Raw genomic sequence first — 56,163 nt, 5'->3', positions numbered from 1 at the left:
CCGAGCAGGGCAGCGACGCGGCGGACGACGCGGAACGGCCGCTGAGCGCACGCGGGAACGCCGACGCGGCTGCGGCTGGGGCGTGGTTGGCGCACCAGGGGCTGCTGCCCGACGTGGTGATCTGCTCGACGGCCCGACGCACCCGGCAGACCTGGCACGGGGTGGCGATGGGGATGACCGGTTCACCGCCGGAGGGTGGCCCGACCGGTCCTCGCCCGACCGTCCGTTATGAGCCGGGTGCGTACGACGCGCATCCCGAGGAGTTGTTGTCGCTGGTCCGCACTGTGGATCCGGCGGCCCGCACGGCGTTGCTCATTGCCCACAATCCGGGCATCTCCCTGCTCTCCGCGTTCCTCGATCCCGAGGGAGTGGGCGACGAGGGTTTGCGCACCGCCGAGTTGGCGGTGCACCGCTGCCCACCCGGCTGGGTGGAGTTGAGCAGGGCGGGAGCGCCGCTCGCGGCTCGACACACCGCACGCGACTGAGCCACCCGCCGATCCGACGGGTGGCTCAGGGGTACGCGTTGCGCGGGGATCAGGACGGCGGCGCTGTTGGTGGCGGCGGGTCCGGCGGCGGCGGCATCATCGCCGTCGGATGAGACAGCCGGTTCTCCTCCACGATGAGGGTTCGAGCCCGCTTGCGCCGGTCCTGCCAGAACCAGACAGTGGTCAGCAGTACGGCCAGCCCGGCCAGGATGAACACCCAGCCGACAGCGCGTACGTCGATCCACCAGACGTTGGCTCTCAGCGCGAAGGTCAGGATCGCGCCGATCGCGATGAGAAAAATTCCGCTTCCTACACCCATGTGCGCTGCACTCCCCCGTGCGGTGGCTCTGGGCGTTCCCTTTCGAGGTCACGCGACGGTTACCCGCCACGCCAGCGGCATACCCGACCGGGCTCGGCCAATACGTGCCGCCGCCGGGCGGAGACGGCGACGGCCGGCGGGGCAGAAGCCCCACCGGCCGTCGCGCGGTGCCGGGTGGTGCGACCCGGAACCGTCAAACGTGCCGTGGCCTGCTCAGAAGGCCTCCTCCGGGAGGTCCATGATGTCGAGGTCGGTGCCCTCGATGATCCGCCGGTCGGCGCCGATGCGGGGCAGCACCTCACGGGCGAAGAAGCGGGCAGCGGCCACCTTGCCGGTGTAGAACGCCTTGTCGCTGGCGGACACCTCGCCGGCCAGGGCCTTCAGCGCCACCTCGGCCTGCTTCTGGAGCAGCCAGCCGACCACCAGGTCGCCGATCGCCAGCAGGAACCGCCGGCTGCTCAGCCCGACCTTGTAGAGGGCGCGGGTGTCGCCGCCCTGCGCCTCGCCCAGCCAGCCGGTCATCACACCGAGGATGTTCTGCACCTCGCCGAGGGCCTTGCCGAGCGCCTGCCGCTCCTCCTTGAGCTGACCGTTGCCCGCCTCGGAGGAGATGAACTCCTGGATCTCGCCGGCGACCGCCATGAGTGCCTTGCCGTTGTCCCGCACGATCTTGCGGAAGATCAGGTCGAGGCTCTGGATGGCGGTGGTGCCCTCGTACAGGGTGTCGATCTTGGCGTCGCGGACGTACTGCTCCAGCGGGTAGTCCTGGAGGAACCCGGAGCCGCCGAAGGTCTGCAGGGCCTCGTGCCCGAGCATCTCGTACGCCCGCTCCGAACCGACGCCCTTCACCAGCGGCAGCAGCAGGTCGTTGACCCGCTTGGCCAGCTTGGTGGCCTTCTCGTCGCCGGCCGCCTCGGCGATGGCGACCTTGTCCTGCCAGGTGGCGGTGTAGAGAACAAGGGCACGAAGCCCCTCGGCGTACGACTTCTGCAGCAGCAGCGAGCGGCGTACGTCCGGGTGGTGGGTGATGGTGACCCGGGGGGCGGTCTTGTCCGCCTGCTGGATCAGGTCGGCGCCCTGCACCCGGTTCTTCGCGTACTCCAGGGCGTTGAGGTAGCCGGTGGAGAGGGTGGCGATGGCCTTGGTGCCGACCAGCATCCGGGCGTACTCGATGATCATGAACATCTGCCGGATGCCGTCGTGCTTGTCGCCCAGCAGCCAGCCCTTGGCCGGTACGCCGTGCTCACCGAAGGTCAGCTCGCAGGTGTTGGAGACCTTCAGACCCATCTTGTGCTCGACGTTGGTGGTGTAGACGCCGTTGCGCTCACCCAGCTCGCCGGTGGTCTCGTCGAAGTGGAACTTCGGCACCACGAAGAGCGACAGACCCTTGGTGCCGGGGCCACCGACGCCCTCCACGCCCACAGGGCGGGCCAGCACGTAGTGCACGATGTTGTCGCTCAGGTCGTGCTCGCCCGAGGTGATGAAGCGCTTGACGCCCTCGATGTGCCAGGAGCCGTCCGGCTGCTGGATGGCGCGGGCGCGGCCGGCGCCGACGTCCGAGCCGGCGTCCGGCTCGGTGAGCACCATGGTGGAGCCCCACTGCTTGTCGATGAAGATCTTGGCCCACGCCTTCTGCCGCTCGGTGCCCTCGACGTGCAGCACGTGCGCGAAGGACGGGCCGGAGGCGTACATCCAGATGGGGGCGTTCGAGCCGAGCACCAGCTCGGCGAGGGCCCACCAGAGCGCGCGGGGGGCGTTGGTGCCGCCCAGCGCCGGCGGCAGGTCCAGTCGCCAGAACTCGGAGTCCATGAACGCCTGGTAGGACTTCTTGAACGACTCCGGCAGCGGCGCGGTGTGCGTGACCGGGTCGAAGACCGGCGGGTTGCGGTCACTGTCCGTGTAGCTGGCGGCCAGGTCCTCGCGGGCGAGGCGGTCAAGCTCGGCGAGGAAACTGCGGGCGGTGTCGGCGTCGAGTTCGGAGTACGGTTCCTGGCCGAACGCCTGGTCCGCCCCGAAGACCTCGAACAGGTTGAACTCAAGGTCCCGCAGGTTGCTCTTGTAGTGGGTCATGCTCGCTGGCCCCGCTTCCGGACAGGTGTTACCGATCAGTAACCCCGACTGTATTACTCGCGGGTAGGCAGCGACAAGCGGATCACCCAAGTGACGGCGATTACACACCCGCGGGCGAGGTCGGCCGGCTCAGCTCTCGGCGGCGCCGACCTCCCAGCTCGGGACGGCGACGGCAGCGCCGGTACGGGCACCCACATACTCCATCAGGACCAGCGCGATGTCGTCGTCGAGTCGACCGTGCACCCACTCGACCAGGGCGGTCTCCAGCGATGCCAGCCCGTCGGCGACAGTGCCATGGCCCAGCAGTCGCCAGGCCCGGTCGGCGGTCGGGAAGAACTCGCCGTCCCGCCGCGCCTCGCCGAGACCGTCGGTGAACAGCAGCAGCCGGTCCCCGGGCTCCAGGCGTTCGACCCGGGGGCGGACCACCGGCATGAACCCGAGCGGAGGCGCCGGGGCCGGCGGTTCCAGCGGGATCACCGCACCCCGGCGTAGCAGCAGCGGTGGCGGGTGCCCGCAGTTGACGATCGTGAGGGTGCCACCACGCTCCTCGACCAGTGCCGCCGTGACGAAGTCCTCGTCGCCGACGTTGCGGGCCACAGCGCGGTCCAGGTCGGCGACGACGGCCCGCAGGTCGGCCCGCTCGTACGCCACGTGCCGGTAGGAACCGAGGACGATGCTGGCCAGCCGGACCGCGTCCAGACCCTTGCCCCGCACGTCACCGATGATCATGCGGACGCCGTAGGGCGTGTCGATCGCCTCGTACAGGTCGCCGCCGATCTCGGCCGTCGCTGTGGAGGAGATGTAGCGTCCCGCTACCGAGAGCGTGCCGACCTGCGGCCCGAGCGGGCGCAACACCGCCTGCTGGGCCACCGCGGCGAGCTTGGTCAGCTCGACGATCCGCTCGGCCTGCCGCTGGCGAACCCACGCCACCGCCACTGCCATTCCGGTGGCGAGCGCGACCGCGACAACGTTGACCGAGGTGACCAACGAGACCTTCGGCGCGACCAGCGCGAAGCCGGCGCCGATCACCGTCGCCGCGACGCCCACCCCCAGGACCACCAGCCAGGACGCCAGGGCGGCGGCGAGAACCGGCGCGGCCGCCAGGAGCGCGACGTAGTGGACCTTGCGGCCGTCCGCCGCCTCCACCGCCGACACGATCGCGAGCAGAGCGAGGGCCGCGCCGAGGCCGGCGCGGGATCCGGGGCTCAGCGGGCGACGGCCCGACTGGAGGAGTCGCGTGGATACGACTGACAGTTTGCCTGATCCACGTGAACCGGTGAATGAACCTGACCCGTCGTCCGAGGAGGTTCTGTCCGGCCGGCCCAGTCGGCCGACCGAATCGGCGTCGCCGGTCCCGCTCAGCCGAGGACCTCGTAGCGGACGGTGAGCGCACCCACGTCGACCGAGGCGATGCTGGCGAAGGCGGCCCGGGAGAGGTCCAGGCAGCGGCCGTCGATGAACGGGCCGCGGTCGTTGATCCGTACCGTCACCGACTTGCCGTTGGCCGGGTTGGTCACCCGGACCTTGGTGTTGAACGGCAGCGTCTTGTGCGCGGCGGTCAGCGCGTTCGGGTTGAACGACTCGCCGTTGGCGGTGAGCTGCCCGTCGGAGTAGAACGAGGCGCCGCACGAACCGCTGTCCAGGACCTTCGCCGCGGCGGTGGTCTTCTTGACTGTCGGCTTCGGCTTCGGCTTCGGCGACGAGGTGCGCTCCCTGCCCCGGGAGGCGGCCTGCTGCGACCGGGTCGCCGACGGGCTGGCGGTGACGCTGGGCGAGGCGCTGGCGCTCGGGGTGACGGCCGGGGAGCTGGGGGTGAGGCTGCTCGCGGCGGTGGTCGGGGTGAGGTCGAGAGCAACCTGCCCCGACTGGTCGGAGCCGGAAACCAACTGCACGGCACCTACGGTGCCTCCGACGGCGAGGGCGACGCCGACCGCCGCGGTGGCCACGATGCCCGCCGGGGAGGAGAAGATGCGGGTACGAGAGTGCTTGCCTACCACCGGCCCGGTCCTTTCGTCGTCTGAACAAACCGGGTCGGACCGTAACGAGAGAAGTACTTCCGACGTCAACGTGATCATGGTGGTATGCCCGTATTTGCACAGGTACGTGTAGCCGATCATCCGACCCCGGGTGGGCCGGGTGGCCCGGGTGCCACCGCGCCCGCCGCCCGTGCCGCAGGATGAGCGGATGCCCGCCGATCTGACCGAACGCCTGGCCGCCCTGTTCCAGTGGATCGACCCCGGCCCGGACACCAGTCACCTGGTCAGCGACATCTCCGGTTGGTGGCGGGACGCGGCGGTGCTGGCCAAGCTGGGGCCGGCCCTGGTGGCCCCGTACCGGGCCGCCCGGCCCACCGTGGTGCTCGCGCCGGCCGTCACCGGGCTGCTCCTCGGGCCGTTGGCCGCCACCGCCCTCGGCGTCGGCTTCGTGGCCGCCCACAAGGCCGGTGACGGACGACTGCCGGCCGGGCCGCTCACCTGGGCGCAGAGCCCACCGGACTACCGGGGTCGACGGGTGGACCTCGCCGTGCGGGACCGACACCTCGGCCCCGGCGACCGGGTGCTGGTGGTGGACGACTGGGTGCGTACCGGCGCGCAGCTACGCGCCCTCTACGACATCTGCGCCGCGCGGGGCGCCGAGGTGCTGGGCACCGCAGTGGTGGCAGTGGACTGCCCGCCCGAGGTCGCTGCCGACCTACGGATCACCGGCCTGATCGACGCCGCGGATCTGCCCGCTTGACCTGAAGCGAGGTTCAGCACCGACGATCGGCTGATGAGTGACGGAGTTCTCGACGAGGCGTACGAGCGACTGCACCGAACCGGCCCCGAATATCAGGGCTGGCTGTCCAACCACGGGCCGATGGCCGTCGAGGCGTTGGTCCGACACGGGCACCCACACCGGGTGCACCGGTGGCTCGACGACTACCTCGGCCGCCTCGACGAACTGCCCCGGGGGCTGCACCCGATCGACGACTGGCGGTCGGCGCTGGGCGATCCGAAGCGCGCCGGCGACTGGCTGGCCTACTTCGACCGGCAACTGCGCGAACACCAGTGGCGTGCGGTACTCGGCACCTGGTGGCCCCGGCTGCTGCCGGGCATCGCCGCCGGTGCCACGCACGGTGTGATCCGGGTCGGGCACGCCGTACGCGCGCTCGACCCGGACGACGAGAACCCACAGCGGCTCACCGAGCTGGGCCAGGCCCTCGGCTACTGGGCGGCCCGCTGGCAGCCGATCCCCGGCACCGACCGGCTGCTCAGCGGCGATCCGGACCAGCCCGACACCGACGACATCGACGTGGCAGCCGCGCTGGCCGGGCTGCCCCGGATCGACGACCAGACCGGCGGCGTCCGGGATCGGCTGGACCAACTGCCGGGCGTACCCCGATGGGAGCCGGCACTCGCGACGCTGCGCCCCGCGCGGAGCCCGGCCGAGGCGGAGCGCGGGCTCACCACGCTGGTGCACCGGGCCGGCCTGAACTACCTGCGCTTCGGGCACACCGCGCCGGTCATGCTGGTGCACGCGGTCACCGCCCCGACCGCCGTGCTGCGTACCCTGCCGGCACTGGACCGTGGCCTGTGGGCGCCGAGCCTCACCGCGGCCTGGGCCGCGACGGCGGCCATGACCTCCGTGTACGCCCCAGCCCACGGCATCGCGCCACCGACAGTGACCCCCGCAACACCGGCGGAGGTCTTCGCCCGCGCGGCCCGCCACGGCGACGAGCACGTGGTCAAGCTCGCCGACGCGATCCTCGACGCGTACGCGACCAGTGCTGACGAACGGCTCCTCACCGCACCCGGCTACGCCGGCCAACTGATCTGAGCGGGGCGACGGGTATTGCGGCGGCGGGCCGGGCCGCCCTGGCCTAGCCTCGGCAGGATGTGGCCTCGGATCGGTGAACTGCGCGCCCTCGCCCTCGGCACCCCCGGTGAGTTGCGGGCAACCCTCAACACCCTGGTGCTGGCCGGTGTGAAGACAGCGACGGCCGGCCGGCTCGCCGAGTACGCGGAAGAAGGCGAGGAGTTGGAGCACGTCGGCGAACGCCTGGCGCTTGTCGACGACGACAACGCACTGGCCGGCGTCGTGGAGATCACCGGAGTCGAGGTGGTCCGCTTCGCCGACGTGCCCTGGGACTTCGCCCACGCCGAGGGCGAGGGCGACCGCTCGATCGAGGAGTGGCGGGCCGGGCACTCGACCTACTGGGCGCGGCTCGGCACCCCTGTCGACGGCGACACCCCCATCGTCTGCCTGCGCTTCCGCCTGGTTTCCGGCGGCGAGGGCGGTGTGGCCAGCGGCGACCTCGGCACCTGACCGGCCGCCCCAGCCGGTTCGGTGGCGGTCTCAGCCGCGTAGTTGTGGCAGCAACCGCGTCGCCACATCCACCAGGATGGCCTCGTCACCGGCGTACCAACTGCTGGCGCGCGGCCAGTGCGTCACCACGTCGGTGAAGCCCAACTCGGCGGCCCGGCCGACCTGATCGGCGAAGAACTGTGCGCTGCTGAGCGAGAAGACCGGCCCAGCGTCCAGCGAGAGGTAGCGGTCCAGGCTGGCCGGGTCGCGGCCGGCCTCGTCCAGGGTCCGGTCCATCCGCGCTGACAGCGCCGACACACTGGCCCACCAACCCGCCAGGTCGTTGTCGTCACCGGTGCCGGTGGTCACCCACCCCTGCCCGAAGCGGGCCACCAACCGCATCGACCGTGGCCCGTTGGCGGCCACCACGAACGGCACCCGAGGCTGCTGCACACAGCCGGGGTTGTTGCGAGCATCCACAGCGGCGAACCAGTCGCCCCGCCAGGTGGCGCCGTCCTCCCGCAGGATCAGGTCCAACAACTCGGTGAACTCGGCGAACCGGTCGACCCGCTGACGCGGTGGCAGCGTCTCACCACCCAGCACCGCCGAGTCGAAGCCGCTGCCACCCGCTCCCAGACCGAGCAGCAGCCGGCCCGCGGAGACGTCGTCCAGGGTGGTGATCTGCCTGGCGAACGCGGCCGGGTGTCGGAAGTTCGGCGACGCCACGAGAGTGCCCAGTCGAATCCGCGAGGTCACAGTGGCGGCCGCGGTCAGCGTGGCCATCGAGTCGAACCACGGGCCGTCGACCAGGTCACGCCAACCCAGGTGGTCGTACGTCCAGGCATGGTCGAAGCCCCACTCGTCGACCTGCCGCCAGCGACGCTGCGACTCCGCCCACCGCTGGTCCGGCAGAATCACGATGCCAATCCGCATGATCACCACCCTAGCCGGGCCGGCCGCCCGCGCCCCGGCACCTCGTGGACCAGGCGATTCATCGATCAGGGCCGGCGTCTGACCGGTATCGGTCTGCGGATCGAGGCGACCATCCCCGACCGGCAGTCCTAGATCCACAGATGCGGCCGGCCCGTACTCTCCGGGGATGCCCACCGAAGCAGTTGCTGCCCGCGTATCTCCGGATCGCCGGGCCCGCCGGGTCCGCATGATCCGTACGGTGGCGTTGCTGGTCGGGGTGGTCGTTCCGTCCCTCATCCTCCGCGAGCTGATCGAGGCTCGATTCGGCCGTGGGCCGGTGGCCGACCTCAGTGCGGTCGCGATGCCGATGGCGGCGACCGCGTGGCTCGCGCCCTACGCCTCCTATCGGCGACGCGACGCCCTGCTCTGGCTGGTCGGCCCCGGCCTCTACTTCTTCGCGGTGATCGCCTGGCGGGTGGCCCTCTCGCCCTACCGGGACTGGAGCCCCCGCCCGGAGGAGAAGCCCCGGATGCGCTGGTCACGCGACCCGGAACACGCCGGGACGTGGTACCTGACCGAGCCCGCAAGTGGCACGCGTCACACTTCTTCCCGGTAGGGACATCGCGTTCGGCTCCGACCCCTCGGGGAGCGGCACCCAGGCGGGGTGTCGCCCGAGGAGAGGATCGGAGCGCGATGACGAAGGTGACCGCACAACTGTCGGTGTCGGTGGACGGCTTCTACGCCGGCCCACAGTTCGACGGGAACGGCAACTGGATGGACTCGGCGGAGAGCGCGAAGTTCTTCCGGGTCACCCGGTGGGCGACCGAAGCGGCGGCCTGGCGCGAACGGCAGGGTTTTGCCGGCGGCGAGCAGGACACCAACTCCGAGGTGATCGCCGAGTCGTTCGGCGCGGCCGGCGCGTACGTGATGGGACGCCGGATGGCCGACGGGGGTGAGATCCCCTGGGGTGAGGAGCCGCCGTTTCGCGCGCCGGTCTTCGTCGTCACCCACCGTCCCCGCCAGCGGCTGCAGCGGGGAGGGGGCACCAGCTTCACCTACGTCACCGACGGCGTGGCCAGCGCCGTGGAGCAGGCGCGCGCCGCGGCCGGTGGCAAGGATGTCGCGGTGGCCGGGGGCGGCAGCCTGGTCCGGCAGGTGCTCAAGGCCGGCCTGCTCGACGAGTTGGAACTGCACGTCGTACCGGTCGTGCTCGGCACCGGCCTGCGGCTCTTCGACGCGGACCTCGACCTGGGCGATCGGGAGGGAGTCGAGCTGATGCCGACCCGCGTCCTCGCCACCCCACAGGTGACCCACATCCGGTACGCGGTGCGCGGTCGCGCCCCGCTCGTGCTCGACGACAGGGGCAGGGGAGGCGGCCCGACGGTGACCGCGAACTGAATCACTGCCCATCGAAGGAAGGGGGGAGACACCATGGCGCAACTGTTGCGGGTGCAGTGCTTCAACGTTTCGCGCGACGGGTTCGGCACCGGGGAGGGGCAGAGCCTGGAACGGCCCTTCGGTCACGCGGACCCCACACCGCTGTTCTCCTGGCGTGCCGCCACCGCCAGCTTCGTGTATCGCACCGAGCCGGGGGGCACCCGTGGCCTGGACGACTACCTGACCCGTGACGCCGAGAGCAACATCGGCGCGGAGATCATGGGCCGCAACAAGTTCGGCCCCCAGCGTGGCCCCTGGGAGAACCATGACTGGCAGGGCTGGTGGGGGGACAACCCACCGTTCCACACGCCGGTCTTCGTGCTCACCCACCACGTGCGCCCGTCGTTCAGCCTGTCCGACACCACGTTCCACTTCCGCGATGTCAGCCCGGCCGAGGCACTGGCCGAGGCGAAACAGGCTGCCGACGGTCGGGACGTACGCCTCGGTGGTGGGGTCGCCACCATCCGCGAGTTCATCGAGGCCGATCTGGTCGACACGATGCACATCGCAGTGGCGCCCGTCGACCTCCACCGGGGAGAGCGGTTGTGGGACAGCCCCGACGAACTGCTCGACCGCTTCCACCTCGAATCGGTGCCCAGCCCCAGCGGAGTCACCCATCTGCTGTTCTGGAGGCGATGACAGCCCTGGCCGCGGCCCGTTCGTCTAGAGCCGGGCCAGCACCAGCAACCGGTTGCCGTCGGGGTCGGTGACCCGCGCGGACCGTTCACCCCAGGGCTGGTCGACCGGCTCCTCGGTGACTGTCGCTCCACCGGTACGCAGCGCGCCCACGGCTGCGTCGCAGTCGTCGGCGTAGACGCACAACTCCCAGCGGTGCGAGTCGGCCGGCCCGCCAGCCTCCGGGTTGGCGGCCAGGCCGAGCTCGCTGCTGCCCAGCCGTAGCGCGACGAACTCCGGTGCACCCTCGTCCGGGAACCGGTAGGTCAGCTCGAAGCCGACCACGTCCCGGTAGAACGCGATCAGTCGTGGCAGGTCAGGTGTCGTCACGATCGGAAAGGCTTCGGTGAACACGGACCACCTCCAAGCCGGACCCTAGCCGCTGGCGAGGCCCGGCAGGAACCACCACACCTCGCCGTGCTGGAGGAGGCCGACCTGATCCAGATCGAACGGGGCCACCACGGCCGCAGGCCCAAGACCTGGATCAGGATCAATCACCGAGCAGGTACGCCGCGGCGGAGGCCGGCGAGGACGAGGGTGATGACGCCGTCCGCGTCCGTTCGGTAGGTCGGGTGGTCGTAGGCCGCGCAGATGCCGTGGAGGGCCATCATGACGGCGCCGGCGCCCACGTCGTCGCGGATGGCTCCGGCGTTGACGGCGGCGGCCAGGAGGTCGTCGATGACCTGGCCCAGGGCCTGGGCACCCTCCGCCAGTGCGCCCGACTGGGTGGCCATGAGCGTGGCGAGTGTGCGGGCGAGGCCCTCGTGGCCGTGCAGGTGGTCCACGAAGCCACGCAGGAAGGACTCCAGCGCCTCGTCGGCGGGGAGGGTGGCGTGCAGCTCGCGGGCCCTGTCGCACATCGCTGTGAGTTCTTCGCGGTAGACCGCCTCGGCCAGGGCCTCCCGGGTGGGGAAGTGGCGGTAGAGCGTGCCGGTGCCCACGCCGGCGAGTTTGGCGAAGTCGTCGAAGCGCAGGTCGAAGCGGCCGTCGGCGAAGAGCTCGCGGGCCTTGGCGATCAGGGCGTCGCGGTTGCGGCGGGCGTCGGCGCGCAGTGGCTTGGCATCGGTCACGTGGGGCTCCATTGACAAGTGGAGACTATCTCCATATTTTAGAATCGGAGACAATCTCCAATTATAGGGTACGAGGTGCCGCGTGAAGATCTTGATGTTCGGCCGGGGCGTCATCGGCGCGATGTACGGATGGGCCCTGGAACGGGCCGGACACCACGTCGAGTTCTACGTCCGGCCGGGGCGGGCCGCTGCGTACGGCAATGCGATTGACCTTGACCTGCTCGACACCCGACGGCGACCGTGGGGGAAGCGGGTCGCCGAGAGGTGGCCGGTGCGCTATCGCGAGTCGCTGGAGCCGGACCACGACTTCGATCTGATCGTGCTGAGCGTGCAGCACTACAGCTTCGCGGAGGCCACCGCCTTCCTGGGATCGCGCGCGGGCAGAGCCACCGTGCTCGTCTTCAACAACCTCTGGGTCGAGCCGCTGACCGCGACCGAACACCTCCCCGCCGACCAGGTGGCCTGGGGCTTCCCCGGAGCCGGCGGTGGTTTCGGCGACGACGGTGTGCTGCGTGGGGCTCTGCTGCCCGTGGTCTTCTTCGGCACTCTCGATCGGCCGCCGACCGAGCGCGAGCGGGCCGTGCGCCAGGTGTTTCGTGAGGCGGGGTTCAGGCTCCAGGAGAACGACGACTTCCGTGGCTGGCTGTCGATCCACTTCGTTCAGAACGCGGGCCTGCACACGCAGAGCCTGAAGTCGGGCTCGTTGTCCAAGCTGACGTCCGGCAACGTACGCGAAGCGATCCTTGCCACCCGCGAACTCCTGCGGCTCGTCGAGGCTCGCGGCGTTGATCTGCGGCGGCACCGCAGCGAGCTGCTTCCTTTCACTGCGCCCGTCTGGCTGGCAGCACCGGCGATGGCCTGGCTGTTCAGGCACTTCCCGCCGATGCGCCTGGTCATGGAGGCCCACGCCAACCCCGAGGAGCTGCGCGCGGTCTGCCGCGACACCCTGGCGCAGGCGCGCAGGCTGGGCGTGGAGGTGCCCCGACTGGAGGCGGCCGAGCCCTACTTCGCCGCCGAGAAAACGATCCAGCCATCAGTACGCAGGTGCTGAAACGCCACAGGCGTGCGCGTTCACAGCCGCCCCAAAATGAGATGCGAACGGGCTCACGCAGCTGTTGGATCTCGACATGAAGCATGAGCTTGTTCGTCCCCGGAAGGCACGCCCGGGGGACCACCTCGCGGTCCTCTCACCGTCCTTCGCTGCGGCCGGTGCCTATCCCGGAATCCACGAGCAGGCCATGCGACGGCTTGCTGACCTGACCGGCCTCGTTCCGGTCGAATATCCCACCACCCGCCAGGTGGGCGCGAGCGCGGCGGCACGGGCGGCGGACATCAACGCCGCCTTCGCAGATCCCCAGGTACGCGGCATTCTCGCCGTCGTCGGCGGCGAGGACCAGATCACCGTCATCCCCCACCTGGACGGCGACCTGGCCCGAGCCGACCCGAAACCGTTCCTCGGCACCAGCGACAACACCAACCTGCACCACTGGCTCTGGGGCCTCGGCATCGCCAGCTTCTACGGCGGGTCCTCCCAGGTTCACCTCGGCCCCGGGCCTGCCGTCGACGACATCCACGTGCGCTCGCTGCGAGCGGCGTTGCTCACCGGGGAACGGCTGGAAATCACCGACCCGGGTGAGTCCGAGGACATCGGCATCGACTGGGCAGACCCGCAGGCGTTGAAGTCGCACGGAGAGCGCGAACCGACGGAGCCGTGGAGCTGGTACGGGCCGTCCCGCGCAGTCACCGGCCCCACCTGGGGTGGCTGCCTGGAAGTCATCCAGTGGATCCTGACGGCGGGACGCTTCCCGTTTCCCCCGGAGGTCCTGCACGGCGGGGTGCTGATCATCGAGACGTCCGAGGAACTCCTCCCCGCCCGCGAGGTTGGCTGGATCGTCCGCTCACTTGGTGAACGCGGTCTCCTCAGCGCCGTCGACGCGGTCCTGGTCGCCCGTCCGCCCGTCTCCGACCACACCCGTCGACCCCCCGCGGCGGAACGGGCGCTCCTTCGCGAGCAGCAGCGCGACACTGTCGTCGACGTGGTGACCCGCTACAACCCCGAGGCGGTCGTCTGCGTCGGCGTCCCGTTCGGCCACACCAAACCACAGTGGATCATTCCCCACGGCGGCCCGATCACCGTCGATGGTGTGCAACGTCGAATCTTCGCCGACTACCGATAGGAAGCCGCAGGTTATGGAGCCGACACAAACGGCCCTCATCGTGCCGATACCCGAGGCCGAGGAGGCGGTGGGCCGGTTCCGGGCATCGCTCGACCGGGCCGCCGGGTGGGGCGTGCCGGCGCACGTGACAGTCCTCTACCCGTTCCTGCCCCCGCAGCAGATCGATGAGCAGGTCATGGCGGTGCTGCGCGAGACCATTGTCGGGATACCGCGGTTCGACGTCGCACTGACGAACGTCGGCTGGTTTGGAGACACGGTCGTCTGGCTCGCTCCGCAGCCAGATCGTCCGTTCCGGGAGCTCACGACGGCGGTGTGGCAGCAGTTTCCCGAGGCGCCCCCGTATGCCGGAGCGCACAGCGACGTGGTGCCGCACCTGACCATCGGTCACGACGCCGCCAAGCCCACGCTGAGCCACGCCGCGGAAACCATCGCCGCGCACCTGCCGATCAACGCAACCATCGACAGGGTCCGGCTCATCGCCGGAACACCGGACATCAGTCCTTGGCGCACCGTCTGCGAGTTTCCACTGGGCAGCACACAGCCTGGGTCGGCTGGTACGGGACTCGCAGCGGCCACAGCGTGAAGCTGAGGCGCGGCCCCTGCTCCCGTGGCTGAGCCGCCGGGTCCTCGTGCCCAGGAACGTCGAAGGCCCTGACCGGGACTCATGTCCTGACCAGGGCCTTCGCAGTGGAGCGGGTGACGGGAATCGAACCCGCACTGTCAGCTTGGGAAGCTGATGTTCTGCCATTGAACTACACCCGCAAGCGGCACCACTGTACCCGAGTCGTCGAGCCTCTGCACCCAGGCACCCCCGCCGGTCGCGGCTGTCCGCGTACCCCTCGTCCGGGTTGATCCACTCGGCTTTCTGGAAGTCGGGGCATCCGGGGCGCTGGGACAGCGCGATTTCCATGAAGTCGAGTTGATCACCGCGGGCGGCCGGGTTGGTGCGTACGACCGGTGCCGGCTCCGTTACGACGGAGCCGGCACCGATGATCTTCCGGCCGTGGTCAGGCGGCAGTGCACTGGACGTCACGGCTGAGGCGGGTCGGACGCGCCTGCGGGACGGCGACGGGCGCCGCCACCGCCGACGGGGCGTTTGGGTCGAGCCAGACCCGAACGGCCGGCCGACCCGGCGCGAGGCCCGGGATGCCCGCGATGTGCTGCTCGCGGCGGGTGAGCATGGCCACGTCGACCGTGAACTCGAAGAGCCGCCAGTCGACCTGCGGCTCGGCCCGGGCGGTCTGCGCCAGCTGCGCCACCCGGACCGGATCGGTCACCGGACGGGCGCTCCCCGCCACGTACGCCTCGTCGTCGCTCTCCTCCGCGGGGAACGAGTGCAACGCGTAACGGCCGTCACGTTCGAGGTCGCGGCGCTTGGGCGAGTCGATGATGAAGCAGAACAGCCCCTCGGCGGTGATGACCGGGGAGACCGGATGGACGCGGGGCCCGCCGTCGGCACGGACCGTGGCCAGATAGCCGAAGCCCGGCCCGTATTGCTGGAGGAGAACGCGGATCCCGTCGGCGAGTCGGGGCTCGTCGGCGGCGAATTCGGACCAGGAAGCCATGTGGGCATTCTATCGAACAAATGTACGAGCAGCGACCTCGACGCGCTGGTCACCGCCACCGAATCCGGCCACCTTCGGCAACGCGGCTATGGTGGTCCGATGCTGCTCTCCGACCGCGACCTGGTCTCCGAGATCAAGGCCGGCACGCTGGGCTTGGAGCCGTTCGAGCCCACCCTGGTCCAACCCTCCAGCATCGACGTCCGACTCGACCGGCTGTTCCGGGTCTTCAACAACCACCTCTACACCCACATCGATCCGGCAATGCAGCAGGACGACCTGACCTCGGCGGTCGAGGTCCCCGACGGTGAGCCGTTCGTGCTGCACCCGGGGGAGTTCGTACTCGCCTCGACGCTGGAGGTCATCTCGCTGGGTGACCAACTCGCCGGCCGGCTGGAGGGCAAGAGCTCCCTGGGCCGGCTCGGGCTGCTCACGCACTCCACAGCCGGCTTCATCGACCCGGGCTTCTCCGGTCACGTGACGCTGGAACTCTCCAACGTGGCGAACCTGCCGATCACCCTCTGGCCGGGCATGAAGATCGGGCAGCTCTGCATCTTCCGACTCTCCTCGCCGGCCGAGCACCCGTACGGCTCGGTCGTCTACGGCTCGCGCTACCAGGGCCAGCGGGGACCGACACCCAGCCGCGCCTGGCAGCACTGGCGCACCTGGCCAACCCGCTAGAACCACGACGACGAGGGCCCGCCGCGACAGATCGCGACGGGCCCTTCGGTCGTCCGGGGTCAGCCGGGACGGCCGTAGCTGTGGATCGGCCCGTCGTCGACCTTCTTCATCTTGACCGGTTGACCGGCCTGCGAGGCGTGCACCACCCAGCCGCCGCCGACGTACATGCCGACGTGGTGGATGTCGCTGTAGTAGAAGACCAAATCGCCGGGGCGCAGGTCGCCCTTGCTGACGTTCTTGGTGACCCGGCTCTGGGCGGCGGCGTTGTGCGGCAGCGACACGCCGGCCTTCGCCCAGGCGGCCAGCATCAGCCCGGAGCAGTCGTACGAGTTCGGGCCCTCGGCACCCCAGACGTAGGGCTTGCCAATCTGCGCGCAGGCGAACTTGACAGCGGTGCCCGCGGCGCCGCCGGGATAGCTACCCGGGCAGGGCGCCGGGCGCAGCGGACCGCCGCCGCCGTTGCCGTACACCTTGAGGCGAAGCTTCTGCAGGCGGTCGATCTCTTCGTTGATCTGCTTCTTCTTCGCCGCCAGCTGAGCCTCGGTGCGGGTCAGCTGGGCCACCATCTCGTCCAGCGGCGCCTTCTGCGCGGCCAACTGGTCGCGCAGGTCGGCCACCTGGCGTACGTCCTTCTGCTGGTTGTGCGCGAAGCGGTCGAGCATTTCGAGCTGGCCGACCACCTCGCTGGGCGACCGGCTGCCCAGCACCGCGTTGACGGTCGAGACGTTCTCACCCTTGTAGGCGCGTACGGCCAGCGCGCTGACCTTGTCCATCGCGGCGTCGACCTGGCGCTCCAGCGGAGTGATCCGGGCGGCCAGGGCGTCTGCCTGCTTGCGCTTCGCGGCGAGGTCGGTGCGAGTGGCGTTGTGCCGTTCAATGATCGGTTCGAGCTTGTTCCAGTCGGCGTCGATCTGGCGCTCGATCTCGGCGACGGACGGGTCGGCGTGGGCCGCCGTGGCACTGCCGGTCAGGACGACGGCGATGCCCGCCAGCGCGGCGAGAGCGGTGGTGAAGCGGGACCAGCGTGGGCGCGGCACGATCGACGCCGGGCCGGCTGATGCCGACCGGTCGGACGACGGCCGCGGGGCATGGAGTGCCACCGGGGTCTCGTACTCCTTCTTCCTGACCGCCTACCGGGTTAGCTGACGGGTTCGGGCGGGAAGTCGGCGCCCTACCGCAGTGGCTGCGGATTCACCCCGAGGGACCTGGGTCCCCGGCTCGCTCGAAAACGACTCGGCGGTGTCGGTCCGTTACCGCCCGGGCTGGGCGGAGCTGCTGTCGGCCCGACGAATGACCAGAGTAGAGACGCCTGTTACCAATCCGCAACCCGTGCGGCAGTGACACTCCGTACCGATTGGACGACGTCACCGACCGTGTGTGAAGAATTCTTTCTGCAAGCTTCGATAGATGGAAAGGTATTGACCTGACCTCCCGGACGGCGCGATGGTGACCTGACCTCACTCCGCGAGAATCTAGGGGGTTCGATGCACCATCCAACCCTGTCGGCCGGCTGGCGCGCACTGCTCGCCGCCACTGTGGTAGCCGCCGCGACCACGGTGCCACTCTCCGCCGGCCCGGCCGCAGCCGCGCCCACCACCGACCGCCAGCAGCAGTACGCCGCAGCGGCCAGCGAGTACGGCGTGCCGGCCGTCGTGCTGCTCGGCGTCTCATACCTGGAGTCCCGTTGGGACACCAACGCCGGCACACCGAGCACCAGTGGCGGCTACGGCCCGATGCACCTGACCGATGCCCGGCACGTGGCCGCCCTCCCCGAGCGCGGCCACCACGACGCCGGCGCCGAGGACCCGCGCGGCGACGACTCCCGTTCCGCACTGGTGCCCGCGCCCCGGCCGGTCGAGGCACCCGCGCCGTCCACCGCCGCGTTGCAGACCGTCGACGCCGCCGCCACGCTGACCGGCGCCACCCCCGAGGCACTGCGCACCGACGCGGGTCTCAACATCCGGGGTGGGGCTGCGCTGCTGAGCGCGTACCAGAGGGATCTGGGCGCGCCGGTCGGCGCGGACACCGACCCGGCGGCCTGGTACGGCGCGGTGGCCCGCTACTCCGGCGCGGACAGCGCCGACGCCGCCGCGGCCTTCGCCGACGAGGTCTTCACCACCATCGGCGCGGGCGAAGCCCGGGTGACCGACGACGGCCAGCGGGTCAGCCTGCCGGCCCGCGCGGTGCGGCCCGAGCGTTCCTGGTTGGACCCGCTGGGCCTGCGCCGCCTGGCCCGCCCGGACGGGGTGGAGTGCCCGCGCAGCATCTCGTGCGAGTGGATCCCGGCGCCCTACGAGGCGTTCGGCGACGGGGACTACGGCAACCACGACCTCTCCGACCGGCCCGCACGGCAGAAGATCGAGTACATAGTCATCCACGACACCGAGGCGAGTTGGGCCACCACCCTGCAACTCGTCCAGGATCCGACCTACGTGAGCTGGCACTACTCGCTGCGGTCGGTCGACGGGCACATCGCCCAGCACGTGAAGACCAAGGATGTCGGTTGGCACGCCGGCAACTGGTACGTCAACGCGAAGTCGATCGGGTTGGAACACGAGGGCTTCGCGGCGCAGGGCACCTGGTACACCGAGGCGATGTACCGGACCTCGGCGAAGCTGGTCCGGCACCTGGCGTTGCGGTACGGCATTCCGCTGGACCGCCAGCACATCATCGGCCACGACAACGTGCCCGGCACCATTCCCTCGACAGTGCGGGGGATGCACTGGGATCCGGGCCCGTACTGGGACTGGACGCACTACTTCGACCTGCTGCACGCGCCTCGACTGGACACCGGCACCCCGGCCACCGGGCTGGTCCGGATCGACCCGGACTACGCCACCAACCAGCCGGCGTTCACCGACTGCGTCACAGCGGGCGTGCCCTGCGCGCCACGCGGCTCCTCCGCTGTGGTGCTGCGCAGCGCACCGTCGGCGGACGCGCCGCTGGTGAACGACATCGCGCTCCGTCCGGACGGCACCCCGAACACGATGTCCGTGTCCGACCACGGGGCCCGGGCATCCGCCGGGCAGACGTACGCGTTGGCCGGGCGGCAGGGTGACTGGACGGCGATCTGGTACCTCGGGCAGCGGGCCTGGTTCCACAACCCGGCGTCCGCGCCGACCGCCAGTTGGACAGTCGGCGTGGTGGCCACGCCGAAGCCCGGCCGAACCACCATTCCGGTCTACGGACGGGCGTACCCGGAGCAGTCCGCGTACCCGGAAGGGGTGCCCTACCAGGCGATCTCGCCGCTCCAGTACACCCTGGCCGCCGGGCAGCGGTACGCCGTCGGCGCGGTACTGGCCGGCGAGTACTACCGGGCCAGCACGTTCGACGGCTCCTCACCCGGCGACTGGACGGTGATCCGCGGCAAGAACCGGTACGCGCAGATCCAGTTCGGCCACCGGATCATGTACGTCGACCTCGCCGACGTGCAGCTGTTGCCGTCCCCGGTGGGCGCGCCCCGCTGAGAACCACGACGGCCCCCGGTCGGTGACCGGGGGCCGTCGTATCGCGCGAGGTGGATCAGCCGGGTCTGCGGAACCCGGCGATGGGCATTGTGGTGATGCTGGACACCTGCACCGGCTTACCGGCACGTGGCGCGTGCACCATCTGGTTGTTACCCAGATACAGCCCGACATGACTCAGGCCGGAGAAGAAGAAGACCAGGTCGCCGGGGCGGGCATCGCCCCGCGAGATGGCCTTGCCCTCGTTCCACTGGTCGCCGGTGTGGTGGGTGAGGTAGATCCCGGCCGCCTTGTAGGCGTACTGGGTCAGCCCCGAGCAGTCGAACGAGTTCGGGCCGGTGGCACCCCAGACGTACGGCTTGCCGACCTTGCCGCAGGCGGTCTTGATCGCGGTGCGGGCCGCCGCGCTGACCACCCCGTTGATGGTCGGGCAGGCCGCGGTCACCACAGTGGTCTTGGGCATCGACGCCTCGAGCTGCTTGATCTCGCCGTCGATCTGCTTCTTCTTCGCCGCCAGCTCGTTCTGCTGGCGGGTCTGGGTGACGATCAGCGCGTCCAGCTTCTGCTTCTCGCCGTCGTACTTGGCCCGCACGGCCAGCACACCCTCGACCTCCTTGCGCTCCTGCGAAGCGAGCCGGTCGAGGATGGTGAGCTGCTCGGTGAGCGTGTCCGGCTTGGCGCTGACCAGCAGCGCGCCGATGTCGTGCGACGGGCCCGAGATGTAGTAACGGGAGGCGAGGTCGCCCACCCGGTTGAGCGCCAGCTCGCTCTGCAGTGCCAGCGGCTCGATCTTCTTCTGCAGGTTCGCCGACTTCTGCCGGTTGACCTTCAGCTGCGCCCGGACCTTGTTGTACTGCTCGATGGTGGGCTCCAACTGCTCCCACTTCTTGTCGATCTGAGCCTCGATCTCGTCGACCGTGGGCGCGGCATGTGCCGGCGCGGTCAGCAGACCGGCGCCGACGGCCGCCGCGGCGACCAGGATCAGCACCCGGTGCGCGACGCGACGCAGGCCACCAGAGCGAGCAGACGCATTCAGGTCGTGACGATGAGGGGGCATGGTTGCCACCGGCACCGACTCCTTTGCAACCGACCGCCGGGCGCCTCGCGTGAGGGAAGGGCCGAGGCAGACGACCCACAGCGGTCGGTGCCCCACATTAGGGAAGCTCGGGGCGGTAATCAAGGCGAGCGCGGTAACCATCACTGTCGTGCAACCGCTTGCACACCAAGGGTATTGGTCCATCACCCAACGATTGCGGTCAATACATCGTCAAGAGTGACCACGCCGAGTGGCCGCCGCCCGTCGCTGACCAGCACCATGTGCCGCCGTTCGCGACGCATGGCCAGCAGCAGATCGGCCAGCGTACGGTCCGGCGGCACCACCGCCAGCGGCCGGTAGACGTCGGCCGGCACCGGGGACCGGCGGCCCTGCCCGGCATACCCGAGCACGTCTTTGACGTGCACAAAGCCGAGCACCCGACGGGTCGACCGCTGCACCACCGGGAACCGGGACCGGCCGGTCCGGGTCGCCAGCACCTCCAGTGACGCCGGCGAGACGTCCTCGGCCACCGTCACCACCGTCGACCACGGTTGCAGCGCGTCGGCCGCCGTCCGGGCATGCAGGGCCAGCGCTCCGGTGATCCGCGCGTGCTGCTCCGCGTCGAGCAGCCCTTCGGTCCGCGCCTGGGAGACCAACCCGGCCAACTCCTCGGCGGTGAACACCGTCTTCACCGCCTCCGACGCCTCGATCCGCCAGAACGCGAGCACCCGTCGGGCCGCCCATTTCATCGCGAGCAACAACGGTTTGGTGGCCACACAGAATGCCAGCATCGCCGGGCCGAGCCAGAGCGCGGAGACCTCCGGACCGGCAAGCGTGATGTTCTTCGGCACCATTTCACCGACGACCGTGTGCAAAAAGACCACCACGCCCAGTGCCAGCACGAACGCCACCGGGTGCACCGCCCGCTCCGGCAGGCCGGCCGCGTGGAACGGCGGCTCCAGCAGGTGAGCCAGCGCCGGTTCGGCGATCGCGCCGAGACCCAACGAGCAGACCGTGATGCCGAGCTGCGCGCCAGCGATCATCAGGGGGATCTGGTTCATCGCCGACAACGCCCAGCGGGCGCGTTTCGACCCGGCGGCCAGCGGCTCGATCACCGTCCGGCGGGACGCGATGAGCGCGAACTCGCTGCCCACGAAGAACCCGTTGCCGAGCAGCAACAGCACCGTCACCAGCAGCTCAGTCATCCTCGTCCGGATCCGCCGGGCGCAACACCCGGACCTGCTCGATCCGGTGCCGCTCCACCTCGACCACCGTGAACTCCCAGCCGTCCGTCTCGACCGTCTCACCGGCCAGCGGGATGTGCCCGAGCTGAGCCATCAGGAACCCGGCCAACGTCTCGTACGGCCCCTCGGGCAGCCGGAAACCGGTCTGCTCGGCCACCTCGTCGGAGCGGAGCACACCGTCGACGAGCACCGTCCGTTCACCGCCCGGCACTGTCAGCTCGGCCGACCCGTTGTCGTCCACGCTCGCCGGGTCGAACTCGTCGGCGATCTCTCCGACCAACTCCTCGACGAGGTCCTCGACGGTCACCACGCCGTCCGTGCCGCCGTACTCGTCGACCACGATGGCCAGGTCGGCCCCGGCCGCCTTCAGGGCGGCCAGGACACCGTCCAGGTTCAGGCTCTCCGGCACGTACACCGGCTCGCGGGCCACCGAGCCGACCCGGGTCGACGCGCGGTCGGCCAGCGGCACGCCCAACGCGTCGGGCACGCCGGCCACACCGGTCACCAGGTCCAGGGTCTCCTCGTACACGGGGAACCGGGTCCGCCCGGTCCGCCGCGACTCCTCCAGCAGTTCCGCCACAGTGGCCGTGGAGCGCAGCGCGACCACGTCCACCCGGGGGGTCATCGCCTCCGCGGCCCGCTTGTCACCGAAGCGGATGGTGCGACGCAGCAGCATCGCGGTGTCCGTGGGCAGCGCGCCGGCCCGCGCCGAGATGGCCGCCAGCAGGCCCAACTCCTCCGGTGAACGGGCGCTTGCCAACTCCTCCTGCGGCTCCACGCCGAGCGCGCGGACCAGTCGGTTCGCCGAGCCGTTCAACCCCCGGATCACCCAGCCGAACGTCCGGGAGAAGGTGTGCATCGGGCCGGCCGTGGCCAGCGCCGCCGGCATGGGCCGGGCCAGCGCCGCGTTCTTCGGCACCAACTCGCCGAAGAGCATGGAGATCAGCGTGGCCAGGGCCAACGCGATGAACGGGGTGAGCCGCTCGGTGCTGTCTCCGGCCAGCGGGCGCAGCAGCGGGGTGAAGAGCCGGGCCAGCGCCGGCTCGGCCAGGTAGCCGGTGAGCAGCGCGGTGATGGTGATGCCGAGCTGCGCCCCGGAGAGCTGGAAGGAGAGTTCGCGCAACGCTGTGCGTACCGTCAGGGCGGCCTGGTCGCCCGCGGCGGCCCGCCTGTCGATCTCCGCCCGGTCGACTGTGACCAGGGCGAACTCGGCCGCGACGAAGAACGCGTTGCCGACGGTCAGCAGCACGAAACCGATCAGCGGCAGCAGCGCTAGAACAAAAAGTCCGTCGATGTGCGTGATTGTGACACGGGAGTGCCGGCGGCGGGCCCCCGCTAGCGTGGTGGCATGGACAGTCTGCTGCTCACCGATGAACTGGTCCTGCTCGCGTACGACGACGACGGCGCCAATCGGCTCGGACGCCCACAACTCGATTACGGCCTTGCCGGCGCGGTGCTGCTGGAACTGGCGCTCGCCGGCCGGGTGGAGGTGACGGACAAGCACCTCGTGGTGACCGATCCCACAGCGATCGGGGTGCCGCTACTGGACGAGGCCCTGACCATGCTGGCCGCCGGGCGGCCCCGCAAACCGAAGAACTGGATCGGCAAGCTGGCCAAGGGCCTGCCGGAGCGGGTGCTCGACGGCCTCGTGGAGACCGGGGTGCTGCGCCGGGAGTCAGACCGGGTGCTGCTGGTCTTCCCGCGTACCCGCTATCCCTCGCCGACCGGTGCCCAGCCGGCGGTGGAGACCGAAGTCCGGGAGCGGATGGCGGTGGCGCTGACCGGCAACGGCCCGGTCGACGCCCGGACGGCGGCGCTGCTCACCCTGACCCGGGCGGTAGGCCTGGACCGCAAGCTCTTCCGCGAGCTGCCGAAGGAGCGGGTGAAGGCCCGGATGGACGAGATCGCCACGGCCGACTGGGCCTCGGCCGCGGCCAAGAAGGCCATCGACGAGATGCAGGCCGCGCTGATGGTCGCGACCACCGCGGCCATCGTCACCACCACCACCAGCTGAACGAGCGGCGGCGGCACGGGTGCCGCCGCCGTCGTGGTTCAGCTTCCGCCGGGGGTACGCCTCAGCCTGCGGTCGGCGCGACCTCCGGCTCAGCGGTCGGGGCCGCCGGCTTCACCGAGCGCAGCAGGACGGTCGCCACGTCGATCACCTCGACCTGCTCGCCGGCGCCCTTGCCGTTGACCCCGTCGCTGAGCATCGTCGAGCAGAAGGGGCAACCGACGGCGACCGTCTTCGCCCCGGTGGCCATGGCCTCCTCGACCCGGTCCACGTTGATCCGCTTGCCGATCTTCTCCTCCATCCACATCCGGGCGCCACCGGCGCCGCAGCAGAAGGAGCGCTCGCTGTTACGCGGCATCTCGGTCAGGTCGCCCGCGATGGCGTCGCCGAGGACCTCTCGGGGGGCCGCGAAGACGCGGTTGTGCCGACCCAGGTAGCAGGGGTCGTGGTAGGTGACGCCACCGTCGACCGGCTGCACCGGCGTGAGCTTGCCGGTGGACACCAGGTGCGCGAGCAGTTGGGTGTGGTGGACCACCTCGAACTCCCCGCCGAGCTGCCCGTACTCGTTGCCCAGTGTGTTGAAGCAGTGCGGGCAGGTCGCGACGATCTTGCGCTTCGCCTTCTCGCGGCCCTCGAACGCCTCGTTCAGCGTCTCCACGTTCTGCTGGGCGAGCATCTGGAAGACGAACTCGTTGCCGATCCGTCGCGCCGGGTCGCCGGAGCAGGTCTCGCCCTCGCCCAGGATCGCGAACTTCACGCCCGCCTCGTTGAGCAGCGTGGCCACCGCGCGGGTGGTCTTCTTGGCCCGGTCCTCGAACGCGCCGGCGCAGCCGACCCAGAACAGGTACTCGAAGTCGTCCACCTCGCCGACCCGGGGCACCTCGAAGTCCAGGCCCTTGGTCCAGTCCTCGCGGGTGTTCTGCGGGGCACCCCACGGGTTGCCCTTGTTCTCCAGGTTGCGCAGCATCACCCCGGCCTCGGAGGGGAAGCTCGACTCGATGAGCACCTGGTAGCGGCGCATGTCGACAATGTGGTCGACGTGTTCGATGTCGACGGGGCACTGCTCGACGCAGGCACCGCAGGTGGTGCAGGACCAGAGCACGTCCGGGTCGATGACACCGCCCTCCTCGGCGGTGCCGATCAACGGCTTGTCGGCCTCGGCGAGGGCCAGCACGTCCAGGTGGGCGAGTTGGGCCTGGGTGGCCTTCTCCTCGCCGGTCAGGTCCTTGCCGCCGCCGGCCAGCAGGTAGGGCGCCTTGGCGTACGCGTGGTCGCGCAGACTCAGGATGAGCAGCTTGGGCGACAGGGGCTTGCCGGTGTTCCAGGCCGGGCACTGCGACTGGCAGCGACCGCACTCGGTGCAGGTGCTGAAGTCCAGGAGGCCCTTCCAGCTGAACTGCTCGACGTGGGCGACGCCGAACTGGTCCTTCTCCGGGTCGGCCTCCTCGAAGTCGAGCGGCTTGCCCTGGCTCGTCATCGGGCGCAGCGCGCCGAGACCGGAGCCGGCCGGCCTGGCCGGCTCCCGCTTGAAGAAGATGTTGGGGAACGCCAGGAAGCGGTGCCAGGCGACGCCCATCGTGACGTTCAGGGAGATGACGATCAGCCAGGTCATCGAAATAATGATCTTGATGGCCGCGGCGACGCTGACGCCGTCCGCCCAGTCGGGCAGCACCGCACCGACCGCGTGGCTGACCGGGGTGGCCCAGAACGGGAACTCGAAGTGGTCGGTGGCGACCTTGAAGCCCCGGATCACGAAGCCGAAGATCAGGACCAGCAGCACGATCCACTCGACGAAGTAGCCCTGCCACATTGTCGAGCCGGTGAACCGGGACCGCCCACCCGGGCGGGTCGGCCGGTTGCGCAGCCGGATCGCCATCAGCACCAGGATGCCGACCAGACCCAGCACCCCGATGATCTCGGTGACCAGACCGAAGATCGTCCAGTGCCCGATGATCGGCAGACCGCCGTCGGTGGTGACCACCTCGAAGTACGCCTCGAGCACCAGCAGCGACAGCACGACAAAACCGACCATCACGAACCAGTGCGCGGCGCCCACCACGCCCCACTTGAGCATCCGCGTATGGCCGGCTGTCTCCACCAGCATCGTCCTGGCGCGGGCGACCTTGTCGGAGAACCGCTCCGGCGCGGGTTGCCCGAGCCGGATGACTGCCACCATCTTCAGGACCGCACGCACCGCAAGCCACACCGCCACGGCGGTGATGGCGGCTGCGAGGATCGTGGTGACGATCTGGACGCTGCCCATCGAGTTGGCCTCCCCGGTCTGCTGCCTGATGACCTCGCTCTGCTCGGTCATGCAGTGCAGCCTACGCGAAGGTTACCCAGCGGTAACGTGAGTCATCTCGCAGTAGGCCGCGCTGCCTGCGCACACCATAGGGGGCCCCACCCGATCCTGCTGGGCAGGGGCTCGACGGGGTGACGTGGGACCGCCGACGCGGCGGTCTGCCCGGATCAGCGCCAGCGAGAGAGCAACGCCAGCGAAGCGACCATCGCACCGAAGCCGACGGCGAGGTTCCAGTAACCCCACGCCATGACCGGGTACTCCTGCTCGGACAGGTAGTAGAGAACCAGCCAGCCGATCCCGACGACGATCAAGGCGACCGCGGTGATCGGCAACCACACCGGGCTAGGCTTGCGCGACGACGCCGTCGTCGTCGGACGAACGTCCGTCGGCGGGGTGTACACCTTCTTCTTACGGACCTGAGACTTGGGCACGGCGCTCTCCAGAGGGGTGACGACCTCGTCCGGCCTGACAACCGGGCGCGGGGGCGACGGTCCATGGCCAATAATGTTCGAGAGCTAGCGTAGTCCCGATTGGCCGCCTGGACCACGAATGGGGTCAGGCCGGTGCACGGAGTGACCGAAAGAGGCGGGACTGTTCGCATCACCGGCCCAGCCGGCACGGACCGATCCCCGACACGCGGAAGGAACGCTCGGTGGAGTACACATCCGGCGCAACCTCCTGGCAGAAGGTCCTCCGACGGGCCGCCGCCGGGCTGCTGCCCCGGCGACCGCGCCAACGCCGTCCGGGCTGGTCGATCGGGGTGCCACTGATCGCCGCAGCGGCCGGGTTGCTCTTCACCACCACCGCGACCACCGCAGGCGGCACCGCTCTCCGGGAGGACCGGCGACCCCAGCTCAACCAGCTCATCGAGGACCGCCGCGAACAGGTCGCCGCCAGCGAGCGCCGCGCCGCCACACTGCGTGGCGAGGTCGAACAACGGACCAACACGCTGGCCGGCTCGGACGCGCCGATCAAGGCTCAGCAGAATCGCGCCCAGGGCAGCCTCCAGAACGCCGGGTTCACCGCCCTCAGCGGGCCCGGGGTCACCGTCGAGCTGAACGACGCGCCCCAGCTCGACCAGACGCAGTCGGACGCCAGCAACGACGACCTGGTGGTGCATCAGGGGGACGTGCAGGCGGTGGTCAACGCGCTCTGGGCCGGCGGAGCGGAGGCCATGTCAATCATGAATGTCCGCGTGCTCACCACCAGCGCGGTACGCTGCGTCGGTAACACCCTGCTACTGCACGGCCGGGTGTACTCCCCACCGTTCAAGATCGTAGCGATCGGCGATCCCGCTGCCCTCCAGCAGGCCCTCGCCAGCTCTCAGGGAGTCCGGTTGTTCAAGGACGCGGTCGACGACTACCAGCTTGGCTACAACGAGACGGCCTCCACGGTGCGAGTTCCCGCATTTGAGGACTCCACCGCCCTGCGCTCGGCTACGGTGCCCAAGTGAGCGGGCCGGACGAGCAACGCGACGGGCGACACCGGGACCAGACCGACGAGCCGACCGCCTTTCTGCCCAAGTTCGACAGGCCCGAGCCGGCACCGGGCCGACCGACCCCGGCCAGCAACTGGCCCGAGCCGGTGCTGCAACCGCCACGAGCCGAGCAGCAACCGCCAACCCAGCAGCAGCCGCCGAGCGCGACCCGACCCGAGCCGAACGGGACCCCGGGCCGCCCGGGTGCCGAAGCGCCGCCGCCCTGGCCGGGCAGCGCAGCCGCCCGGCCGGGCTCACACGGCGGTCCTGCGGTTCCCCCCGCGACCACCCCCGACCGACCACCCGCCAGCAACCAGGGCCCGGTTCGGCCCGCTGCCCCAGGCAACGCCCCGACCCGACCCCCCGCACCCAGCGCCTCGTCCACCCGACCGACCGCGCCGGGTGCCGCACCGACCCGACCGCCGACCACCGGCAACCCGCCAGGTGCCGCACCGACCCGCCCGGCCACGCCCGGCGGGATGCCGATGCCGACCCGGCCGGCGGCCTCCGGCACACCGGGCCGGCCTGTCTCCTCCGGGCCCTCGACGCCGCCGCTGGCCGACTCGCCGACCGCGTACATTCCGCAGGTCACCGCTCGGCCCGGCCGACCCACCGGCTCCCCGGCCGCACCGGTCTCCCCGGCCGCCCCCGACCGCGTCGCAGCGGCCGGACCGGAAGGCTTCCCGCCGAGCGGGCCGAATCGGGTCCCGCCGACCGGGCCGAGCCGGGTCCCGCCGAGCGCTGGCGGGGATCGCGGCGACGATCCGGCCGCCACCGCGTTGATTCCGGCCGTGCCCGCCACTCCTGCCAGCAGGCCGCCGACCATGGACTCGACCGCGTTGATGGGTGCCGTCCCCCGCACCGCCGTCCCGGATGAACCGGCCGGCGCCAACTCCGCCGAACCTCCCCAACCCCGACGCGGCGAGCGGGTGGTGCAACTCCGGCCGCACCAGACCGGCGAGGGCTACAAGAGCGTCTACTCCGAGCTGACCCGTCCGTCGTTCGGTTCGCGACTGCGCACCGGGGTCCGCGTCACCGGCGAAATCCTGATCACCTTCGGCCTGGTGGTCCTGCTCTTCGCCGGCTACGAGGTCTGGGGCAAGTCGGCGATCGTCGACGCCCACCAGAACGACCTCAACAACGAGTTGGCCCAGGCCTGGGGTCCCACCGACGACCCGACTGTCGCCCCGTCGGTGGGCCCGAGCGTCAAACCCTCCCCACCGGTACGCGGAAAGCCTCTCGCGGGCCTCTACATCCCCAAGCTCGACAAGAACTGGGTCGTCGTCGAGGGCGTCACTCAGCAGGACATCCGCTTCGCCCCCGGCCACTACCCGACCAGCGCGCTCCCCGGCCAGGTGGGCAACTTCTCCGTCGCCGGCCACCGCAACCGGGCCACCTTCTGGCGGCTCGACGAGCTGGACGAGGGCGACCCGATCGTGGTCGAGAGCAAGACCGACTGGTACGTCTACCGGGTGTCGCAGTCCCGCATCGTCCGGCCGACCCAGGTCGAGGTGGTGGCGCCGGTGCCCGGCGAGCCGAACAAGAAGGCAACCAAGCGGATGCTCACCCTCACCACGTGCAACCCGAAGTTCGACAACTACCAGCGCCTGATCATCCACGCCGAACTGGACCGCACCCAACCCAAGTCCGCGGGCCGTCCGGCGGAGCTGGGAGGCTGACCCGGTGTACGCGTTCATCTGGCGCAAGCTGCCGTTCGGCGTGGTCGGAAAGCTGACCGGCTCGGTGCTCCTGGTGGCCGCCACGGTGGCTCTGCTGTGGTACGTCGCCTTCCCATGGGCCGAGCCCCTGCTGCCCTTCGACGACGTGCAGGTCGAGTCCGGCGTACCCGCCGAGACTGGTGGCGGCGGCGATCCGGTGACCGGGGAGACCCCGGCCGGCGACGATCACGAACTGCCGTACGACACCGACCAGAACAACCCCGCGCCCCCCTCCCCGAGCAGGTGACCATGCGCGTCCTGGTGATCGACAACTACGACTCCTTCGTCTTCAACCTGGTGCAGTATCTGGGCCAGCTCGGCGTGGACTGCGAGGTCCGTCGCAACGACGAGATCGACGTCGCCGAGGTGGGCACTGTTGGCGCGGACGGCATCCTGCTGTCGCCCGGTCCGGGCAGCCCGGATCGGGCCGGCATCTGCCTGGACGTCATCCGGGAGTACGCGGGCCAGCTGCCGATCTTCGGCGTCTGCCTCGGTCACCAGGCGATCGGCGAGGCCTTCGGGGCGACAGTGACGCGCGCCCCCGAGCTGCTGCACGGCAAGACCTCCGAGGTACGACACCACTCGGTCGGCGTACTCGCCGGTCTGCCCGACCCGTTCACCGCCACCCGGTACCACTCGCTCGCCGTGCTGCCCGAGACGCTCCCCGACGAGCTGGAGGTCACCGGCTGGACCGGCTCCGGCGTGGTGATGGCGATGCGGCACCGGACGCTGCCCATCGAGGGCGTCCAGTTCCACCCGGAGTCGGTGCTCACCGAGGGCGGTCACCTGATGCTGGCCAACTGGCTGGCCAGTTGCGGTCACCCCGAGGCGCTGGAGCGGGCACCCGCGCTGGCCGCCGAGGTGGACGCGCGTCGTCTGGCGGCCTTCGCCACCACCTGAGGGGGCCGGACCGTCAGGGCTCAGGCACCCTGACGTCGGGAGCCGGTGCCGGTCGGGTCAGCCACGCAGCGCGTCCTGGACAGCGGAATTCGCAGGCGAACGCACCGCTGGCGGTCGGTCGCGCACCGCATCCCACGCCGCTTTGCCACTGGCGAAGTAGTCCCGAGCCGACTTCTCGGCGAGCAGGGCGGCACCGCAACCATCGCAGCGGGCGGTCACCCCGTCGGCGTCGACGCCGAGCTGCCGGCACAGCGTCACCGCCCGCGACAGGTGGTACGACTGGGTGACGATCAGGGCCCGCTCGACGCCGTACACCTCCCGCGCTCTCGCGCAGCTGTCGTAGGTGTCCAGGCCGAACGGGTCGGCCACCACCCGACGCCTGTCGACGCCGCGCTCGGCGAGGTAGTTCGCCATCACCGCCGGTTCGTCGCCTGACGCGCCTCCGCCGTCGCCCGACACGAGGACGACAGTGGCCCGCCCGCTGTTCACCAATTCGGCGGCGGTGTCCAGGCGGCCGGCGAGACGATCCCCCGGTCGCTGCCGATCGGGTGCCACTTCGGTGCCGAGGACGATCACCACGTCGGCGGCCGGCGCGTCGGCGACGGCGTACAGGTGGCCGCGTGCGGCGAGCGTCGTCCACAGCCACGGGGAGCTGGCCAGCACCAGGACGACGAGGCCCGCGACGGCCAGCCGGCGAAGGTGTCGGGGCCACCGCCGCACCGGCCCGACCGCCGACGATTCAGCCTCGGTCATGCCGATGCCCGGAGGTGGCCTAGTCCTGGGGCCGGCCCGGCGGAGGCGGGATCGGCAGACCGATGCCGCCCCCACCGCCGGGAGTGGTCGGCGTGCCCGTCGGCGTGGTCGTCGGCGTCCCTGTGGGCGTCGGGTCGGTTTCCGGCTCCGGCTGACTCACCTTGATGGTCACCCTCGTGCCGGTGGGCTTCTTCTCCTTGCCGTTCGGGCTCTGGTCGGTGACCTTCCCCGCCTGGTCGGCGGGAACCTCCGGCCCGTCCTGCACGACGACAGTGAAGCCGGCGTTCCGGAGGACGCGGGTGGCCTCCTCCTGGCTCAACCCGACGACGTCCGGCACCTCGCGGACCTTGCCGTTCGAGACAGTGAGCGTGACCTTCGTGCCCTCGGGGACGCTCTCGCCCTCGGGCGGCTCGACCTTCAGTACCTCGTCCTGGCTCGCCTCGTCGTTCACCGTGTTGATGTCGTACTTGAGCTTCGCCTCGGTGAGCCGGGCGATAGCGCTCTCCCGCTTGCTGCCCTTGAGCCCGGCGGGAACGCGCACCTCGGGCTTCCCACCACAGATCTGAATGGTGACAGTGCCGTTCTGCTTCACCTGGGTGGTCGGCAGCGGGTTCTGCTGAACGACAGTGCCCTCGGTGCAGTCACTTGCCAGCACCGGGTCACCCACCTGTGCGGACAGACCGGCTTTCTGGATCTCGGCGATCGCCACGTCCCGGGTCTTGCCGGTGAGGGTGGGCACCGACTTCAGGTCGTTGCCCTTCTGCTGGCTCCAGAGCAGTGCGGCGACCAGGGCGATCACCGCCAGTACGCCGACCGCGCTGAACATCGCTATCAGCCAGGAGGACGCCTTGCGCTGGCGGGGGTCGCCCACCCGGGCCGGGATCTGCCCGGTCTGCGGCCCACGGCCGGAAGGCGGATAGCCGCCCCCACCGCCGGCCGGGGCCATCGCCACCGTCTCCGCCTCGCGCAGCACAGGTGTGGCCAGCACGGGCCGGCCGGCGGCGGCGCGGAGCAGGTCGGCCCGCATCTCGCCAGCACTCTGATAGCGGTTGAGCGGGTTCTTCGACAGCGCCTTGAGCACTATCGCGTCGACGGCCGGGGTGACGTCCGGGTTGATGTCGCTCGGCGTCGGCGGCGTCTCCCGTACGTGCTGGTACGCGACGCTGACCGGGCTGTCCCCGACGAACGGCGGGTGCCCGCAGACCAACTCGAAGAGCACGCAGCCGGCCGCGTACACGTCGGAGCGGGCGTCGACGGCCTCGCCGCGTGCCTGCTCCGGTGAAAGATACTGGGCCGTGCCGATGACCGCGCTGGTCTGGGTCATCGTGGTCGCGCCGCTGGCCAGCGCCCGAGCGATGCCGAAGTCCATCACCTTGACCTGGCCGGTCTGGGTGAGCATCACGTTGCCGGGCTTGATGTCCCGGTGGATGATCCCGTGCCGGTGGCTGAACTCCAGTGCGGCGCACATGTCGGCGCAGATCTCCAGCGCACGGCGCGGTTGCAGTCGCCCCTCGGCGCCGAGGACCTCCTTCAAGGTCCGCCCGTTGACGAACTCCATGACGATGAACGGCAGCGTCTCACCGGTCGGCGCGGTCTCCTCGCCGGTGTCGTAGACCGCCACGATGGCCGGGTGGTTGAGCGAGGCGGCGTTCTGCGCCTCCCGGCGGAACCGCATCTGGAACGTCGCGTCCCGGGCGAGGTCGGTGCGGAGCATCTTGATCGCGACGTCCCGACCGAGCCGGAGATCGCGACCACGGTGCACCTCGGCCATGCCGCCATAGCCGAGCAGCTCGCCGACCTGGTACCTGCCACCGAGCAGGCGGGCCTGCGCTGTCATCGCGTCTGTCGTCCTTCGCTCGTCGTCGCCCCGCCGTCGCCCGGCTGGAGTCGTACCTCCCGACGGTACGACGTCCGGGTCGGATCGTCGCGCCCGTCGAGTCGTAGCGCGCCGGACGTCACGGTGCGCGGCGCCAGCCCGGCGGATACACCGGCCTGCGACTGCTTCCGCAGGTTGTAGGAAATCACGCCAGAGCAGAGCAGGACCAGCACGGCCAGCAGGATGGCGAGGAGCACCATTCCAGGCCGGGACCGCTGGGGCTGCGGTGACGGTGTCGCCGGGCCGGCCTGCCGGACGTACGCCGGCGGGTGTTCCTGCCGGGGTGGCCCGGACGGCACCGCTGCCGCACCGCGCGGGTAGCCGTTCGGTGCGCCAGGTGTCCGGACGGGCTGGACGGCCGGCGCGACGGCGGTGGGGCGTGGCTGTTGGGCGGGTGCGATCGCTGTCGGCCTCGCTCCGGCCACCGGTGGGCGGGCAGTCGGCGGACGCATCTGGTGTGCCTGCGGCACCTGGGCCCGACCGGGCGCGGCGGGTGAGGCGGGCGCCGCGGAGACCGGCCCGGAGTTGCCGGCGGCCCGGGCCTGCTGGGAGAGCGCGGCCTTGAGCTGACGGGCGACCCCGGCCAGTGCGGCGGCGCTCGGCCAGCGGGCGGCCGGATCCTTCGCCAACGCCCGTTCGACAAGGGCGCGCACCTGCGGGGGGATGTCGGCCGGCAGTGGCCGTGGCGTCTCCCGGACGTGCCGCATCGCGATGTCGAGGGGGTTGTCGCCCTCGAACGGCCGCCGACCGGCCAGGCACTGGTAGGCGACCACGCCGAGGGCGTACACGTCGGACGCCGGGGTGGCCACGCCGCCGGTGGCCTGCTCCGGCGAGATGTACGAGGCGGTGCCGAGCACCGAACCGGCGGCGGTGAGCTGGCCGACCATGTCGGAGCGGGCGATGCCGAAGTCGGTGAGCACCAGCGTGCCGTTGGGCCGGACCAGCAGGTTGCCCGGCTTGACGTCGCGGTGCACGATGCCCTTCTCGTGCGCGGCGTGCAGCGCGTCGGCGGCCTGCGCGACGAGGGCCATCGTCCGCGCCGGGGTGAGCCGGCCGACCCGGCTCAACGTGGACGACAGGGCGTCACCCTCGACGTACTCCATTACCAGGAAGGCGATCTGCTGGTCGTTGCCGAAGTCGTAGACGTCCACCACGCCGGGGTGGTTGATGGTGGCCATCGTGCGGGCCTCGTGGCGGAACCGCTCACCGAAGTCGGGGTCGTCGAGCAGGGCGGGGAGCAGGCTCTTCACCGCGACCGTCCGGCCGAGCACCTGGTCGGTGCCGCGCCAGACGTCGCCCATGCCGCCGCTGGCGATCCGCTCGTCGAGACGGTATCGGTTGCCGAGCTGCACGCCGGGGCTGAGCATGTCAGCGACCCCCTGGGTCGGCGATGGCGGCCCGCATGATCTGACCGGCGATCCGAGCGGCTTCGCCACTACCACCGGGGCCGGCCTGCTCCAGCACCACGCAGACCGCGGAGACCGGGTTGCCGTTCTTGTCCAGGGCGAAGCCGATGAACCAGCCGTGGTCGGGCCGGTCCGGGGCGGACTGGGCGGTGCCTGTCTTGCCGCCGACCGTGTAGCCGTTGATCGCGGCCTTCCGCCCGGTGCCGTTCTGGACCACACTGACCATCATCTCGCGCAGGTCGGCGGCGACCGGCGGCTCGACGGGCTGGCGCAGCTCCCGCGCCTTTGCCGTGTAGTAGCTGGTGGTCCGGTCCGGCGCGAGCAGCTGCCGCACCAGGTACGGCCGCATCTGGCTGCCGTTGTTGGCGATCGAGCCGGCGATCATGGCGCCTTCGAGCGGGGTCATCCGAACGTTGTTCTGGCCGATCGAGGACTGGGCCAGCGCGGCCGGGTCGGTGCTGCCGTCCTGGTTCTGCATGGTCCCGGTCCGGCTGGCCGCCGTGGGCAGGCCGCCCTCGCCTAGCTGGCCGACGGTCAGGTCCTCCTGCTCGAAACCGAACTGCCGGGCCTTCTCCTTGAGGGTCTCCGCGCCAAGCCGCACACCGAGCTGGGCGAAGCCGGTGTTGCACGATTCGGTGACCGCCTCCAGAAGGGTGACCTGCCGGGTCGGGCAGATCGACGGATCGGCGTTGCGGATCGGGGTGCCCGAGGTGGGCGCGGTGTAGCTGGAACCGGCCGGGATCTGGGTGGTCTTGGTGACGCCGTTCTCCAGCGCCGCCGCAGCCACCACGATCTTGAAGGTGGAACCCGGCGGCAGCGTCTCGCCAAGCGCGCGATTCTTCAGCGGCTCATCCGGGTCCTTCTCCAGCTTGTTGTACGCCGCCGCTGCCTCGTTGGTGTCGTGGCTGGCCAGCGGATTCGGGTCGAAGCTCGGCATGGAGACCAGCGCCTGAATGGCACCGGTACGCGGGTCGACGGCGATCGCCGCGCCCCGCTTCGCACCCACCTCGTTGTTGCGCAACTGGTCGTACGCCACGTCCTGGGCCCGCTTGGAGAGCGTGAGCAGCACGTTGCCGCCACCGGTGTCGTCGCCGGTGAACATGTCCTTCAACCGGTCGCCGATCAGCTGGTCGCTGGTGCCGGCCAGGAAGTCGTTCTCCACCTGCTCGATGCCCTGGTCGGCCAGGTTGACCGGCTTGTAGCCGAGCACATGGGCGTACTTGGCGCCGCTGGGATAGGTGCGCAGGAACTTCAGGTTGCCGGTGGTCTCCTTGCTCGTGGCCACCGCCGTGCCGCCAGCCTCGATGTTGCCGCGCTTACGGTCGTACTCGGCGACCTGGACCCGACCGTTGTAGTCGCTGGTCCGGTATTCATCCGCCTTGTATGCCTGGATCCAGTTGAGGTTGGCGAAGAGCAGACCGAACAGGACCATGACGACGACGCCAACGCGGCGCAGGGGTGCGTTCACGGCTTGATCACCTCCGTGGGAGCACCGTGCAGCTGCTCGGGCGGGCCACCGCTGGGACGGGCCGCCTTGCCGCCGCCTCCTCCGGTCACCGGTCGGCGGGCGCCGTCGGAGACCCGCAGCAGCACCGCGATGAGCAGCCAGTTGGCCATCAGCGACGACCCGCCGGCGGACAGGAACGGGGTGGTCTGACCGGTCAGCGGAATGAGCTTGCTGATCCCGCCGACGATCACGAAGACCTGGAGACCGAGGGTGAACGCGAGACCGCCGGCGAGCAGCTTGCCGAACGAGTCCCGTACCGCGAGTGCCGCGCGCAGCCCGCGCTCCACGATGAGCAGGTAGACGACGAGCAGCGCGGAGAGGCCGAACAGGCCGATCTCCTCACCGATGCCGGCGAAGATGAAGTCGTTCTGCACCTCGGGCAGGATCTCCGGCTGACCGCCGCCCGGCCCGGCGCCGAAGAGGCCGCCCGTGCCCAGGGCCAGCAGGCCCTGCACGAGTTGGTAGCCCTTGTTCGTCGGGTCGGCGAACGGGTCGAGCCAGATCTCCGCCCGCACGTAGAAGTTGGCGAACGGCCCGCCGACAGTCGAGCCGAGGACGTAGGCGAGGTACGCGCCGCCGAAGAAGAGGACCAGGCCGATCAGCAGCCAGCTGACCCGTTCGGTGGCGATGTAGAGCGTCACCACGAACATGCCGAAGTAGAGCAGCGAGGTGCCCAGGTCCTTCTCGAACACCAGCACCAGGACGCTGATCAGCCAGACGCCGACCACCGGCCCGAGGTCACGGCCACGCGGGAAGTCGATGCCGAGGAAGCGCCGGCTGGCCAGCGACAGCACCTCACGCTTGCGGACCAGGTAGTAGGCGAAGAAGACCAGCAGCGCCAACTTGGCGAACTCACCCGGCTGGATGGAGAAGCTGCCGACCCGGACCCACAGCTTCGCGCCGTTGATCTCGGAGATACTCGACGGCAGCACCGCCGGGATCATCACCAGCACGATGCCGGCCAACCCCAGGGTGTACGCGTACCGCGAGATCGACCGGTGGTCACGCATGATCGCGAGCAGGCCGGCGGCGAGGATCACCGCACCGAGCGTCCAGGCCAGCTGACGTCCGCCCTGCCCCGCGAAGACTGCCAGGCTCTCCCGCTCGGCCACCGGGGCGTCGCCCAGGTCGATCCGGCGCAGGAAGCCCACCCCGAGCCCGTTGAGCAGGGCCACCGCAGGCAACAGCGCCGGATCGGCGAACGGGGCGAGGAACCGGATGACCAGGTGCAGGCCGAGGAAGACCGCGCCGAGCGCGGCGGCCGGCATCCAGAAGTCCGAGGTGACCGTGTCCAGCAGGTTCGCCTCGACGGTCGCCCCGTACGCGGCCACCAGCACCATCGCGAGCAACAGCAGGTACAGCTCGGCGTTGCGGCGCGACCGCGCCAGGCGTACGCCGGATTGCTCGCCCGCGGTGGCGGGCGAGGGTGCCGGTGTGGCCGCTACGGTCACGGGTGGAGTCCTCAGGATCTCAGCCGACGCTCACTCAGGAGACCGGCAGCCGGCCGGGTCGAGCGCCGGCGTGGCCGAGTCGGAGGGCGTGACGTCGGGTGTGGTGGTCGCGCCGGCCCCACCGAGTGCAGTGGTGGCACCGGCGGTCGGGCTTGCGCTGACAACCCCGTTGGGGGTCGGCGACGCGTTGGCGCTCGGGCTGCCGTTCGGGGTCGGCGTCGAGCCGACCGGGGTCGGCGTCGGCGTGTTGACCCCGGCGGCGGTCGGGTCGAGCGGGCAGAGCGGCTTCAGGTTGGGGTTGCTCGGCGTGTCGCTGGTCAGCTCGGCGAGCTGACGCTCGGCGTCCGGCTCACTCTTGGCTCGGATGCCGACCTTGACGGTGTCCTGCGCGGCGACCGTGAGGTCGTCCAGGCGGGTGCCGCTGCGGCGGTGCACGCTGGACAGATCCATCCCGGCGATCTGACCCTGGACACCGCGGAAGACGGCAACCTGGCCCTCTTCGGTGGCTCCCACGTAGTACTGCCGCTGGGTGTACGTCCAACCACCGAACGCCGCACCGCCGACGATCACCAGCAGGGCCAGCGCCATGGCGGCGGTCCGGACCGGGCGTCGCTTCGGCCGGTCGGCGTCATCGTCGGAGGCCGCCGGTTCCTCGGGGGCGGCCGGACGCGGCGCGGAGAGCGCCGAGGCTCGGGCCGCCGGAGTCGAGTCGTCGGCGGAGGTCGCCATGCCCCGGTCCCGGGCGGCGGCGCCGCCCACGATCGGGGTCGCCTCGACGATGTCCTGGTCCGTGGCGTCGGCGATGATCACCGTGATGTTGTCCGGCCCACCGCCGCGCAGCGCGAGCTGCACGAGCCGCTCGACGCACTGCTGCGGGTCGGTGTACTCCCGCAGGGTCTCGCCGATGGTTTCGGCGCTGACCACACCGGACAGGCCGTCGCTGCAGATCAGGTACCGGTCGCCGGGCATGACCTGGCGGACCGAGTATTCCGGGTCGATGTCCCGACCGTCGAGGGCACGGGTGAGCAGCGACCGCTGCGGGTGACTGCTCGCCTCCTCGGCGCTGATGCGGCCTTCGTCGACCAGCATCTGGACGTAGGTGTCGTCCTTGGTGATCTGCGCGAACTCGCCATTGCGCAGCAGGTAGGCCCGCGAGTCGCCAATGTGGACCATGCCCAGCTTGCTGCCGGTGAAGAGGGTCGCCGTCAGCGTGGTGCCCATCCCCTCCAGCTGTGGGTTGGCGTCCACCGTGTCGCGGAGTTGTTGGTTGGCGGTGCCCACTGCCGAACGCAACGCATCGACGAGAGCGTCCCCCGGGACGTCCTCGTCGAGCGGCGCCATGGCACCGATGACGATGTTGCTGGCGACGTCACCGGCGGCCATACCGCCCATGCCGTCGGCAACGGCGAGTAACCGCGGCCCGGCGTAGACGGAGTCTTGATTGCCGTCTCGGATCAGACCGCGGTCGCTGTGGGCCGCATAGCGCAGGGTCAGAGTCATGGCCGTAATTCGAGGGAAGTGCGGCCGATCCGGATCGGCACGCCGAGGGGGACGGGGGTTGGTCCGGAGACCTTAGCGCGATCGAGGTACGTGCCGTTAGTCGAGCCGAGGTCCTCGACGTACCACTGCCCCTCACGCGGCACGAGCCGGGCGTGTCGCGCGGAGGCGTAGTCGTCGGTGATGACCAGGGTGGAGTCCTCAGCCCGACCGATGGTGATCTGCGCTTCACCGAGAGTGATTTTGGTGCCGGCCAGCTGACCGGCCGTCACCACCAGCTGGTGCGCCGCTCTGCCCCGCTTCACCTTCGCTGGCTTGGCCGCCTGCCCCGTCGAGGCGCCCACCGCGCGTGGCGCGGCCACCAGACGACCCGACCGGGCGCCCGCGAAGAGGTCCCGGCGGATCACGCCGACCACAGTGAACACGAAGATCCACAGCAGGATCAGGAACCCGAACCGGGCAACGGTGATGACCAGTTCCGGCAAGGCGGGTCAGCCGTCCACGCGGAAGGTCAGCGTCGTCGTCCCGAGCTGGACCATGTCACCGGGGTTGAGCGCGACGGCGGAGACCCGCTGCCCGTTCACCATGGTGCCGTTGGTCGAGCCGAGGTCGGTCAACACGACCTGGCCCCCGTCGAAATCCAGCCGGGCGTGTCGCCGGGAGATGCCGACGTCGGGCAGACGCAGGTTGGCCTGGTCGCCGCGACCGATCACCGTCGACCCCATCTGGAGGGGGTAGGTGCGACCGTCGCCGGAGACCAGCCGCACGTTGCGACCGCCACCGTGCCCGGGCGGCGGGCCGTAGCCACCGCCCTGGTCGTACGCGGGGTAGGCGGGCGGGCCGGCGTCATAGCCGGGCGCCGACACCGGGGCGACCTCGCCGCCGGTGTAGACCTCGGCCGTGACACGGAACATGCCCGTGTCCAGACCCTCGCCTCGCTCGATCTCGACGATCACGTCGCCGTAGACCGTCCACGCCTGCTCGCCGATGAACTCCGCCTGCGACTGGGCCAACTCCTGGGCCAGCGCGGCGGCGTACGGCGCCAGCCGGGTGTGGTCGAACGGCGAGAGATCGATCACGTAGCGGTTGGGCACCAACGTGCGCCCACCGGCCAGGATCGCCTTGTGCGCCTCGGCCTCCCGCTGCATGGCGTTGAGGATCTCCACGGGGTGGACCACCCCTTTGAAGACCTTGGCGAAGGCCCCTTCGACCAGGCCTTCCAGACGCTTCTCGAAGCGTTGCAGCACGCTCACCGGCTCCTCCTCGGGTCCCGAGGACATGATGGTATCCGGCCGGCGCGCGCGCAGCTCACACGCCGCTCGGCCGGCTGGTCTCGACCCGTTCGGAAGGGCCGGGACTGTCGTGCTAATCTTTCGTCCGCCACGAACGGTAATCGCTCGTGGCGAGCGTCAGGGACAGCGTAGTATTCCCGAGGCCCGTTGGAGACGGCGGGGCCGGGCGGCTAGAGTGTTCCGGGTTGTGCCACGGGGATGTGGCGGAATGGCAGACGCGCACGGTTCAGGTCCGTGTGCCCGAAAGGGCGTGGGGGTTCAACTCCCCCCATCCCCACCACCGACGAGGGCTCCGCTTCATGCGGGGCCCTTCCGTCATATCGGGGCGTGCTGGACGTCACGCTATGCTCCGATGGATTCTGCCTCCAATGGACCAGGAGTGGCGTGTGAGTGTCGCGTTGGTGACAGGGTCGGGTGGTCTGATCGGCTCCGAAGCGGTTCGGCATTTCGCCGGCCTCGGTCTGGATGTCGTCGGCATCGACAACGACATGCGCCGGTACTTCTTCGGCGAGGACGGCTCCACCTCGTGGAGCCTGGAACGGCTCGGCCGTGACCTGGGTAACGCGTACACCCACTTCGCGGTGGACATCCGGGACCGGGACGGCCTGGAGCAGGTGTTCAAGAAGTACGGCAAGGACATTGCCGTGGTGATCCACAGCGCCGCCCAGCCGAGCCATGACTGGGCAGCCAAGGAGCCGTACACGGACTTCGACGTGAACGCCGGCGGCACGCTCAACATGCTGGAGAACACCCGCCGGCACGCCATCGACGCGCCGTTCATCCACTGCTCCACCAACAAGGTGTACGGCGACCGGCCCAACAGCCTGCCGCTCATCGAGTTGGAGACCCGGTACGAGCTGCCCGAGGACCACCGCTGGTACCAGGGCATCACCGAAGAGATGTCGATCGACCACTCGCTGCACTCGGTCTTCGGCGCCTCCAAGGTCGCCGCGGACGTGATGGTCCAGGAGTACGGGCGCTACTTCGACATGAAGACCGCCTGCTTCCGGGGCGGCACGCTGACCGGCCCGGCGCACTCGGCGGCCGAGCTGCACGGGTTCCTGGCCTATCTGATGCGCTGCGTCATGGAGGGCCGGACGTACAACCTCTTCGGTTACAAGGGCAAGATGGTCCGGGACGCGATCCACTCGCACGACGTGCTGACCGCGTTCGAGGCGTTCTTCCGGGCCCCGCGATCCGCCGAGGTCTACAACCTCGGTGGCGGCCGGCACTCCAACACCTCGCACATCGAGGCGTTCCGGATCGCTGAGGAGATCACCGGCCGCGAGGCGCGGATCAACTACGTCGAGCAGAACCGCACCGGCGACCACCAGTGGTACGTCAGCAGCATGGCCCGGTTCGAGGCGCAGTATCCGGACTGGAAGATCACTTACGACGTGCCGATGATCCTGCGGGAGATCTACGAGGCCAACGTGGACAAGTGGGTGGCCCAGCCATGAGCGCCCGGACGAAGCGCAACGTGCTCGGCGTCCTCGTCGACGCCACCGACTACGCCACGGCGACCGATGCGGTGGTGACAGCGGCACACGAGCGGCGTCCCCTCGCGCTGACCGCGTTGGCGGTGCACGGTGTGATGACCGGGGTGCTCGACCCTGCGCACAACGCGCGGCTCAACTCCTTCGACGTGGTCACGCCGGACGGGCAGCCGGTGCGGTGGGCGCTCAACCTGCTGCACCACGCCGGGCTCAGCGACAGGGTGTACGGGCCGACCCTGACCCTGCACGTGCTGTCGCGCTTCGCCGACGAAGGGCTGCCGGTCTACCTGTACGGCTCGACCGAGGAGACCCTCGCCCGGTTGATCCCGGCCCTGGAGCGGATGTTCCCGGCGCTGAAGATCGCCGGGGTGGAGCCGTCCAAGTTCCGTGCCGTCCAACCCGGTGAGGACGCCGAGATCGCCGACCGGATCCGGTCCAGTGGCGCCCGGTTGGTGCTGGTCGGGCTCGGCTGCCCGCGCCAGGAGGTCTTCGCGTACGCCATGCGGCCGCTGCTCGACATGCCGCTGATGGCGGTCGGCGCGGCCTTCGACTACCACGCCGGGCTGCTGCGTCAGCCCCCGCCGTGGATGCAGCGCGCCGGTCTTGAGTGGTTCTGGCGTCTCGGTCTGGAGCCGAAGCGGCTCTGGCGTCGCTACGTCATCCTCAACCCGGCCTACCTGAGCCGGCTCGCCGCGCAGAAGATCGGCCTGTGGAAGGCCCGCCCGCCGGCCCCGGCCACCGAGCGGCCGGCCACCTTCTCGGTCTGAGCCCGATCTGTACGACGCGAGGCCCCACCCGGCGTGCCGGGTGGGGCCTCGGTCGTCAGGGACCGGTCAGACGGTCAGGGTCCAGGTGTTGATGTAGCCGGTGTCGGCCGAGTAGGTGTCCCGCACCTGGAGTCGCCAGATGCCGTCGGCGGCCTCACCTGACACGTTGACCGTGTAGGTGGCGTTCACGTTGTCGGCGCTGTCCGAGGTGCTGCTGTTCTTCAGCCGGTACGAGCTGCCGTCCGGGGCGAGCAGGTCGATGACCAGATCACCTCGGTAGGTGTGCACGATGTTCACCGCCACTGTGGAGGTCGAGGAGGCGTTACGACCGCAGCCGGAGATGGTGATCGAGCTGGTCACCGCCGAGCCGGCGTCCGGGATCGACACGTCGGTGCCGTTGGTGCCGGTGCAGCCGGTGGGCGGCGGCGGGGTGCTGCCGGTGCCCACGTAGAGCAGCAGGTTCGGCGAGCCCGAGCCGGGGTTGCTCACCACGTTGGGCGTGGCGTTGGCCACCAGTTGGTTGCGGACCTGAGCCGGGGTCCAGCTCGGGTTGGCGCTGGCCACCAGGGCCGCCGCTCCGACCACGTGCGGGGTGGCCATCGAGGTGCCGCTGATCGTGTTGGTGGCGGTGTTGCTGTTGTACCAGGCCGAGGTGATCGACGAGCCGGGGGCGAAGATGTCCAGGCAGGTGCCGACGTTGGAGAACGACGACCGGGCGTCCGAGCTGGTCGTCGAGCCCACGGTGATGGCTTCGGTGGTACGCGCCGGCGAGGTGTTGCAGGCGTTCGCGCCGTTGTCGTTGCCGGCCGCCAGGCCGTACGTGACACCCGAGGCGATCGAGTTGCGGACGGCGTTGTCCAGTGAGCTGTTCGCGCCGCCGCCGAGGCTCATGTTCGCCACCGCCGGCTTGATCGCGTTCGCGGTGACCCAGTCGACGCCGCCGATCACACCGGCGTTGGTGCCACTGCCGGAGCAGTTCAGCACCCGTACGCCGACGAGCTGGACGCCCTTGGCCACCCCGTACGTGGATCCGCCGACAGTGCCGGCCACGTGCGTGCCGTGCCCGTTGCAGTCGTCGGCCGACCCGCCGTCCACGGCGTCGTAGCCGGAGGTGGCCCGGCCGCCGAAGTCGTTGTGGGAGAACCGGATGCCGGTGTCGATGATGTAGGCGTGCACGTTGCTCGCCGTGTTCGGGTAGGTGTAGGAGCTGTCCAACGGCAGGTTGCGCTGGTCGATCCGGTCGAGGCCCCAGGAGGGCGGGTTGGCCTGCGTGCCGGAGATCGAGACGGTGTGGTTCTGCTCGACGTACGCCACAGCCGGGTCGGCCGCGATTCGCGCCGCCGCGCTCGCGTTCACGGTGACCTCGAAGCCGCGCAGCGCCGCGCCGTAGGTGCGGGCCACAGTGCCGCCGTGGCGGCCGGAGAGCCGCTTCGCGGTGTCGCCGACCCGGTCCCGGGCGACCGCGCTGTCCTTGAGTACGACGATGTAGCTGTCCGGCACGGCGGTGGCTCCGCCGGCGGCCCGAACCACACCCACGGGTTCGGCGGCCAGGGCCGGGGTACCGACGGCCAGCACTGTCGCCGCGGCCACCCCGATCAGTACGGACCTTCGTGGAAGACCCATTTCCTACCTCCCTCTGACCGGCAGTGGAACGTGACCACCGGTCCCAACATCAATCGACACTCGCCGATCTAGCTGAGGGTAAGTCAGCCGTCGGGCAGTTGAACATGTCGAAACGGCCATAACCTTGAAGTGATGACCCCCTACGGGCCCGGCGTCCGGGGCGAACGGGGGACGCGCCCGGATTCGCCTCGCCAGGATTCGGGAAAGACTCTCGAACATGGAGAGTCAGCTCACCATCCTGCTCCCGGTTGCCGCCGTCTGGCTGGCCGCCGGCGTCGTTGCCGACGGCCTTCCCCGGCTGCGCAACACCCGCATGCTGCGTCGGCGTACCGGATGGTTGCTGGTGCTGGCCCTCAGCGGCGTTGCGCTCACCGCGGCCGTGCTCGGCGGCGGACTGCTCAGCGCCGGCACCGAGCCGGTCGACCGGGCCGCCGCCGGGCTCACAGTGGCCGCCGGCCCGGCGCTCGTGGCGACCGTCTGCTCGGTACGACGGATCCGCCGGCTGTGGGCCGGCGCGGGCGCGTTCGCCAGTGCCCCCGCCACCCCCGCGCCACACGGGCTGCGCGCCGCAGCGGCCCACCCGCTCGTCGGGCTGCCGCTACAGGTCACCGCCCTGGCCACGGTGCCGGCGTTGATCGCCGCCGCCGGCACCGACCTCGGAGCCGACCCCGGCGTCACCGGGCCGGCGATCACAGTGGGTGCGCTCGCGGTGATCGCCATCGGGGTCCGGCACGCACTGCGGCACAACCGCTTCGCGGAGCGGGCCCAGCCCGCCGTCGCACTGTCAACGCGGGCGGCTGGCGCTCTGCACGTATAGCAGTTCCAGGATCGACCTGGTCGCCTCGAACCAGCGGTCCAGCCAGTCCTGCGAGGGCACGGTGCCCTTCGGCGGCAATTCCATCAGCAGACCACGCAGCAACGGGTGGTCCGCCAGGGACTCGGGCCGCTCCATCGGCCAGCCCGTCGGCGGGAACGACGGCTCGATCAGCGGGTTCGGGTCCAGTGAGGGCAGCGATAGCGGAGGATCCGTCGTCTCGGAAGCACCCTCCCGCCCGCTCAACTCCTGGTCGGTCGAGACCACCTCGGTCAGAACCGTGTCCCGACGAGCGCCGCGGTACTTGCCACCGAACCGCTCCGGCTTCGCCGGACCGGTGGTGAGGTTGTCTGAACCGATCGTCGTCATCCGTCTCGCCTACTCGCTCGGTTGCGGGTCGGTGCGGCTGGTCGTCGACCAGTGCCGTACCGACCGGTTCAACGAGACGGGGACGCTCTGGCGACGGGAATCCCGACGGAACCTCGCCGGCCACTGCCGCGCCGCGACAGTCGGCCGCGCCAACCGCGGCGACGACACAGTCCCCGTCCGGCGAACCGGACGGGGACTGTGTTGACCAGTCGGTCAGACCGCGCCGAACACACCACCCCGGGTGCCGGCGACGAAGGAGTGCCAGTCACCCGGTGCGAAGACCAGGGCGGGGCCCGCCTTGTCCTTCGAGTCCCGCACTCCGACCGCCCCCGTCACGTACGCCACCTCCACGCAGTTGTCACAGTTCGGCCCGCTCTTCGAGCTCTTGAACCATGCTGCCTGCGTCAGGTCCACGGGGAACCCTTTGGTCGCCATTTCCACAACGGCTCCTCTGCCAGTTTTGCGATGTGTGCGACGGACTCCTCCGGACGTATGGCCGCAGCGCGGATGTGATCGAAGATGAAGCTGTACTTCTGTAGTTCGTCGCTCTTCTCGAGGAAGAGCCCACCCGTGGCGTTCTCCGCGTACACAACATCCGGATCACCGGGCTCAGGGAAGCTGAGGATCGTGAACGTGCCGTCCATGCCGGCATGCGCACCCACCTCGAAGGGCAGGATCTGCAGCGTCACGTTCGGCAACTCGGCCACCTCAACCAACCGCTTGAGTTGGCCGCGCATCACCTCGTCCCCGCCCACCGGCCGACTTACCACCGCCTCATCGAGCACCACCCACAGATCGACCGGATCGTCCTGGGTCAATAACGACTGACGGCCCAAACGGACACGCACTCTTTGATGCACCTGGTCGGCGGTGAAGTCCGGCCGAGCCGCACGGATCATGGCCCCGGCGTACTCCTCGGTCTCCAGAAGACCCGGAACGACCTGCTGTTCGTACGCCCGGATCGAACTGGCCGCCGCCTCCAGACCGACGTAAGCGCCGACGAGCACCGTGCTGTAGGGGTGCCACCAGCCCTTCTGGCGGGCCTCCCGGGCGATCTGCACGAGCTCGTCGCTCTCGGCGCCGACCACGCCGTAGATCCGCAGCATGTCCCGCACGTCGCGCGGGGTGGCGGTGGTGTGCCCGGTCTCGATCCGGGAGACCTTCGACGCCGAGCACTCCAACTGTTCGGCGACCACCTCGATGGTGATCCCGGCGGACTCCCGCTGGCGACGCAGCTCGGCCCCGAGCCGTCGCCGTCTGATGGTGGGACTGCGCCGCTCACTCATCGCGCAACCCGTGAGTCACTGGTCCCCGCCGCTGGCTGCTCGACCCCACTCGGGCTACCTCCGGTAACGCGCCACTGGGTGACACCCGCCGGGGGCGCGACCGTCGACCGGCGAGCGTTCGCGACGAAGGGGGTGGTGCCGGTCCTCGGCCGGCCGCGACGGGCGAAACCGGCCCCCAGTCTGCCGCCCGGACGCGGATGGCTTCAATAGGCCTTTCGCGCGACACGCTCACGTATCGGCAAAAGTCGACGTGCAACTTGCATGAAGCACGTCCCTGATGCACTCTGTCCGTATGGCACGGATCACTCAGCGTCTCCGTTCGGTCCCTCGCAGTGGTGACCCCACCGCCGCGGGGCGGCCGGGCACGGCGCGGGCCCGGCCGACGACAACGCGACCTGCTCCGGGGTAAGGACCCCGCCGCTGCAAGCCGGCAAGCTGCGGCGGCGGGCGCGGTTCCCGGAAGCAACCGGGTGGTGGTCGGGTGGCGGCACGTCACCAGCGGGGTACGGCCCGACCACCGCCATCCGCACCACCGGTCCACGAGGCACGACCCCGTCACCGGCCGAGACGTCCCCCGTTCAGGCACCGCCGGCGCGACCGCCGGCCGATCCTCCCCAGGAGCCCATGTGCTTCCCCGCACCGGTGACGTACTGCACGTGACACGCGCGGCGAGTGTCCAGTTCCTCAGGCCGATCAAGTTCCGGGTGATCCGGGTGCTCGACTGGCCGACCTATGACGGCTGGCTCTGGCTCGACGGCTACGAGTTGAACGCCGCGGGCGACGCTGTCACCCGACGGTCGATCTTCGTCCAGCGGGAAGGGCTGCAGCAACTGCAGGCCGCCCCCGAACCCCGCCCGCACACCGTGCGGGCCCGCCGCCCGGTCGCGCGTACCCCGCTCCGGGTGGGCTGACCGACCCGAACCGCCGCCGGTGGGCGTGCAGTCGCCATAGAATTGGTACGCCCACCCCGGCACCGTTCCACCCGCTCGTCCAGGACCCTGACCCTGGGATGGTCATGGTCAATCAGCCCGCCCTGCGGCGGCACCACCGCTCCCGTATCGCCTACGCCTTCGGACTCCTCGCCCTCCTCGGGGCGATGGCGGCACTCCTGGTCCTCGTCCGCGACCCGGCGATGTCGTCCACCCGGCTGACCGCACCGGTGCCCGCACCGGAGATCACCGTGCTCGACTCGGACCCGCCGACGGGCGACGGTCAGTCGGTCTACGAGGAACCTGGCTGGGTCGACACCGGCTCCCCGGCCGACCAGGCTGGTGGCGCCGACCCGACCGGGCCGGTGTCCGGCCTGGGTGCCGGCGGCCAGTCCGACGGCCGTCAGGAACTCACCGAGGCCGCTCCGGCAGGGCACAGCGCCACCGACATCCGCCGCTCCCTCTTCTGGTCCGGCATCTTCGGCCTCGCCATCTCGCTGGCCGGCATCGGCCTCGTCGGCACCCGCCGCCGGATGTGGTGACCAGCGGTCACGGCGTGCTCGTCACCGTGGGGCTCGGTGTGGTCGGGCTCGCCCCGGTCGGCGGCTCGGCCTGCGAGATGATCAACAACACCTCGTCGTCGGTCGACACCGACGTGCCCGCCTCCGGCTCGGTGCCCACCACCGTCCCCGGTGGCAGCTCCGACGGGCGGTACACCACCCGGTAGGCCAGGCCGAGCCGAGCCAACAACCCTTCGGCGGTGGCCTGCGGCAGGCCGGCGAGCGGTGGCACCGGCAGCTCGTCCGGCGCGTCAGTGGTCGGCGAACTGCTCGGCGACTCACTGGTGGGCGTCGCCGATGTCGGGGCTGCGCTGGTCGGCACGGCGCTGGGGGCACTGGTCGGCGGAGGCGACGGGGTGGGCCCACGCTCGTCCCGGTCGTCATCCTGCTGGGCGAGCACCACCCAGAGCGCGCCCCCGAGCAGGCCGGCGAGCAGCAGCGCCAGTACGCCCCAGAGGATCGGCGACCACCACCGCCGACCACCCTGCTCCTCGACGTACCACTCACCGCCGGCGTCATCCGGTCGCGGCGAGCGCACCTCGGCCCGACCGGACCAGGCCGGTGGTATCGGCGCCGTCCGGTCGGCCTGCGGACCCGGCCGGGTGCCGGCGGACCGGTCGATCGGCATGGTCTGGTCGGGCGACAGATCGGGACGAGCCGGAACAGTCCGATCGATCGGTGCCGTCTCGTCCGGTCCGTCGGCGGCGGACCCGGTCGGGGCCGGCCGATCAGCGGCGGAGGGCAGCGGTCGGGTCCGGTCGTCGTCGTGATCGTCGGCGGGAGGCTCCTGGCGGTCGTCGCTCATCGCACGTCCTTTCCCGAACCCGGACGGGCGTCATGGCCCTCGACCGCCAACCTAGTCGCCCACACCGCCATCAGCGGGGATCAGCGTGCCGAGCCGCGCCGGCCGTTGGCGGGACAGTGCGGCGGGCAGGGGCCGGTAGGCTCGAACCCGCCGGCCTGGAATCAGGGCGTGGGTTTCGCGGTCGGCTGGCCGTCGGAGCCACACCAGATGCTGACCTGGTCGTTCCACCGGGCGGGGCCGTCCTCGGCGGGCTCCTGCCGGCTGACCTTTCCAGTACGTCCGCTGAGGTAACGCGGGTAGAGGCCCTCGTCGACCAACTCGTCGGCGGCGTCGGCGCAACTCTTGCCGACCACGTCCGGCACCTCGGCGGCCGGTGCCGGCCCGGCGACCTGTAGTTGCACAGTCGTCCCCCGGACGACCTCGGTGCCCACGTCCGGTGTGGTGCTCTCGACAGTACGGCCGACGCCACCACCGAAGACCAGCCGCCAACCCAGCCGCTGCTTGCGCAGCGTCTCCCGGGCCTGCTCGAAGTCGTCGCCGATCACCGGCGGCACGGTCAGGCCAGCCCCCTTGGTCGAGGTGGCGGAGGTCTGGACCGCCGACGGTGTCGGCCGCCCGGTGCTCGGTCGGGGTGCGGTGGCCCGGGTGGTCGACGCGCCAGCAGTGGTCGCGACGGCCAGCGGATCACCAGAGGGTGCGTCGTCCTCGCCGGCCAGCAACCAACCGCCGGTCGCACCCACGGCGGCGAGCAGCACCGCCGCCAACCCACCACCGAGCACGACGCTGGCCCGGCCCGCACCGCCACCGGCGGCATTCTGCTGGCCCGTGTTCGTATCCGTCATAACGCCCACCGCCTCATCACCGGCGACCGTACCGCCCGCCGCCCAACCCGCCCGCACCGGCGGTCCACACCGGCGGGTCTTTGCGACTCGCCGCGCCGACGACGGGACGTTACGCTGCCCGGCATGGCCAGACAGGGCTGGGGAGTATCGATCGCGACGGCGATCGGGGTCGCTGCCGGCGCGGGTGCCGCACAACTGGGCTTCGGCTACGGGCTCGGCGTCATCACCTGGACGCCGACCGATGCCGGTGCGACAGACACAGCCTGGGCGGACGGCCTCGCCTGGGCCACCTGGCTCGCCGCCAGCTCGACGGTCCTCGGCGCGGTCTGCGCGCAGCGGCTGCACCAACGCAACGCCCCCGCGAAGACAGTGATCGCTCCGGAAACGTCGCCCGGCGATGGTGCCCGCCACGAGGGCCCACAGCTCGACGACCGGAGGCCGGAGCACGAGAGCCCGGTTGACGGGCCCTCACCGGCCGTCGACACCGCCCGCCCGGAGGTGGCGGGCACGCCACCACCGGCGGCCGAGCCGCCGGTCCACGATCGCAATGGCCTGCTGCGCCGGGTGGCCCTGGCGCTTGGCGCCGGGCTGGGTGGGCTGGTCACGGTGCTGTTGATCGCGGTACCCGCGCGGGTCGCTACCGGCGCGGACACCGGCGCTCCGCAACGGACGGCCGCCGTGCAGGCGACACTGGGCATCCTGATCGGCGTCCTCGTCGCGATCTGGGCGCTTCGCTCCCGCGCCGCCGCTGTCAACGTGACCGTGACGGCCGCCTGGCTCTGGCTGCTCGCGGTGATCTCCGTGATCGACGGGGTACGCGTCGGACGAGGTCTGACCGGCGCGCAACTCGGTACCTGGCAGTTCGACCCGGACCACGCCCGGTACTGGATCGGGGGCCAGCTCTACTGGCCCGGCGCGCTGCTGGCACTGGTGCCCGCGCTGCTGATCGGCGTACTGGCCGCCCGGCGGTCCGCCCGCTCGGTCGGGCACCGCGTGGGTGCGGCGGCCTCCGGCGCTGCGGGTCCGGTGCTCGTTGCGCTCGCCTACCTGACCACCCTGCCGCACTGGTCGACGCTGGGCCCCGCGCAGCTGTCCACCCAGCTGATCGCCCCGTACGCGGTGATCGCCGGTATCGGCGGCTCGGTGCTGGCCGCCCGCCTCGGCGAGCGAAGTGAACGGAACCACGCGGCCGAGCAGAGCCGCCCCGCCGATCGGGGTGCGGTCACTCGGGACGCGGCGGCCGACCCGGCCCCGGTCGCCGAGACCGAGCCCACGCCGCCGGTCTCCGGCTCGGCTGCCACAACCTCAGCGTCAACGGCCAGCACCGCGGCCTCGACGGCCAGCACCCCAGCGTCGACGGCCGGCACCGCAGCGCGGCGCAGGAGGGCCGACGCCGCACCGCAGGCACCCAGGGCAGGCTCACTGCCCGGCGAGGCCACTGCCGCACCGCACGTGCCGGCCCCCCGTACGGACCCAGACCGTCCCACCGAAGCAGCAGCGGAGGACCCGGCCCCCGACAGCCGGCGCACCCGAGCCTCCCGCCGCACCACCCGCCCCACCACCAACTAACCCCCCCCACCCACCCCACCCACCCCCAGGGCCGACCCCAACCCTGTTGATCATGAAGTTATTGCCACCTCGACCGGCGTGTCATGGCAATAACTTCATGATCAACGCGGTGGGGGGTGGGGGGTGGGGGGGGTTAGTTGGTTGGCCAGGTGTGGATGGGTTGGTTGGTGCGCTGGAGTTCGGCGTAGCGCTGGACCATGTGGTGTAGCGCGGCCGCCCGGTCCATGCCGTGGCGCCGCTCCGCTGCCCAGACCGCCTCGGTCTGCCAGACGGCGCCGTTGCGGCCGGTACGGCAGCGCTGCTCGATGATGCCGAGCAGCCGGTCCCGCTGCGCCGGTGCGACACCGAAGCCGTCCAGCCCGGTGGCGGCGATGGGCAGCAGTTGGTCCAGGACCAGCTTGGTGACCGGCACGTCGCCGAGCCCGGGCCAGTGCAGCACGGCGTCGAGGCCACGTCGGGCGGCGGCTTGGAAGTTCTCCTCCGCGGAGCTGAAGGTGAGTTGGCTCCAGATCGGTCGGTCGGCCTCGGCCAGACCACGCACCAGCCCGAAGTAGAAGGCCGCGTTGGCGAGCATGTCCACCACAGTCGGACCAGCCGGCAGCACCCGGTTCTCCACCCGCAGGTGGGGGCGGCCGTTCATGATGTCGTAGACCGGGCGGTTCCACCGGTAGACGGTGCCGTTGTGCAACCGCAACTCCCCGAGCTGCGGCACACCGCCGGCGTGCAGGACCTCCACCGGGTCCTCGTCCTCGCAGATCGGCAGCAGCGGCGGGAAGTACCTGACGTTCTCCTCGAACAGGTCGAAGATCGAGGTGATCCACCGTTCGCCGAACCACACCCGCGGCCGTACGCCCTGGGCCTTCAGCTCGTCCGGGCGCGTGTCGGTGGCCTGCTGGAACAGGGCGATCCGCGTTTCGGCCCACAGTTGGCGGCCGTACAGGAAGGGGCTGTTCGCCCCGACCGCCACCTGCACCCCGGCGATGGCCTGGGACGCGTTCCAGTAGTCGGCGAAGCTGTCCGGGGCGACCTGGAGGTGGAACTGGAGGCTCGTGCAGGCGGCCTCGGGGGCGATCGAGTCGGTGTGCGTGCGCAACTGCTCGACGCCGCGAATGTCCAGCTCGATGTCCTCGCCCCGGGCGCCGACGATCTGGTCGTTGAGCACCCGGTAACGCTCGTTGGTGGAGAGGTTGTCCTCGACCAGGTGCCCCTCGGTGAGGGTGGGCAGGATGCCGACCAGGACGATCTTCGCGTCGGATCTGGCGGCACGCTCGTCGGCACGGGAGAGGCTGCCGCGCAGGTCGTGCTCGTAGTCGGCGAAGCCGGTGCCCTCGATCAGTCGGGGCTCGGCGTTGAGTTCCAGGTTGAACTGCCCCAACTCGGTCTGGAAGAGGGGGTCCGCGATGTCGGCGAGGATCTCCTCGTTGCGCATCGCCGGCTCGGCGGCCGAGTCGACCAGGTTGAGTTCGATCTCCAGGCCGGTCATCGGCCGGTCGGCGTCGAAGCCGAAGTCGTCCAGCATCAGGGCGAAGACGTCCAGGCACCGCCGCACCTTCTGCCGATATCGGACGCGATCATCCCGGGTGAAGGCGCCCTCTGAGACGTCCCTGCCCATGTGTCCTCCCGACGGCCGGCGCGGTCGGGATCCTGCCGTCCCGGAAGCGCTTTGTGAAGCATCCACGGTAAGAGCGCCCACCTGGCCGGGGCCAGAGGTCGACGGCGGTGATCCGACGTCGACCGGGCGGACGCGCTCGTGGCGCCATCTGTACCCCGTCGTCGACCGGCTTGACCCGATTGCGGTGCGAACAACCCGTGACAATTACCACGAGCGGGAACGACGCAGGGCCCGCGCCGACGTGCGGCGCGGGCCCTGCGTACCGGATCGCCGGGAGGACCCCCCTTGGCTCTCCGGCGATCCCCGGGGATCAGGCCTGACGAACGGCCTCGCCCTCGATCTCGATCTTGATCTTGCGGCTGACCAGCACGCCCCCGGTCTCCAGGGCGACGTTCCAGGTCAGGCCGAACTCCTCGCGGTCGATCTCGGTGCTCGCGGAGAAGCCGAAGATGTCCTGGCCGAACGGGCTGCGGCCGACACCCTCGAACTCCACCTCCAGCTCGACCGGGCGGGTGACGTCCTTGATGGTCAGCTCACCGGTGAGGACGAACTCGCCGCCGCGACGGGACTTGACCCCGGTGCTGCGGAACTCGAGCGTCGGGAACTTCTCGGCGTCCAGGAACTCGGGGCTGCGCAGGTGCGCGTCCCGGTCGGGCTGGGTGGTGTCGACGCTGGCGGCCTGAATGGTGGCGACGACCGACGACTGCAGCGGGTCCTCGGCGACGGTGATGGTGGCGGTCGCCTCGTTGAACTCACCGCGGACCTTGCTCACCATCATGTGCCGGGCAACGAAGCCGACCCGCTTGTGCGCCACGTCGAGCGCGTAGGTGCCGGCCGCCGGGATGGTGAGGCCGTCCCAGTCGCGGGTAACCGCATCGATGCTGCTGGTCATGCTGCTGTCCTCCAGGAGATTGTTTAGTAGCCCAACGACTGCTTGAGCAACTATAACCGCAACAACATTCCCCGTGTCAAGCACTGGTATGATGAACGGGTGACCAACGTCTTCGACGATCCCCGGATCACCGCCGTCGGCCTGCTCTTCGAGGCACACGCCGGGCTGTCGGCCCGGTTCAACGCCCAACTCGAGGAGCACGGCCTCTCCGCGGTCGAGTTCGAGGTCATCACCCGACTGGCCCGCTCACCGGGCAACCAACTACGCATGACCGACCTCGCCGCACAGACCTCCCTGTCGACCAGCGGAGTGACCAGGGTGGTCGACAGGATGGAGCGCGACGGGTTACTCACCCGCCGGGCCTGCCCGAACGACCGACGCAGCTCGTACGCGGTGGTCACCGGCTCCGGGATGCAACGCCTGAACGAGACGCTGCCCGGGCATCTGCAGATGATCGAGCAGTGGTTCACCGGGCAGCTCGACCCCGAGGCGCTGGCGGCCCTCCTCGACGGGTTGCGGCGGGTCCGTGACGCCGCGCATCCGTGTGCCACCGCCGGCAGTGACGACGTCAGCCCGGAGCAGGTCGCCGCCACCGACAACGCCAACCGACGACACTGATCAGCCCTCGCCGTCGGGCGGCGGCAGCGGCAGAAAGACCGGCAGAACTGACCCAGCCAAGCTGGAGGATTCGGTCCAAGCCGACTTTCTGCCACCGCGCCGGTGGCAGGCTTCCTGCACCGGGGATCACCGGGGGGTGACGGCGCGGGCGATCAGCGAGGGGTAGCACCAAAGGGGGCTCTTCGCCCGCGCCACTCTCCCGTCGCGATTCGCCCGGGAAAAGCGCAGGCTACCGAGCCGTTCCGCCCCGGGCGGCGATCAGCGCGTAGAGCAGCCCCGACTCCTGCGGCAACAGCCGGATGCCGCCCTCCACACAGACCCGGTCCAGTCGATCGAGCACCGACGGGTCCGCAGTGCTCGCAGCCAGCCCAACCAGCGCCTCCACCACGTCGCGGCGATCCTGCCCCGCATGGTCGGCGGCGGCCGCGAACCACTCGGCAGCCAACTCCCGGTCGCCCCGGTGCAGCGCCAGGTTCCCCTCGATCAACGCACAGAGCCCGGCCTCCGGCCCACCCCAGGCCAGCGCCGCGTCGTCCGAGCGCGGTCGCGGCACCGTCGGCCGCGCCGGCAGCGCCTCCACGCCCCCGGCGCGCAACTCGGTCAGCACCTCGGTAGCCTCCGCGGCCCGCCCGTCCTGGGCGAGTGCCAGCCCGACGGTCCCGAGCACCCGACGGCGACGCCCGGGATCACCCAGCTCGGACAGGGCCGCGATCGCCCGCCGGCCGCGATCGATGGCGTCCGCGTACCAGCCCTCCAACCGGGCGACCTCGGCGCGATTGGCCCAGCCCAGCACCCGCAGTCGCTGCTCCCCACTCTCGGCGGCGAGTCGGTCCACAGCGGCGAGCCGGCGGCGGGCCGCAGCCAGATCGCCCGTGCGGATCTCGTGCCAGGCGAGGCTGTTCTGGGCCACCGCCAGGTCCCGGGTCCGCCCGTTGCGGGCGGCCAACCGCAGCAGCGCCTCGGCCTGCTCGCGAGCCTCGTCCTGCCGCCCGACGGAGATCAGCAGGGTGCCGAGCACGTTTCGCGCCTCCAACTCCCCGGTGACGTCGCCGGCCTGCCGGAAGGTGTCCAACGCCGCACGGGCCGTCGACAACTCCTCGGCGCCCGCGCCGTGCTCCGCCGCGAGCCGGGCGACCCCGAGGGCGGCCCAGCCACGCAGAAGAGGATCGGCGTCGGCGGTCCGCGGGTCCGCCAGCAGCCGCCGCAGCCACTGCCGCCCGACGACGTCGCGTCCGCGGAACCGCCACCAGCGGGTCAGACAGGCCGCCAGTCGCAGCGCTGTCAACGGGTCGTCGGTAGCCGCATGGGCCAACGACGAGCTGATGTCACTGCTCATCTCGTCCAGCCGGTGCACCGCGTCGGGTAACCGTGGGCCGATCAGGTCACTGGCGGTACGTGCCACCAGCCGCGCGATGACCTCCGCATGGCGACGCCGGATACAGGTCAGCTCACCTCCACCGGCCGCCTGCTCGACGGCGTAGTCGCGGACCGCGTCGAGCAGCCGGAACCGGAACGACCCGGTTCCGCGTACGCTCAGCAGCCCCAACTCGACGAAGCGGTCCAACAGTGGAACCGGGTCGATCGCCACCGTGCCGTCCCGGTCCGCCTCGTCGGCGAGCATCTCCTCGGCCAACTCGACCGACCAACGGTTACCGAAGACGGCCAGCTGCCGCAGCGCGGCCTGCTCGTCCGACGCCAACAGGCGGTAGCTGAACGCCACCGCGTCCCGCAGTGTGACGGCGACCGAGACCGCCGCACGGGTGTCGGGTCCGCTGGTCCGGCTGCCGAGCGCCTCCGGTTCGTCCCAGGTCGGGTGGGCGGGCCCGTCGGCGGGGGTGGCCAGGTCGAGCACCCGGTCGCCGTACCGGTCGAGCAGTTCGGTGAGGTCGAGGAGACGGCCCCGGGCGGCCATCAGCTCGATGGCCAACGGCAGGCCGCCCAAACGGCGCACCAACGCGGCGAGCGCCGGCAGCTCGGCGGGCACGGGTGGCTCACGGCGGACCTGAGCGAGCCGGGCGGTGAACAACGCGACCGCCGGCCACGATTCGAGCCCGGAGTGCTCGGCCTCCGGTGGTGGCACGTCGAGCGGCGCGACCGGCCAGACCCGCTCGCCGGGCAGGCCGACCGGGTGTCGCCCGGTGACCAGCACCCGCAGCGAGGGCAGTGCGCCGAGCAACCGGTGCACTGTCGCGGCCACCGGACCCGGGGAACGCTCCACCGCGTCCATCACCAGCAGCGTCGGCCGCCCGGCGAGCAGCGCCACGAGTTCGGACAGGCGCGCCACGCCGAGCACCGACATCGAGGCGGCGAGCACGTCCGGACCGTCCGCGCCCTCGCCCACCAGCACCCCGGCAACACCGGCCGGGTGGGCGGCG

General features: G+C 70.6%; 55 protein-coding genes, 2 tRNA genes and 1 riboswitch (2 of these 58 only partly in view). Of the genes, 25 read left to right on the top strand and 32 right to left on the bottom strand.

Translation table 11 applies throughout. The features are described 5' to 3' along the window. Window positions 1-485 carry the 3' portion of a SixA phosphatase family protein gene (locus MED01_RS18065; RefSeq protein WP_238669734.1) on the top strand. Its footprint begins 55 nt before the window's first position, so only the last 485 of its 540 coding nucleotides appear in the window; the start codon falls outside the window, past its left edge; the stop codon is at window positions 483-485. Window positions 486-534: 49 nt separating this feature from the next. Here the strand turns inward: MED01_RS18065 and MED01_RS18060 are convergent, their stop codons facing one another. The 4 genes from MED01_RS18060 to MED01_RS18045 form a co-directional block, all read right to left on the bottom strand. Beyond that, window positions 535-804 (bottom strand): DUF6458 family protein, encoded by a 270-nt coding sequence (locus tag MED01_RS18060; protein WP_030487564.1) that lies wholly within the window; start codon window positions 802-804, stop codon window positions 535-537. Between the two features lie 213 nt (window positions 805-1,017). After that, the gene (locus MED01_RS18055) at window positions 1,018-2,874 is read right to left on the bottom strand and encodes an acyl-CoA dehydrogenase (protein ID WP_238669733.1); all 1,857 of its coding nucleotides are present in this window, start codon (window positions 2,872-2,874) and stop codon (window positions 1,018-1,020) included. A 129-nt stretch (window positions 2,875-3,003) separates the two neighbouring features. Next, on the bottom strand, window positions 3,004-4,128 hold the full coding sequence (locus MED01_RS18050) for a PP2C family protein-serine/threonine phosphatase (protein ID WP_238669762.1): 1,125 nt from the start codon (window positions 4,126-4,128) through the stop codon (window positions 3,004-3,006). A 104-nt stretch (window positions 4,129-4,232) separates the two neighbouring features. Next, a complete protein-coding gene (locus tag MED01_RS18045) occupies window positions 4,233-4,871 on the bottom strand; it encodes a septal ring lytic transglycosylase RlpA family protein (protein WP_238669732.1) in 639 nt (212 codons plus the stop codon). A 187-nt stretch (window positions 4,872-5,058) separates the two neighbouring features. Here MED01_RS18045 and MED01_RS18040 point away from each other — a divergent pair, with 187 nt between their 5' ends. From MED01_RS18040 to MED01_RS18030, 3 genes are read left to right on the top strand one after another with little or no spacing between them, the layout of a single operon-like run. After that, window positions 5,059-5,610 carry a phosphoribosyltransferase family protein gene (locus tag MED01_RS18040; RefSeq protein WP_238669731.1) on the top strand — a complete coding sequence of 184 codons (552 nt, stop codon included), beginning with the start codon at window positions 5,059-5,061 and terminating at the stop codon, window positions 5,608-5,610. A 33-nt stretch (window positions 5,611-5,643) separates the two neighbouring features. Beyond that, complete coding sequence (locus MED01_RS18035) at window positions 5,644-6,690, top strand: questin oxidase family protein (protein ID WP_238669730.1); 1,047 nt, start codon at window positions 5,644-5,646, stop codon at window positions 6,688-6,690. A gap of 57 nt (window positions 6,691-6,747) precedes the next feature. After that, a complete protein-coding gene (locus MED01_RS18030) occupies window positions 6,748-7,179 on the top strand; it encodes an ASCH domain-containing protein (RefSeq protein WP_238669729.1) in 432 nt (143 codons plus the stop codon). 30 nt (window positions 7,180-7,209) lie between these two features. On the opposite strand, the gene MED01_RS18025 is transcribed toward MED01_RS18030, so the two are convergent. Continuing rightward, entirely contained in the window at window positions 7,210-8,097 is an 888-nt protein-coding gene (locus MED01_RS18025) for an LLM class flavin-dependent oxidoreductase (RefSeq protein ID WP_238669728.1), read from the bottom strand. A gap of 160 nt (window positions 8,098-8,257) precedes the next feature. Here MED01_RS18025 and MED01_RS18020 point away from each other — a divergent pair, with 160 nt between their 5' ends. The 3 genes from MED01_RS18020 to MED01_RS18010 all read left to right on the top strand — a co-directional run bounded on the left by MED01_RS18020 (window position 8,258) and on the right by MED01_RS18010 (window position 10,146). After that, window positions 8,258-8,686 carry a hypothetical protein gene (locus tag MED01_RS18020; protein WP_238669727.1) on the top strand — a complete coding sequence of 143 codons (429 nt, stop codon included), beginning with the start codon at window positions 8,258-8,260 and terminating at the stop codon, window positions 8,684-8,686. Between the two features lie 77 nt (window positions 8,687-8,763). Continuing rightward, window positions 8,764-9,468 carry a dihydrofolate reductase family protein gene (locus MED01_RS18015; protein ID WP_238669726.1) on the top strand — a complete coding sequence of 235 codons (705 nt, stop codon included), beginning with the start codon at window positions 8,764-8,766 and terminating at the stop codon, window positions 9,466-9,468. 33 nt (window positions 9,469-9,501) lie between these two features. Next, entirely contained in the window at window positions 9,502-10,146 is a 645-nt protein-coding gene (locus MED01_RS18010; RefSeq protein WP_238669725.1) for a dihydrofolate reductase family protein, read from the top strand. 24 nt (window positions 10,147-10,170) lie between these two features. On the opposite strand, the gene MED01_RS18005 is transcribed toward MED01_RS18010, so the two are convergent. Together MED01_RS18005 and MED01_RS18000 are read right to left on the bottom strand one after the other, a co-directional pair. Then, complete coding sequence (locus MED01_RS18005; protein WP_238669724.1) at window positions 10,171-10,512, bottom strand: VOC family protein; 342 nt, start codon at window positions 10,510-10,512, stop codon at window positions 10,171-10,173. A 164-nt stretch (window positions 10,513-10,676) separates the two neighbouring features. Beyond that, a complete protein-coding gene (locus MED01_RS18000) occupies window positions 10,677-11,252 on the bottom strand; it encodes a TetR/AcrR family transcriptional regulator (protein ID WP_238669723.1) in 576 nt (191 codons plus the stop codon). 82 nt (window positions 11,253-11,334) lie between these two features. Between MED01_RS18000 and MED01_RS17995 the strand changes: the two genes are divergently transcribed. From MED01_RS17995 to MED01_RS17985, 3 genes are all read left to right on the top strand, one after another. Next, the gene (locus MED01_RS17995) at window positions 11,335-12,303 is read left to right on the top strand and encodes a ketopantoate reductase family protein (RefSeq protein ID WP_238669722.1); all 969 of its coding nucleotides are present in this window, start codon (window positions 11,335-11,337) and stop codon (window positions 12,301-12,303) included. Between the two features lie 187 nt (window positions 12,304-12,490). Further along, window positions 12,491-13,429: an LD-carboxypeptidase gene (locus MED01_RS17990; RefSeq protein ID WP_238669721.1), complete on the top strand. Its 939-nt coding sequence runs from the start codon at window positions 12,491-12,493 to the stop codon at window positions 13,427-13,429. Further along, on the top strand, window positions 13,392-14,012 hold the full coding sequence (locus tag MED01_RS17985; RefSeq protein ID WP_238669720.1) for a 2'-5' RNA ligase family protein: 621 nt from the start codon (window positions 13,392-13,394) through the stop codon (window positions 14,010-14,012). Before MED01_RS17990 ends, MED01_RS17985 begins: the two co-directional genes overlap by 38 nt. A 105-nt stretch (window positions 14,013-14,117) precedes the next feature. On the opposite strand, the gene MED01_RS17980 is transcribed toward MED01_RS17985, so the two are convergent. Further along, window positions 14,118-14,191, bottom strand: a tRNA-Gly gene (locus tag MED01_RS17980). 245 nt (window positions 14,192-14,436) lie between these two features. Then, the gene (locus tag MED01_RS17975) at window positions 14,437-14,994 is read right to left on the bottom strand and encodes a pyridoxamine 5'-phosphate oxidase family protein (protein WP_308193503.1); all 558 of its coding nucleotides are present in this window, start codon (window positions 14,992-14,994) and stop codon (window positions 14,437-14,439) included. A gap of 99 nt (window positions 14,995-15,093) precedes the next feature. On the opposite strand from MED01_RS17975, the gene dcd reads away from it, so the two are divergent. Further along, on the top strand, window positions 15,094-15,672 hold the full coding sequence (gene dcd / locus MED01_RS17970) for a dCTP deaminase (RefSeq protein WP_030332009.1): 579 nt from the start codon (window positions 15,094-15,096) through the stop codon (window positions 15,670-15,672). A gap of 59 nt (window positions 15,673-15,731) precedes the next feature. On the opposite strand, the gene MED01_RS36145 is transcribed toward dcd, so the two are convergent. Further along, on the bottom strand, window positions 15,732-16,772 hold the full coding sequence (locus MED01_RS36145; protein WP_238669719.1) for a C40 family peptidase: 1,041 nt from the start codon (window positions 16,770-16,772) through the stop codon (window positions 15,732-15,734). 13 nt (window positions 16,773-16,785) lie between these two features. Then, window positions 16,786-16,921, bottom strand: a riboswitch (cyclic di-AMP (ydaO/yuaA leader). A gap of 235 nt (window positions 16,922-17,156) precedes the next feature. Here MED01_RS36145 and MED01_RS17960 point away from each other — a divergent pair. Continuing rightward, complete coding sequence (locus tag MED01_RS17960) at window positions 17,157-19,139, top strand: N-acetylmuramoyl-L-alanine amidase (RefSeq protein WP_238669718.1); 1,983 nt, start codon at window positions 17,157-17,159, stop codon at window positions 19,137-19,139. Between the two features lie 55 nt (window positions 19,140-19,194). Here MED01_RS17960 and MED01_RS17955 read toward each other — a convergent pair whose 3' ends face one another. The 3 genes from MED01_RS17955 to MED01_RS17945 form a co-directional block, all read right to left on the bottom strand. Beyond that, window positions 19,195-20,208 (bottom strand): C40 family peptidase, encoded by a 1,014-nt coding sequence (locus MED01_RS17955; RefSeq protein WP_238669717.1) that lies wholly within the window; start codon window positions 20,206-20,208, stop codon window positions 19,195-19,197. Between the two features lie 167 nt (window positions 20,209-20,375). Then, complete coding sequence (locus MED01_RS17950) at window positions 20,376-21,377, bottom strand: hemolysin family protein (RefSeq protein ID WP_112601088.1); 1,002 nt, start codon at window positions 21,375-21,377, stop codon at window positions 20,376-20,378. Next, window positions 21,370-22,683: a hemolysin family protein gene (locus tag MED01_RS17945; protein WP_238669761.1), complete on the bottom strand. Its 1,314-nt coding sequence runs from the start codon at window positions 22,681-22,683 to the stop codon at window positions 21,370-21,372. Before MED01_RS17945 ends, MED01_RS17950 begins: the two co-directional genes overlap by 8 nt. A gap of 81 nt (window positions 22,684-22,764) precedes the next feature. Between MED01_RS17945 and MED01_RS17940 the strand changes: the two genes are divergently transcribed. Next, window positions 22,765-23,430: a GOLPH3/VPS74 family protein gene (locus MED01_RS17940; protein ID WP_238669716.1), complete on the top strand. Its 666-nt coding sequence runs from the start codon at window positions 22,765-22,767 to the stop codon at window positions 23,428-23,430. A 61-nt stretch (window positions 23,431-23,491) separates the two neighbouring features. On the opposite strand, the gene MED01_RS17935 is transcribed toward MED01_RS17940, so the two are convergent. After that, complete coding sequence (locus tag MED01_RS17935) at window positions 23,492-25,690, bottom strand: (Fe-S)-binding protein (protein ID WP_238669760.1); 2,199 nt, start codon at window positions 25,688-25,690, stop codon at window positions 23,492-23,494. Between the two features lie 206 nt (window positions 25,691-25,896). After that, complete coding sequence (locus MED01_RS17930) at window positions 25,897-26,160, bottom strand: cell division protein CrgA (RefSeq protein WP_238669715.1); 264 nt, start codon at window positions 26,158-26,160, stop codon at window positions 25,897-25,899. A 221-nt stretch (window positions 26,161-26,381) separates the two neighbouring features. On the opposite strand from MED01_RS17930, the gene MED01_RS17925 reads away from it, so the two are divergent. From MED01_RS17925 to MED01_RS17910, 4 genes are read left to right on the top strand one after another with little or no spacing between them, the layout of a single operon-like run. After that, window positions 26,382-27,182, top strand: a complete 801-nt coding sequence (locus tag MED01_RS17925; protein ID WP_238669714.1) for a DUF881 domain-containing protein — start codon at window positions 26,382-26,384, stop codon at window positions 27,180-27,182. Beyond that, on the top strand, window positions 27,179-28,885 hold the full coding sequence (locus tag MED01_RS17920) for a class E sortase (RefSeq protein WP_238669713.1): 1,707 nt from the start codon (window positions 27,179-27,181) through the stop codon (window positions 28,883-28,885). The genes MED01_RS17925 and MED01_RS17920 overlap by 4 nt, the downstream gene beginning before the upstream one ends. Window positions 28,886-28,889: 4 nt before the next feature. Next, on the top strand, window positions 28,890-29,171 hold the full coding sequence (locus MED01_RS17915; RefSeq protein ID WP_238669712.1) for a hypothetical protein: 282 nt from the start codon (window positions 28,890-28,892) through the stop codon (window positions 29,169-29,171). A 2-nt stretch (window positions 29,172-29,173) separates the two neighbouring features. Next, window positions 29,174-29,824 (top strand): aminodeoxychorismate/anthranilate synthase component II, encoded by a 651-nt coding sequence (locus tag MED01_RS17910; RefSeq protein ID WP_112621287.1) that lies wholly within the window; start codon window positions 29,174-29,176, stop codon window positions 29,822-29,824. A 57-nt stretch (window positions 29,825-29,881) separates the two neighbouring features. On the opposite strand, the gene MED01_RS17905 is transcribed toward MED01_RS17910, so the two are convergent. The 8 genes from MED01_RS17905 to MED01_RS17870 are packed head-to-tail and all read right to left on the bottom strand — an operon-like array spanning window position 29,882 to window position 39,594. Then, complete coding sequence (locus tag MED01_RS17905; RefSeq protein WP_238669711.1) at window positions 29,882-30,577, bottom strand: SanA/YdcF family protein; 696 nt, start codon at window positions 30,575-30,577, stop codon at window positions 29,882-29,884. Window positions 30,578-30,596: 19 nt separating this feature from the next. Further along, complete coding sequence (gene pknB, locus MED01_RS17900) at window positions 30,597-32,414, bottom strand: Stk1 family PASTA domain-containing Ser/Thr kinase (protein ID WP_238669710.1); 1,818 nt, start codon at window positions 32,412-32,414, stop codon at window positions 30,597-30,599. Beyond that, the gene (locus MED01_RS17895) at window positions 32,411-33,820 is read right to left on the bottom strand and encodes a serine/threonine-protein kinase (RefSeq protein WP_238669709.1); all 1,410 of its coding nucleotides are present in this window, start codon (window positions 33,818-33,820) and stop codon (window positions 32,411-32,413) included. The genes pknB and MED01_RS17895 overlap by 4 nt, the downstream gene beginning before the upstream one ends. A gap of 1 nt (window position 33,821) precedes the next feature. Continuing rightward, window positions 33,822-35,327, bottom strand: a complete 1,506-nt coding sequence (locus tag MED01_RS17890) for a peptidoglycan D,D-transpeptidase FtsI family protein (protein WP_238669708.1) — start codon at window positions 35,325-35,327, stop codon at window positions 33,822-33,824. Beyond that, window positions 35,324-36,817, bottom strand: a complete 1,494-nt coding sequence (locus MED01_RS17885; protein WP_238669707.1) for an FtsW/RodA/SpoVE family cell cycle protein — start codon at window positions 36,815-36,817, stop codon at window positions 35,324-35,326. The genes MED01_RS17890 and MED01_RS17885 overlap by 4 nt, the downstream gene beginning before the upstream one ends. Window positions 36,818-36,847: 30 nt before the next feature. Then, entirely contained in the window at window positions 36,848-38,317 is a 1,470-nt protein-coding gene (locus MED01_RS17880) for a PP2C family protein-serine/threonine phosphatase (protein ID WP_238669706.1), read from the bottom strand. Next, window positions 38,314-38,799, bottom strand: coding sequence for an FHA domain-containing protein FhaB/FipA (locus MED01_RS17875; RefSeq protein ID WP_030487599.1), 486 nt, complete (start codon window positions 38,797-38,799; stop codon window positions 38,314-38,316). Before MED01_RS17875 ends, MED01_RS17880 begins: the two co-directional genes overlap by 4 nt. Before the next feature lie 6 nt (window positions 38,800-38,805). Next, entirely contained in the window at window positions 38,806-39,594 is a 789-nt protein-coding gene (locus tag MED01_RS17870; protein WP_238669705.1) for an FHA domain-containing protein, read from the bottom strand. 206 nt (window positions 39,595-39,800) lie between these two features. Here MED01_RS17870 and MED01_RS17865 point away from each other — a divergent pair. The 3 genes from MED01_RS17865 (at window position 39,801) to MED01_RS17855 (ending at window position 41,869) form a co-directional block, all read left to right on the top strand. Continuing rightward, a tRNA-Leu gene (locus MED01_RS17865) sits at window positions 39,801-39,886 on the top strand. A gap of 64 nt (window positions 39,887-39,950) precedes the next feature. After that, window positions 39,951-41,066, top strand: a complete 1,116-nt coding sequence (locus MED01_RS17860; RefSeq protein WP_238669704.1) for an NAD-dependent epimerase/dehydratase family protein — start codon at window positions 39,951-39,953, stop codon at window positions 41,064-41,066. Continuing rightward, a complete protein-coding gene (locus MED01_RS17855; protein WP_238669703.1) occupies window positions 41,063-41,869 on the top strand; it encodes a WecB/TagA/CpsF family glycosyltransferase in 807 nt (268 codons plus the stop codon). The genes MED01_RS17860 and MED01_RS17855 overlap by 4 nt, the downstream gene beginning before the upstream one ends. A gap of 66 nt (window positions 41,870-41,935) precedes the next feature. Here MED01_RS17855 and MED01_RS17850 read toward each other — a convergent pair whose 3' ends face one another. Then, entirely contained in the window at window positions 41,936-43,492 is a 1,557-nt protein-coding gene (locus tag MED01_RS17850; protein ID WP_238669702.1) for a S8 family peptidase, read from the bottom strand. Window positions 43,493-43,709: 217 nt separating this feature from the next. On the opposite strand from MED01_RS17850, the gene MED01_RS17845 reads away from it, so the two are divergent. Then, window positions 43,710-44,309, top strand: coding sequence for a hypothetical protein (locus MED01_RS17845; RefSeq protein WP_238669701.1), 600 nt, complete (start codon window positions 43,710-43,712; stop codon window positions 44,307-44,309). On the opposite strand, the gene MED01_RS17840 is transcribed toward MED01_RS17845, so the two are convergent. The 3 genes from MED01_RS17840 to MED01_RS17830 form a co-directional block, all read right to left on the bottom strand. Beyond that, complete coding sequence (locus MED01_RS17840; RefSeq protein WP_238669700.1) at window positions 44,277-44,675, bottom strand: hypothetical protein; 399 nt, start codon at window positions 44,673-44,675, stop codon at window positions 44,277-44,279. The genes MED01_RS17845 and MED01_RS17840 overlap by 33 nt on opposite strands. Before the next feature lie 213 nt (window positions 44,676-44,888). Then, complete coding sequence (locus MED01_RS17835) at window positions 44,889-45,110, bottom strand: DUF397 domain-containing protein (RefSeq protein ID WP_091396369.1); 222 nt, start codon at window positions 45,108-45,110, stop codon at window positions 44,889-44,891. Further along, window positions 45,080-45,961 carry a helix-turn-helix domain-containing protein gene (locus MED01_RS17830; RefSeq protein WP_091396372.1) on the bottom strand — a complete coding sequence of 294 codons (882 nt, stop codon included), beginning with the start codon at window positions 45,959-45,961 and terminating at the stop codon, window positions 45,080-45,082. Before MED01_RS17830 ends, MED01_RS17835 begins: the two co-directional genes overlap by 31 nt. Before the next feature lie 626 nt (window positions 45,962-46,587). Here MED01_RS17830 and MED01_RS17825 point away from each other — a divergent pair. Beyond that, window positions 46,588-46,872, top strand: a complete 285-nt coding sequence (locus tag MED01_RS17825; RefSeq protein ID WP_091396374.1) for a hypothetical protein — start codon at window positions 46,588-46,590, stop codon at window positions 46,870-46,872. Window positions 46,873-46,970: 98 nt separating this feature from the next. Beyond that, window positions 46,971-47,432, top strand: a complete 462-nt coding sequence (locus tag MED01_RS17820; RefSeq protein ID WP_238669699.1) for a hypothetical protein — start codon at window positions 46,971-46,973, stop codon at window positions 47,430-47,432. A gap of 7 nt (window positions 47,433-47,439) precedes the next feature. Here MED01_RS17820 and MED01_RS17815 read toward each other — a convergent pair whose 3' ends face one another. After that, window positions 47,440-48,255, bottom strand: coding sequence for a PASTA domain-containing protein (locus tag MED01_RS17815; RefSeq protein WP_238669698.1), 816 nt, complete (start codon window positions 48,253-48,255; stop codon window positions 47,440-47,442). Window positions 48,256-48,416: 161 nt separating this feature from the next. Further along, a complete protein-coding gene (locus MED01_RS17810) occupies window positions 48,417-49,097 on the bottom strand; it encodes a PASTA domain-containing protein (RefSeq protein ID WP_238669697.1) in 681 nt (226 codons plus the stop codon). A 123-nt stretch (window positions 49,098-49,220) separates the two neighbouring features. On the opposite strand from MED01_RS17810, the gene MED01_RS17805 reads away from it, so the two are divergent. Then, window positions 49,221-50,666, top strand: coding sequence for a hypothetical protein (locus MED01_RS17805; RefSeq protein WP_238669696.1), 1,446 nt, complete (start codon window positions 49,221-49,223; stop codon window positions 50,664-50,666). A 133-nt stretch (window positions 50,667-50,799) separates the two neighbouring features. Here the strand turns inward: MED01_RS17805 and MED01_RS17800 are convergent, their stop codons facing one another. Both MED01_RS17800 and MED01_RS17795 read right to left on the bottom strand, forming a co-directional pair. Then, window positions 50,800-52,278: a glutamate-cysteine ligase family protein gene (locus MED01_RS17800; RefSeq protein ID WP_238669695.1), complete on the bottom strand. Its 1,479-nt coding sequence runs from the start codon at window positions 52,276-52,278 to the stop codon at window positions 50,800-50,802. Window positions 52,279-52,588: 310 nt separating this feature from the next. After that, window positions 52,589-53,170, bottom strand: coding sequence for a YceI family protein (locus MED01_RS17795; RefSeq protein ID WP_238669694.1), 582 nt, complete (start codon window positions 53,168-53,170; stop codon window positions 52,589-52,591). Window positions 53,171-53,269: 99 nt separating this feature from the next. Between MED01_RS17795 and MED01_RS17790 the strand changes: the two genes are divergently transcribed. Then, a complete protein-coding gene (locus MED01_RS17790; RefSeq protein ID WP_238669693.1) occupies window positions 53,270-53,788 on the top strand; it encodes a MarR family winged helix-turn-helix transcriptional regulator in 519 nt (172 codons plus the stop codon). Between the two features lie 229 nt (window positions 53,789-54,017). Here the strand turns inward: MED01_RS17790 and MED01_RS17785 are convergent, their stop codons facing one another. Beyond that, window positions 54,018-56,163, bottom strand: partial view of an ATP-binding protein gene (locus tag MED01_RS17785; RefSeq protein ID WP_238669692.1) — the 3' portion only. Its footprint extends 509 nt past the window's final position; the window shows 2,146 of its 2,655 coding nt (coding positions 510-2,655); its start codon lies off the right edge, out of view; its stop codon occupies window positions 54,018-54,020.

Origin of the sequence: Micromonospora alfalfae, from assembly GCF_022230925.1 — a bacterium.
In the GTDB taxonomy this organism is placed as follows: domain Bacteria; phylum Actinomycetota; class Actinomycetes; order Mycobacteriales; family Micromonosporaceae; genus Micromonospora; species Micromonospora alfalfae.
This window is presented reverse-complemented; position numbering and strand designations above follow the sequence as displayed.

Coding starts and splice junctions, on each gene's coding strand:
- MED01_RS17985 (WP_238669720.1), top strand. CDS start 13,392: ATGGTGTGCAACGTCGAATCTTCGCCGACTACCGATAGGAAGCCGCAG.
- MED01_RS18035 (WP_238669730.1), top strand. CDS start 5,644: ATGAGTGACGGAGTTCTCGACGAGGCGTACGAGCGACTGCACCGAACC.
- MED01_RS18015 (WP_238669726.1), top strand. CDS start 8,764: ATGACGAAGGTGACCGCACAACTGTCGGTGTCGGTGGACGGCTTCTAC.
- MED01_RS17895 (WP_238669709.1), bottom strand. CDS start 33,820: ATGCTCAGCCCCGGCGTGCAGCTCGGCAACCGATACCGTCTCGACGAG.
- MED01_RS18055 (WP_238669733.1), bottom strand. CDS start 2,874: ATGACCCACTACAAGAGCAACCTGCGGGACCTTGAGTTCAACCTGTTC.
- MED01_RS18040 (WP_238669731.1), top strand. CDS start 5,059: ATGCCCGCCGATCTGACCGAACGCCTGGCCGCCCTGTTCCAGTGGATC.
- MED01_RS17935 (WP_238669760.1), bottom strand. CDS start 25,690: ATGGGCAGCGTCCAGATCGTCACCACGATCCTCGCAGCCGCCATCACC.
- MED01_RS17905 (WP_238669711.1), bottom strand. CDS start 30,577: ATGACCGAGGCTGAATCGTCGGCGGTCGGGCCGGTGCGGCGGTGGCCC.
- pknB (WP_238669710.1), bottom strand. CDS start 32,414: ATGACAGCGCAGGCCCGCCTGCTCGGTGGCAGGTACCAGGTCGGCGAG.
- MED01_RS18060 (WP_030487564.1), bottom strand. CDS start 804: ATGGGTGTAGGAAGCGGAATTTTTCTCATCGCGATCGGCGCGATCCTG.
- MED01_RS18010 (WP_238669725.1), top strand. CDS start 9,502: ATGGCGCAACTGTTGCGGGTGCAGTGCTTCAACGTTTCGCGCGACGGG.
- MED01_RS17975 (WP_308193503.1), bottom strand. CDS start 14,994: ATGGCTTCCTGGTCCGAATTCGCCGCCGACGAGCCCCGACTCGCCGAC.
- dcd (WP_030332009.1), top strand. CDS start 15,094: ATGCTGCTCTCCGACCGCGACCTGGTCTCCGAGATCAAGGCCGGCACG.
- MED01_RS17870 (WP_238669705.1), bottom strand. CDS start 39,594: ATGTCCTCGGGACCCGAGGAGGAGCCGGTGAGCGTGCTGCAACGCTTC.
- MED01_RS17815 (WP_238669698.1), bottom strand. CDS start 48,255: ATGAGCGACGACCGCCAGGAGCCTCCCGCCGACGATCACGACGACGAC.
- MED01_RS17950 (WP_112601088.1), bottom strand. CDS start 21,377: ATGACTGAGCTGCTGGTGACGGTGCTGTTGCTGCTCGGCAACGGGTTC.
- MED01_RS17830 (WP_091396372.1), bottom strand. CDS start 45,961: ATGAGTGAGCGGCGCAGTCCCACCATCAGACGGCGACGGCTCGGGGCC.
- MED01_RS17810 (WP_238669697.1), bottom strand. CDS start 49,097: ATGACGGATACGAACACGGGCCAGCAGAATGCCGCCGGTGGCGGTGCG.
- MED01_RS17850 (WP_238669702.1), bottom strand. CDS start 43,492: ATGGGTCTTCCACGAAGGTCCGTACTGATCGGGGTGGCCGCGGCGACA.
- MED01_RS17845 (WP_238669701.1), top strand. CDS start 43,710: ATGGAGAGTCAGCTCACCATCCTGCTCCCGGTTGCCGCCGTCTGGCTG.
- MED01_RS17960 (WP_238669718.1), top strand. CDS start 17,157: ATGCACCATCCAACCCTGTCGGCCGGCTGGCGCGCACTGCTCGCCGCC.
- MED01_RS18020 (WP_238669727.1), top strand. CDS start 8,258: ATGCCCACCGAAGCAGTTGCTGCCCGCGTATCTCCGGATCGCCGGGCC.
- MED01_RS17795 (WP_238669694.1), bottom strand. CDS start 53,170: ATGACCAGCAGCATCGATGCGGTTACCCGCGACTGGGACGGCCTCACC.
- MED01_RS17805 (WP_238669696.1), top strand. CDS start 49,221: ATGGCCAGACAGGGCTGGGGAGTATCGATCGCGACGGCGATCGGGGTC.
- MED01_RS17910 (WP_112621287.1), top strand. CDS start 29,174: ATGCGCGTCCTGGTGATCGACAACTACGACTCCTTCGTCTTCAACCTG.
- MED01_RS17820 (WP_238669699.1), top strand. CDS start 46,971: ATGGTCATGGTCAATCAGCCCGCCCTGCGGCGGCACCACCGCTCCCGT.
- MED01_RS17800 (WP_238669695.1), bottom strand. CDS start 52,278: ATGGGCAGGGACGTCTCAGAGGGCGCCTTCACCCGGGATGATCGCGTC.
- MED01_RS17855 (WP_238669703.1), top strand. CDS start 41,063: ATGAGCGCCCGGACGAAGCGCAACGTGCTCGGCGTCCTCGTCGACGCC.
- MED01_RS17990 (WP_238669721.1), top strand. CDS start 12,491: ATGCGACGGCTTGCTGACCTGACCGGCCTCGTTCCGGTCGAATATCCC.
- MED01_RS17860 (WP_238669704.1), top strand. CDS start 39,951: ATGCTCCGATGGATTCTGCCTCCAATGGACCAGGAGTGGCGTGTGAGT.
- MED01_RS17840 (WP_238669700.1), bottom strand. CDS start 44,675: ATGACGACGATCGGTTCAGACAACCTCACCACCGGTCCGGCGAAGCCG.
- MED01_RS17940 (WP_238669716.1), top strand. CDS start 22,765: ATGGACAGTCTGCTGCTCACCGATGAACTGGTCCTGCTCGCGTACGAC.
- MED01_RS18030 (WP_238669729.1), top strand. CDS start 6,748: ATGTGGCCTCGGATCGGTGAACTGCGCGCCCTCGCCCTCGGCACCCCC.
- MED01_RS17880 (WP_238669706.1), bottom strand. CDS start 38,317: ATGACTCTGACCCTGCGCTATGCGGCCCACAGCGACCGCGGTCTGATC.
- MED01_RS17835 (WP_091396369.1), bottom strand. CDS start 45,110: ATGGCGACCAAAGGGTTCCCCGTGGACCTGACGCAGGCAGCATGGTTC.